Source organism: Erythrobacter sp. SD-21 (assembly GCF_000181515.1).
Classification (GTDB): Bacteria; Pseudomonadota; Alphaproteobacteria; order Sphingomonadales; family Sphingomonadaceae; genus Qipengyuania.
In genome coordinates this window covers 113717-171387 of record NZ_ABCG01000007.1, presented here as the reverse complement: position 1 = coordinate 171387, position 57671 = coordinate 113717, and the positions used below count along the sequence as shown (strand labels likewise).

Sequence of the window (57671 nt, the reverse complement as noted above, 5' to 3'; positions counted from 1 at the left end):
CCGGCCACACTCTTCGCTGGGCTACCAGCCGCCGGCCCCACAAACGATCTTGCCTCGTCCTGCCATGCTGCCTTACGCTGCGCTCCAGGCCGCCCAGCAGGGCGACCCCAACCGCCGGAACTCTAACTTAACCGGTGGACCACCCTGATGGGGCAGGTCAGCAGCATGGTGGCGGCAGGCACCGCTTCGGCAGGTTTCTGTTCGGTCATTTCCACTCTTCTCCCTTGATGTAGCCAATATCGGTGCCGGGCGGCCGTGGTCTAAGCGTTCATTGTGTGTGGTCTTATCAGTTCCATCTAGGAATGAGTGCTATTCCCGCGAAAGCCAGAACAATTCCTGCCAGTAACAACGATTGGTCGGCCAGCAATGCGGCAGAGATGATCAACGCTGCCACCACCGGACCCTTGACGGGGGTGCTGCGGTCCTCTTCCCGCGTCAGATGGTTCAGACTGGCTGGGTCGATGGATACCTGAATCGTACCTGATCGAGCGACCGAGGCAACGTTATCGATTAGCTCGGGCAGCGATGCCGAGAAATCAAGCAGGCCACTGCGGACCTTGGCCAAATGATCCCGCGCGGCTCCGATCGAAAATCGCTCGGCAAACAATTGCATCACGATCGGCTTCGTTTCTTCGGCGATATTGTAGTCCGGCGCCAAAGAGCGAACGAAGCCCTCTGCGGTCAGCAGGGTGCGCAGCAAAATAGCGAGGTCGGGCGGCAATACGAGGCGATAATCGCGCAACAATCCGAAAACCCGATCGAAAATTGCCGCGAATTCTATCCCGGCAAGAGCTGTGCCGCTAAATTCCGCGATCAGCTCATCCAGGTCCATCACCAATTGCGCGCGATCCACGAGTGGATTGCCTGCCCAGTCGAGCAGCAGATCGGCCACCTTGTCTATCTGTCCGTTCGCGATAGCGAAAATCAGTCGGACGATTTCCTGACGCCGCGCGCCGCTGAGAAAGCCGACCGAGCCGAAATCGATGAAGCCTACCTGGTTCCCTTCCATCCAGAAGACGTTGCCGGGATGCGGGTCGCCATGAAACTCTCCATTGAGAAGGATCATCCGTAGCACTGCATCGGCATAGCGCTTCGCGAACTGGGCATTCCCTGCCGGATCAGTTGCCGGGTGCCGCGACGCGGGCTTTCCGCCCAGGGCTTCCTGCACATTGATCGTCAAGCCTGTGAGTTCCCAGTGGATCGCGGGCGTCTTCACCCCAAGCATCTCCAGATAACCGCCAATCCTTTCACAGGCACGTGCTTCTGCCGCCAGGTCCATCTCCCGCGCTAAATTCTTGGCGAATGTCTGAAGGAATTCCACGGGTCGATAGCGAGCAATGTCGCTTGACCGACGCTCGGCGAGGCCCGCGAGCCGTGTCAACAGCCTCATGTCCGCCTCGATCCTGGACGCCATGCCGGGTCGGCGGATTTTCACGATAGTCTCGCTTCCGTCCAGCAGGGTTGCGACATAAGTCTGCGCGATAGAGGCTGAGGCGATCGGGTTTCTCTCGAAAGCGGCGAATTCACGTTCCCAGTCGCTGCCCCAAGCCGATACAATCACCGGTTCGATCTTATCGAACGGCAGCGGTTCCACCTGGTCGTGGAGAGTGCCGAACGCGGAAATCCAGGGTTGTGTAAACAGATCGCTTCTGGTCGCCAGGAGCTGGCCAAGCTTTATTCCGACAGGGCCGACATCGCGCAACAGCGCCACCACCGATGCAGGACGCAAGTCCTCGGTATCTGGCTCATTCTCCGAAACCGGCATAAAGCCAAGCAAGCTTCCGAGATTTTTCAGACCGTGCCGGGCGAAAATCTGACCGAGTTCTGCTAGCCGCGTCAGTTCACCGACACTGTTTTCCAGATCATGCTTCATCGGCTTTCTTCGCAAGTGTCAGCCTGCTTCTGATTCTCCGCAACTTTTCGAAGCATCGTACGCAGGAGGTCGATTTGAGGCGCAGACATTCCCTTCCAGAGAATTTCGTGGAGTCGATCAGCCGCTTCGCGCAGTTCCGGCCAGATGGTTCTTACTTGCTCGGTGAGGTGGAGGTTCCAAACCCTTCGATCGTGCGCCGCCCGCTCTCGCTCGATCAAACCTTTTTCAACCAAAACTGCGACAGCCTGTCCTATCGTCGCCGATTCAAGCTCGAGCAGGCGAGAAATCTCGGTCTGTGTTAGCGTAGGTTCTCGCAACAAGGACGCGATGATCCGCCATTGTGTTTGATTGAGGTCGAGCCCCACGATCAGAGCGTCGAAGGTCCGCCGAGCGGTCCTGTTCACCTCTTCTAGCAAATAAAGGATGTCATCCTTTTCGTTGGGGGCGTAATCACGTATCTCATCTTTCGGCATATGCTTATCCATAGCGCTATCTTGGAAGGCTCGCGCATGCCTGGCGTGTTCAAGCTCAGCGTCAACCATATTCGCTAGCAGTGCCGCCATGCAAACACTCGCTGATTTCACGCTACAGCAGAAACTGAATCCGATGGTCGCTCAAGCTGATAAGGAACCGAACGGCGCTGGGTGAGTGCGGGGGCTCCGGCCACCTCGCCTGCCACGACTGCCGGGATGTTATGATCGCATGCGCTCGGCGTCCCTCATCTGAGCATCAGACCCCCTGAAGGGCAAACGCGGGCGTGAACGCGGGGCATGGGCTCGATTTCGAGTGATTATGGCTCGCTGCCCAGATTGTCATGCATCCTAGCCAGCGATCCGCGTAAGCGCTCCAGTTCCCCAAAACGGATCCCCCCGAGCAAGCGAGCATACATTGCATCAGCTTCTACTCGCATCTTGGGAAGTAGCTCGATTGCGGCAGGGCGTAAATGAACCCGCCAAACGCGCCTGTCGTTCTTCGCGCCTGCGTCTTTCCACCAGCTCAAGTTCTTCCAGGCGATCAATAGTCTGGCCGATGCTAGCGCGCTCTAGCTTCAGTTCCCGAGCCAGCTCTGTCTGGGTCATGCCTGGACTCCGAAAGATAAGCCAATATACTCCATTGCGTCCGCGTGAGCCCGAATTGTTCAACCGAAGAATCGGCGGTCCTGCGCAAACGCCGGGTCACTTCCTCCATAAGAAAGAACAGCCGATCGGTATCGGTGAGGGAACTTGCCCCCCTTTGTATCCGCGTCATAGCCCGTCATGGCAGCCATCTAGGGCAACCTACCATAGCGGATCAGGAAATAAAGCCGTTTACTGTAAATCGATTTACAATATGAGGTTGCGGTATGCAGTCGCAAACTTTCCATATCGGGGGAAATGGTGGCATCTCCATAGCAGCCGAAGCGACCGGAAATGCCGATGCTTTACCGGTCTTGCTCGCGCATGGGGGCGGCCAGACCCGTCACGCATGGAAACGTGTCACAGCCGATCTCGCCAATGCGGGATTTCGTCCGATCGCAATTGATATGCGCGGTCATGGCGACAGCGAATGGTCTGCCGAGGGCGCTTACGAAACGCGCGACTTCGCTTCAGATCTCGTTGCGATCGCTTCAAAAATGGACCGCAAGCCAGCGCTCGTCGGGGCCTCCCTTGGCGGGTTGGCCGGACTGATCGCCGAAGGACACCTTGCGCCGGGCCGCTTCGCGTCGCTCACTCTCGTCGACATCGCGCCGCGTATGGAGACGGGGGGCGTTATGCGCGTAGTCGGCTTTATGGAGGAGCACGTGGAGACCGGTTTCTCTTCACCGGACGAAGCGGCAGAGGTCATCGCGCGCTACATGCCACATCGCCGCAAGCGCGGAGCCGGCAAGGGCTTACGGCGCTATCTGCGAGAGAAGGAAGACGGCCGCTACTACTGGCATTGGGATCCGGCCTTTATCCGCAACATCACACTAGCCAAGCGAAGCGATCCGGCTCATCAGGAACGCCAGTTTGATGCGCTGAACGATGCAGCCAGCAGGCTTTCGCTGCCATTGCATATTATTCGCGGCGGATCGAGCGATCTGGTTTCCGAAGACGCGGTCGCGCAATTGCTCGAACTTGTTCCACACGCTGAATACACCGACATCGCAGAGGCAACACATATGGTGGTTGGCGATGCCAACGATGCCTTTTCGGCAGCGATACTCGATTTTCTCAAGCGTAATCACAGTCCGCAGGGAGCCGTTACATGACCGATAATCTGACAAGGATCGATCCTAAGCGCCTCGAAGAGATCCTGCAGATTGCCCCGTTTCACCGGTGGCTTGGCCTCACTTTACGGTCATGCTCGAACGAGCAGCTTGAACTGGAGATGCCTTGGCGCGACGAGATCGTGTCAAACCCGGCAATCGGTTCAGCGCATGGCGGCGTGCTCGCCTCTCTGATCGATTTAACCGGGCTCTACACCTTATTGTCGCAAGGTACAGGGGCCAAGGCGACCGCCGATCTGAGGGTCGACTACCACCGCCCGGCAACCTCGGGACCACTCGTAGCATCGGGCAAAATAATCAAGATCGGTAAAAATATCTCGGTCGCTGAAACACGTGTATACGGTCCTACTGGCAACCTTTTGGCTAGCGGCCGCGGTGCCTACGTATGCTAACAGCGTTATCCTAATGGAACTAACTGCAGGGCGAAAATTAGCAGGTCTGTTCCTCGAAGACCTGCAAAATAGTCCCACGACTTTCAGAGCGAATTGCGTCGCGATAGCCGCCTTCCAATGAGTGACGTGACCCCCTGATCTTCCCCCCAGCCGGGATTAGAGCCGAGCTGCGTTGATGCGTATGAGCGCGGTTGAAGCAATGGGCTGCGCAGCGGAGCCCGTAGGGCGTGGCGAAGCAGGCCATTGCTTATCTAGTTCGGCGGCGAACGCCGCCGGTGTCGCGTAGCCAAGGGATGAGGGCGGTCTCTCTCGGTTGTAGTCTTCCACCTGACCTGCCCCATCAGGGTGGTCCACCGGTTAAGTTAGAGTTCCGGCGGTTGGGGTCGCCCTGCTGGGCGGCCTGGAGCGCAGCGTAAGGCAGCATGGCAGGACGAGGCAAGATTGTTTGTGGGGCCGGCGGCTGGTAGCCCAGCGAAGAGGGATTCATGCAGCGAACACCGCTGCCGGCCTCTCCCTATCACATCATCGACGATATTGAGCACACGGAACTTTTGTTCGGACGCCACCTAGTCGTGAGCAAATAAAAGTTCGAAAAAGAGGGCTCGACACAGCGAAGCGCCGAACCCTCTTGCAATTAGCGAGTAAGTTTAAAACTTGCCGCGCACGGTGATGCCGTAAGTCCGCGGTTCCGCAAGAAAAGCGGAGAACGTTTGTTGCGGAGCCACGAAAGGCGTGTTGAAGGCCACCTGCGTATACCCAACGTCAAACAAATTATTGACCCATCCCTCGATCGCGAAGCGATCCGCAATATTGGTCAGACCCACACGCCCGTTCACTACGACGAAGCTGTCCTGTTCCTTGCCGAAGAGCAGGTCGGAGCCGGTGTTGTAATCACCAGCCATACGAGCGTTCACGAAGACCAGGCCTTCGAGCCCACTGTCGCCGATTGGCGGCGTCCACGTAAGCGACGATGTTGCCACGATCTCTGGTGCATTCGACAGGTTGTCGCCTGGCAGCAAGCGTAGTGCGGGGTCGAGCGGTGCCCCGGTATCGTCCCCGATAAGATTGTCTTCAAAGCTCGTATCAGAATAGGTGACGCCAAGGGTAATATCCAAATCACGAGCGGGCCGTAGATAGGTTTCGATCTCGACACCTTGAGCGATCACACCTGGTGCAACTTCATCGGAAGAGCATGCACCGGTTGTCGCGCTTGCGTCTCTGTCGGCCCCGCCGAGATCGCTATCGCAACTATTGACCGTCTGCACAATGTAGAACGCCCCATTGAACGTGTTCAACTGGAAGTTACTGAACTCTTGCCGGAAGCCTGCAATGCTAACCCCGAACTCGCGTGTCGAGTATTTGAGGCCGATCTCATATGCATCGACTGTTTCTTCATCGAACTGCAGCGCGGCTGCCGAGATATTGGCCGGATCGAACGCAAGCGGATTTGACAGTGCAGACCTGTCGAGGTTGAAACCGCCCGCCTTGTAGCCGCGTGAATACGAACCGTAGACTAGCAGATCGGGAGTTGGCTTCCAGCTCAGGATAGCCGTGCCGGTAAACTCCTCTTCTTCGCGCGAGTCTTCGAGAGAAACTCCATCGAGCTCCGATGTCGAATTGCCTTGGCAGGAAAGGCTGATGATACCACCGGCCAGAGGTGCCAAAGTCGGAACACCCAGAAAGCCTCCGAGCAGATTGCGGTTTGTCGGACAAACCGTGTTGTCGTTGCGGAAAGTTGCGTCGAAGTCCTTGGTTTCGTTTGTATAACGAAGCCCCAGCGTCAAATCGAGCGTATCCGTGATCGCAAAGATATTATGCGTGAAGAACGCGAAGTTCTCACTCGTCTGATTGTAGACCTCGCTGACCGTTCCCAAATCGCTGATGCTTGCAAGGTTGTTGATACCTGCGAGGATCGCCGGGGTTGCAGCGCCGAATGCCGGGCTTCCGGTCAGCGTACCGTCCAATGCCGCCACGTTGGCACCCAGGCAATTGGAAGCCCCCGGATTGACCAAAGCCGGGTTGATCGCGATAGCGATGCGGCACGCTACGAAATTGCCGTACTGGGTGCCGAACCGCAGATTGTCACGCACCTGCAGTTCTTCATTGGCGTAATACGCGCCGATCAACCAATCGAGTTTGCCATCGAAGGCCTCACCGGTAAGGCGCAGTTCCTGAGTGAATGTTTCAAAGTCTCGAGCAAGAGCATTCTCGGTCGGAGCGCGGTAGAGAATATCGACAGTAGTGTAATCGGTGTCAGATCCCTGGCTGTTGGCATATTCACGGTAGCCCGTGATAGACGTCAACGTGACGTTCCCGAAATCCCAATTGATCTCAGCCGAAATACCGTAGTCTTCGGTTTCGCCTTCATAGCTTCTGCCCGGCGTAGGGTACAGGTCGCGGTTGAATGTATCCTGGGTGAGGGCACGCGGATCCTGCCCAAGCGCAAGCAACACGGGAACGATCGGATTTGCGGTACTCGTCAGGGCGGCCCCATCCGATGGCCTCGTAAAGGGATCAAATCCAGCGCTGATCCGTGCAAGCGGAGCAAACTCGGGCTGGACGAACGTCGCGGCACAGCACGCTTCGTCCTTTTTGGAATAATCCCCGACAAGGCGAATGGACAGGTCGTCATTGGGTTCGAACAGGAGCTGACCGCGGACCAGATAACGATCGCGATTGTTGATCGTCCCGCCGTTGGTAATATCGTTGTAGAAGCCGTCGCGCTCAAAATACACGCCGTCCACACGCGCAGCTACGGTGTCGCCAAGCGGAGCGTTTATGCCACCTTCGACGCGGATCGCATCATAGTTGCCATAAGTGAAGGCCCCGTATGCGCTGAAATCGAACTCGGGCGGTGCGGTGTAGATATTGATCAGGCCTGCCGATGAGTTCCGCCCGCCCAGAGTACCTTGGGGACCGCGAAGGATTTCGACCCTGTCGATAGGGCCGAGCTCACTCAGGGCGCTTCCCGAACGAGAGCGATAGACTCCATCGACAAAAACCGCGACCGAACTTTCCAGACCAGGGTTGTCGCCGACCGTGCCGATACCGCGAATACGCGCGGAACCGTTAGCTTCGTTGCCGGTGGAAGACACCAGCAGGGACGGTGCAACCTGGTTCAGCTCACGTATGTCGCTGGCGCCCGAATTCTGGAGGGTTTCTCCGGAAACAGCTGACACGGCGACTGGAACATCCGCCAAGACCTGCGATCGCCCTTGCGCGGTAACAATGATTACGTTTTGGTCTTCGACATCGGCCCCTTCAACCAGATCCGCATCGGGTTCGCCAACATCCTGGGCGAAGGCGGCTGTCGGTGTGAAGGCAAGTGCCGCTGCCAATGCACCAAGGGCGCAATGGTGGCGTGATGGAAATCTTTTCATGTGCCTCTCCTCTAAGAATGTGCCCCATCCTAGGCACTAGTCGATGTTAGAAACGATGCCGATAAGCGCGTTTCATTTCAAGACTTGGTAGATGAATTGACGGATTATTTCACATTGTCGACAAGCATGTGGCAAAAATGCCATGCAGGTCACTACATGCAGGTTTCTAGTAGCCAGAAAGCTTGGAAAATCGGTCCTTTAACCAGCTCGACGAACCGAAGCTCTGCTCCAGCACGCGGGCGCGCTTGAGATAGAAGCCGACGTCGTACTCATCGGTCATGCCGATCCCGCCGTGCAGCTGGATGCCCTCGTTTGCCATGGTGTGCATAACGCGGTTGGCTTCCGCCTTGGCGATGGTCGCCGCGCGCGCCACGCCGAAGCCGGCATCGACGGCTTGCAGGCCCGCCTCGACCGCGCTGCGCATCTGGGCGAGATCGGCGAAGAGGTCCGCCATGCGGTGTTGCAGCGCCTGGAAGCTCGCCAGCACCTGGTTGAACTGCACGCGCTGCTTCAGATAGTCGAGCGTGTCGTCGAACACTTGCTGCGCCATGCCGAGCATTTCGGCTGCGGTGAGCACGCGCGCGCGGTCGAGCACGTCATCGAGCAGGTTGTCGCCGCCATTGGCGAGCTTCTCCGCCGCCGCGCCGTCGAAGGTGACGTCGGCATGGCTGCGCTGGTCGGTCAGCTTGCGGGTGGTGAGCGCGACGCCGTCGCCTTTCTCGACCAGGTAAAGCCCGTCCTTCGCCGCGACGACGAACAGGTCCGCACCATGCGCTTCATGGACGAAGGCCTTGGTGCCGCTCAGCTTGCCGTCGGACACACTGGTCTCGATCTTCGCAGGATCGTGGCTCGGCCCTTCGTCGACGGCGAGGGTGGCGATGGCCTCGCCGCTCGCCAGCCTGGGCAGCCACCTGGCCTTCTGCTCGTCGCTGCCGCCAAGAACGATCGCCGAGGCGGCGACGGTGTTCATCACCAGCGGGCTGGCGGTGAGCGTCTTGCCGAGTTCCTCGACGACGAGGCCCGCGGACAGGAAGCCGAAGTCCGACCCGCCATGCTCTTCGGGGATGATGACCCCGGCCCAGCCCATCTGCGCCATCGTCGCATAGGCGTCGCGGTTGAAGGCTTCGGGCTCGCCGCTGGCGCGGACCTTGCGGAATTCGGTGACCGGGCTTTCGTTGACGGTCCATTCGCGCGCCATATCTCGCAGCATTTCCTGTTCTTCGTTGAGAACGGCCATTGTCCTTGCTCCCCTCTCTTACTGGTGGTCGAGCATGCCGAGCACGCGCTTGGCGATGATGTTGTTCTGGATTTCGGTCGAGCCGCCATAGATGGTGGTCGCCTTGCCGAAGAGCCACGCGCGCACGGCCCCGAGCTCGCCGTCCGAAAAGCCGTCGCCTTCCCAGCCGAGGCCCTGCAACCCGCGGATTTCGATCAGCAATTCGCTGCGTTCCTGGCTCAGCTTGGTGCCGAGCTTCTTGAGCACAGAGCTGATTTCGGAGACGCCGCCAGCTGCCTTGCTCTCTTCCATCGCGCGGCGCGCGGTGAGCAGGAAGCTGTTCCAGCGGATTTCGAAATCAGCGATCTTGTCGCGCAGCACCGCATCGGCGAGTTCGCCGTCGGCGCCCGTCGGCTGGTACTTCTTGGCGATATCGCCAAGGCTCTGGCCCATGAGTCGGGCGAGGCTGCCGCCGCCCGAGATGTTGGTGCGCTCGTGCTGCAGAAGGCGCTTGCCGATGGTCCAGCCCTGGCCTTCCTCGCCGACGAGGTTTTCCTTCGGGACCTTCACGTCGGTGAAAAAGGTTTCGCAGAACGGGCTGGTCCCGCTGATCATGGTGATCGGGCGGACTTCGACGCCGGGCGTGTCCATGTCGATCAGCATGAAGCTGATGCCCTTGTGCTTGTCGCTCTTGTCGGTTCGTACAATTGCAAAGCACTTGTCGGCCCATTGGCCGCCGCTGGTCCAGGTCTTCTGGCCGTTGACAAGGTAGTGGTCGCCCTTGTCCTCGGCAAAGGTCTGGAGGTTCGCGAGGTCAGAGCCGGCATTGGGTTCCGAATAGCCCTGGCACCAGCGGATTTCGCCGCGGCAGATCGGCGGAATATGCTCCTGCTTCTGTGCCTCGTTGCCGTATTCGAGCAGCGTCGGGCCGAACATCATGACGCCCATGCCGCCGATCGGGTTGTAGGCACCCGCCTTGGCGAATTCCTGGTCGATGATCTTGGCCTGCGCCTTGGTGAGGCCGCCGCCGCCGTATTCCTTCGGCCAGGTGGGGGTGCCCCAGCCGCGCGCGCCCACGGCTTCGCGCCACTTGGTCTGCGCCGGCGTTTCATTGGTGGGGCCGTCCACGCCGGCCAGCGCGTTCGACTGGCCCTTGAGTTCGGCGGGAAAATTGTCCGCCAGAAACTGCTGCACTTCCGCGCGGAAGGCGTCTTCGTCGGTCTGGGTTGCGGGCTCGATTTGTGTGGCCATGAGTGTTTTCTCGAAGAATCAAGGAAAGACAGATAAGAATGTAGGCTACGGGGACGAGGATCCCTCCGTCAGTATTGTTGTTCGGGTAGGTGAAGAACCAATCCATCCAGCATCGGCTTCATCGGAATCTGACAGGCAAGGCGACTGTATTCAGTGGTGCCTTCGGCGAACTGCAAGAGGTCGGCCTCCATTCCATCATGCATAAGCCGACCCACCTTGTCGATCCATTCGGGATCGACATGCACATGACAGGTCGCGCAAGCACATACCCCTCCGCAATCGCCATCGATACCCGGCACGTCATTGTATAGCGCCGCTTCCCTGGCTGTCTCGCCTTCTTCTATTTCGACCTCCCGTCGCTCACCATCGCTAGCCACGAACGTAATTTTGATCATCTTGAACTCCGCATTTCGATCTCGAGAGTCAGCGGGCGCGGAGCCGCACCGGCAGCCTGGTGATTCCGCGGACGAGGTTTGAAAAAAGACGCTCTGGTTCACCTGTAACCTCGACCCGGGAAAAGCGCTTGTGAATTTCTTCCCAGATGATCCGCAGCTGCAGTTCCGCGAGCCGGTTTCCCATGCAGCGGTGAATGCCATAGCCGAATGAGAGGTGATGGCGCGGATTTTTGCGGTCGATGATGAACTGGTCCGCGCGCTCGATAGCACTCTCGTCGCGGTTGCCTGACAGGTACCACATCACCACCTTGTCGCCCTTCTTGATCTGTTTGCCGCCGATCTCCCAATCTTCCAGCGCGGTGCGGCGCATATGAGTGAGGGGGGTCTGCCAACGGATGATTTCCGGAACCATTTTGCTAATGAGCGAAGGATCCGCGTCGAGTTTCGCGTACTCGTCCGGGCTTTGGTTCAAGGCGAGCACGCCGCCGCTGATGGAATTGCGTGTTGTGTCGTTTCCACCGACGATCAGCAGCATAAGATTGCCGAGAAACTCGAGGAACGGCATGTCGCGCGTGGCGGGAGAATGAGCCATCATCGAGATGAGGTCGTTCTTCGGCTCCTCGTTTATCCGTTCGTCCCACAGAGTCTTGAAATACATCGCGCAACCGATGAGTTCTTCGCGCCGCGCCTCGTAGGATTCGACGATCCCGGTTTCAGGTGCCGCAGTTGCTACATCGGACCAGCGCGTCAGCTTGCGCCGCTCCTCCCAAGGGAAATCAAACAAGGTTGCCAGCGTCATCGTCGTCAACTCGATCGCAACCTTATCCACCCAGTCGAAATCTTCGCCAATCGGGAGTTCATCGAGAATCTCTCCCGCGCGCTTGCGGATGATCGGCTCGAGCAGTTGCAGGTTGGACGGAGCCACTGCCGGAGTCACCGCCTTGCGCTGCTGATCGTGCTTGGGCGGGTCCATCGCTATGAACATTTCAAGTTCGAGCGCGCCTTCCACCGAATGCATGTCCTGGATTGCAATTCCGCCTAGCTTCGCTTCCGAAGAGAAGACCTTATGATTGGTGTCCACCGCCATGATGTCGTCGAACTTGGTAATGGACCAGTAAGGGCCGACATAGCTCTCGCGGCAGTAGTGGACAGGTTCTTCGGCGCGCAACCTGTCAAAAAATAGACCGATGGTATCGTTCTGAAACAGGCTTGGCCGGGCCACGTCGATTTCCTCGATCGGAATTGACGCGATCCTCGCCGCGGCATCCGGCTCGGCGATCTGGCTGTCCATAAGAACTATTCCTTCTACATCTCAGGCCTGATCGGCCTTCAGTCATCCTTAAGGGAGACATCTCGTGCAGTCAATAAATCGTATACTCTTTTAGTCCCTTGCAGACACCAATCCCATCGGATAGTGTGCCGATCCAACGAAGGTTTGCTAATATCCTTATACTTTTTATTCGAGAGGTGCGGGTGTGCTGATGAGTGGCGGATGTCAGCGGTGAAGAAGGCCAAGCGTGCCCTTTCTCTTGCGCAAAGCATCGTGCGGGACATCGAGGCGGGTCGCCATAACCCGGGTGACAGGCTTCCGCGCGAGGATGAAATGCTCGCGCGTTACGAGGTTGCGCGCGCAACTTTGCGGGAGGCTTTGCGGTTCCTGGAATTGCAAGGGGTCATCCATCTCCAGCTCGGCCGTGGTGGAGGTCCCGTCGTAGCCCGTCCGCAGACCGGCGATTTTGCAAGCAGTTTGTCATTGATTCTGCATTTCATGGAAGCCGATTTGCGTGGTTTGCTTGAATTGCGCGAAGCAATTGCTCCCGATGTCGCAGGGTATGCAGCCCAGCGTGCAACTACCGCTGATCTCAGCGCGTTGGCAGGGTGTCTGGCGGAATTGAGGCATCATGAAGCCTCTGATCAATTCGAGGAACTTAATCGCAGATTTCACGACTTGTTGGGTTGGGCGAGCGGCAATCCGCTGTTCGGTTTGCTGACCTCTGCGATGCATCTGTTGACCCGCGAGTTTTCCCATTCGCTGGGATATTCGGCACAGGAACGGGCGGTGCAGATGAAGTTTCTGGTGCGGGTGCTCGAGGCAGTGCGGACTGGCGACAGCGCCGCGGCCCGTCAAGCAATGAGCCGGTTGGTGGCCGGCTCTGCCGTCTATCTTTCGGAGCGCAGCCCCGAGCTGGTCTCGCAGCGGGTGCGGTGGGGGCAGCTGTAGAATTTTCAATAGTTTGAGTGTGCGTTTAGGCAAGTGGCTGGAGAGGAAGAATGGCGTTGAAGAGCCGAATATGCGAAATGCTGGGGATCCGGTACCCGATCCTGCTTGCCGGGATGGGCGGAGCGAGCGTTCCGGCGCTGGCGGCTGCGGTTTCGAATGCCGGCGGGCTCGGGGTCCTGGGTGCCGCGGCGTGTTCGCCCGATCAGTTGCGTGACTGGATTCGCCAGACCCGGGAATTGACCGACAAACCTTTCGGTGTCGATACGCTGCTCCCCGCGTCGGTCAGGCGCGGCTCTGCCCCTCAAAGCGGTGCTGCACCCCAAAATCCCATGGATCTGATGGGTGAATATCAGCAGTTCGCGCGCGACTTCATGGATCGTGAAGAGCTTCCGGAGGTCGATGCTGCCGCCGCCATGCGGGCGGCGGGCGCGCCTGAAATGGGCAAGGGCGGCCCGCAGTTGTTCTCGAAGGAATTCTTTGAGGCGCAGATGGAAGTGGTGATCGAGGAAAAGGTGCCGGTTTATGCTGCCGGCCTTGGCAATCCTGAACCGTGGATGGATCGGCTCCATGCCAATGGCACCAAGGTCATGGCGGTGATCGGCAAGGTCAAGCACGCCGAACAGGTCGTCGGGTCGGGCATCGACATGATCGTCGCGCAAGGGCACGATGGCGGAGGTCACAACTCGCCGATCGGGACTATTTCCTTGATTCCCCAGGTGGTCGACGCCGTTGGCGATCGTGTTCCTGTCCTTGGGGCCGGCGGTATCTCGGATGGCCGGGGTGTTGCCGCTGCGATGATGCTGGGGGCAGAGGGCGCGTGGGTCGGCACGGCATTTCTCGCGACCGAGGAAGCGGGCATCGAGCGCTTCCAGAAAGAGGCGATCACCGAAAGCGGCGATGCCGATACGGTCGTTAGTCGATCGCTTACCGGCAAACCGGCGCGCATGATCCGTAACAAATGGGCCGACGCCTGGGTGCAGGCCGGAAAGGAGCCTCTGCCGATGCCCTATCAGTCGATGATCTCCGGCCCGGTCATGGCCTCCGGGATCAAGGCAGAGCGCAAGGATGTCATCCCCGGCTTCGCGGGGCAAGGCATCGGCCTGATCGATTCGATCCGGCCTGCCGCCGAAGTGATGCGCGACCTGGTCGATGGAGCCGAGAAGGCGTTGGCGTCCGCTGGTATCTACAAGTGAAGCGCAGGAGGCAAGAAGATGGCTTACGCCAAAGGTCATGAATTGCGCCGCCCCGTAGAGCCTCTCAGAGCGCTGGGGCAATGAGGCAGTTGATTGCCGACAAGGAGGATACGGCGCAGGTGTTCCGTATCGTCAAGGCATTGTCGGGCAATTCCTATTATCGGAATTTCAATCGCTTCATGAAGTCGAGCGATGGGCGGCGTATCGCTTCCGACCGGGCCGACCTACTTGAAACCTTGTGCGATCGCAAACGCCTTGCGACCTGTGCGTCTGGCACGCTTGGCCGAGCCTACCTCGATTTTGTTTACGGGGAGGGTCTGACAGCAGAAGGTCTGGCGGAAGCCAGCGAGGCCGGAGGTCTGGAGGACCTCGGCGACCCCGATGTTTCCCTCTATCGTCGGCGCCTTCGCGATTCGCATGACCTGTTTCATGACGTCGCCGGATACGGCAGGGACGCACTGGGCGAATTGTGCGTGCTGTCCTTCGGAAACGCGCAATTCTATAATCACGGGATCGCTTTCATCTTGGGCGTCGGCATTCCCAAGATGAAACTGGAAGCTGCCCAGTTGCCAGTGGCGCGCGCTGCATTTGAAGCGTGGCGCCGGGGCCGGGCTGCAGCCGATCTGACCACCTTCTACTGGGAAGAAAATCTCGATCGTCCGTTGGAGGATGTCCGCCGCGAGTTGCGACTGCGTCCGCCGGAGACCTATCAGAGGGTGCGCGCTCTTTCCGAACAGCTCGAACGCGATTACCAGGCGGTCAGGCAGGCATGAGCTTAAGCGACAAATCGGCCATCACCGGAGTGGGCGAAACCGCTTTCGTGAAAGGCACCGAGAAAACCGCGGTCGACATGATGCTGGAAGCATCGCGCAAAGCCATAGCAGATGCAGGGCTGAAGCCGTCGGATATCGACGGCATGGTTCCTCCGCCGATCTACACCACCTCGGAAGAGATGGCGGCTAACCTCGGTATCGAAGTTCTGCGCTATGCCTCTACGGTCCACATGGGCGGGGCGAGCCCTACCACGGCACTCCAGAACGCCGCGATGGCAATTGCCAGCGGCTTATGCGACCATGTGCTGGTGACGCTCGGGTGGAACGGTTATTCCGCCTTGCGGCCCAAGCCTGGCGCACCGCCGACGCGGCCGATGAACATGAACACCCTGACGAATACGATCCAAGGCTATTACATTCCGTATGGCGTGTTCCTGCCGGTGCAGATGTATGCCTGGCTCGCCACCCGGCACTCCCGAATTTACGATATCGGCCCGGAAGCGATGGCGGCCGTTGCACTGGCGTGCCGTCGCCATGCGCAGATGAATCCGCAGGCCTTCACTTATGGCCGGGAACTGGATGCCGAAACCTACCATTCCGCGCGCTGGATATCCGAACCCTTTCGCCTCTACGATTGCTGTCTGGAGACTGACGGGGCATGCGCAGTCGTGGTTTCGCGAATAGACCGCGCCAGGGACATGCCGCATGTTCCCGTGAGCATCGCCGGTGCGGCTGAAGGGCATCCTTACCCCGCCGACGATATCCCTTCGCGTCCCGACCCCTTCAAGATCGGCCTGAGCTACGCCGCGCCGCGCGCGTTCGAAATGGCGGGGGTCGATCGCGAAGACATGGATTTTCTGCAGATCTACGACTGCTTCACCTACGTGGTTCTCCTTCAGCTGGAGGCCCTGGGCTATTGCGAACCAGGTGGACAGGCAGAGTTCGTCGCGAATGGCCAGATCGAGCTGGGCGGGCGCTATCCCGTCAACACCCATGGCGGCCTGCTGAGCGAGGCCCATGTTTGGGGACTGAACCATGTCGTCGAGGCGGTGCGTCAGTTGCGCCACGATTGTGGGGAGCGGCAGGTCGAAGGCGCCCAGACCGGCCTGGTGACCGGCTGGGGCGATCTGGGTGACGGCAGTATAGCGATTTTGAGGAGGTTTGCGTGAGCGACGAGAAAGATCTGCCGCCCAAGATGCGCCCCTCGGCGCAGGCCGCACCAGCCAAGCCAAAGCCGCGCCCGCAGGATCCGGTGGAGCAGGAATTCTGGAACCGGTGTCAGGACGGCAACCTTTACTTCCAGCAGTGCGAAGGATGCGGCAGTTTTCGGCATTTGCCGCGCTATATGTGCGCCCGATGCGGTTCTCCTGAATGGTCGTGGGAGCGTAGCACCGGCAATGGCACGCTGTTTTCCTGGACGGTGACCCATCAGGCACTGCATCCCGCCTTCGCCGGCGAGATTCCCTTCATCGCTGCGGTGGTGGAACTGGAGGAGGGAGTGCGCATGGCAACCCGGCTGGTCGATTGCGCGCTCGACGAGCTTGAGCTCGATCTGCCGGTCACGCTGGATTTCGAGCCGATCTCCGAAGATTTTCGCCTGCCAGTATTCCGACCCGTCGCGATCGCGCGCGCAGAAGGATAGACCAAGATGGATCTCGACTACGGACCCCAGTATGACGCGTTTCGCGAGGAAGTGCGCCAGTTCCTGCAAACCCACGGTCACCGCGCACCCGATGGCCAAGGCCGTGCCGCGCGCCCTTCCCCCGAAGCCGTCGAATGGCAAAAGCTGTTGATCCTGCATGGTTACACGGCGCGTACGATTCCCAAGGAATACGGCGGATACGGAGCCGAGCCGGACATCCTGAAATCGCGGATCATTGCCGAGGAATTTTCGCGCGCTGGCATCCCCGCAGGCCTTGCGAACCAGGGCATTTCCATGCTCGTTCCCACGCTGCTGGAACTCGGAACCGAAGCCCAGAAATGGCAATGGATCGAGCCGACCCTAAATGGCGAGATAGTCTGGTGTCAGGGATATTCGGAACCTGGAGCGGGATCGGACCTCGCCGCGCTCAAGACCAGCGCCCGCGTCGAAAATGGCGACTTTGTCATCAACGGACAGAAGATCTGGACCAGCACGGCCAAGCAGGCGGACATGATCTTTTGCCTTGTTCGGACCGAACCGGACGCGCCCAAGCACGGCGGCATCTCCTACTTGATCTTCTCGATGGACACACCAGGGATCGAGGTCCGACCACTCAAGACCATGACCGGTCATGCCGAGTTCAATGAAACGTTCTTTACCGACGTGCGGGTTCCCCTGGATCAGATCGTCGGGCAGCGCGGGCAGGGGTGGTACGTGGCCAATGCCACACTGGGCCATGAACGTGGCATGCTGGGCGACCCCGATGCACTGGAAAACCGGCTCCAGGCGCTGGTCAGGCTGATGCAAAAAGAACGCATCGGCCAGGGTTGCGCAATGGACAACGCCGTTCTGCGTGACCGGCTGGTTGCATTGCAAGCCGAAGTCGCGGCGATGAAATTCAACGGCATGCGCATCCTGTCGAACAGCCTTAGGGGGGATGCCGGCGGCATGGCGAAACTTGTCGTGAAGCTGCAGAGCTGTGAGCTCGCCCATCAGATTTCCGCGCTCGCGATCGACGCAATGGGCGAGATGGGCATACTCTATCACGGAAGCGAGCGCGAGCGCGAAGACGGTGCCTGGCAGTGGAACTACATGTTCCAGCTTGGTCTGATCATCGGTGGAGGCACCGCCCAGATCCAGAAGAACATCATCGCCGAACGCGGGCTGGAAATGCCGCGCGAACCCAAGTTCGCAACGCCTCCCGCCGTCGAACAGGCGACGGCCGTTGCAAGCGGGCAGAATAAGGGAGCCGCCTGATGGATTTCGGACTTTCGCAAGACCAAGAGATGCTCTGCGACGCGATCAGCCGCACTCTTGCTGATACTTGTCCGCTCGATCATGTGCGCGAATGCGCGGAGGGCTCGGTTCCCTTCAGCGACAACGTGCGTTCGGCGCTGGGCGAAATCGGCATTTGGGGAATGATGGTTCCCGAGCAACATGACGGGCTCGGGATGACAATGCTCGATGCCGCCGCTGTGGCCGAGCAGCTCGGCTATGCCGTCGCGCCGGTGCCTTTTATCGGTGCCCATGTACTGGCACCCCTTGCGCTGGCACAGGGCGGTAGCGAGGAGTTGAAGGCGCACTGGCTGCCGAGGATAGCGAAGGGCGAGGCGCAAATCGCCGTCGCGATCGCGGAAACGGTGGAGATCCGGGACCGGGCAGGCGTGGACTTCGACGGCGCAAAGCTCGACGGAACGGCTTTGTTCGCGCTCGACTTCTTGGAAGCCGACGCGTTTCTGGTAGCCGATACCGCCGGTCGTATGCACTTCGTAGCTGGCGATGCTGCGGGTCTGGAGAAGGTTGCTCTCAAAACGATCGACCGCACCCGGAGCGTAGGGGAGCTGCGGTTTTCTGGCGTAGCGGGCGAGGCTCTCGCGGACGATGGTGGGGCCACAGTCAGGCGCCTGCGGGACGCCGGCCGGGTGCTCCTGGCCGCCGATAGCCTCGGTGCGGGCCAGGCTATGATCGAAAAAGCGGTCGACTATGCCGGGCAGCGCGAACAGTTCGGACGAGTGATCGGCAGCTTCCAGGCGGTCAAGCATGTGTGCGCGGAAATGGCTGCCCGCCATGAACCATGCCGTTCGCTGGTCTGGTATGCCGCCCATGCGTTCGATGCGACGCCCGACGAGGCTTCGCTGGTGGCATGCCATGCCAAATCACATACGGGCGAAGTCCACCGTTTTGTCGCCCGAACCTCAACCGAGGTGCATGGGGGGATGGGTTTTACCGATCTCCTAGGTCTGCATTTCTGGTTCAAGCGAATCGGTTTCGACCGCCAGGTTCTGGGAAGTCCCGAAGCGGTCCGGGCCGAAGCAGCGGCCTTGCAGGGGTGGACGCAGGTCGCATGAGACGATGAATTAGGCGCACGCTACCGACAAAATCGTGGCCACCAAGGAGAGAGGAATTAATACGTGATCGACTGGAACCTTGGCGACATCCTTGATGCAATCGAACCTGCGGTCCCGGAAGATGCTCCGGCGCTGATTCACGGCGACCGGATCATTAGCTGGCCCGAAATGTCGAAGCGTTCGAACAATTTGGCGCGCAATCTGCGCGCGCAAGGTGCAGGCGACGGGGCGAAGATAGCCTTCTACATGCGCAACCGTTCCGAATACGGGGAATTGATGGCCGCGTGCTTCAAGGGCCGCCTCACGCACGTGAACATCAATTATCGTTACCGTCCCGAGGAGGTTTTCTACATCTTCGACGATTCCGATAGCGAGGTAATTGTTTACAGTTCCGAGTTCCGCGACTGCATTCTTGAACTGAAGGAACGGTTGACCAAGGTTCATACATTTGTAGAAATCGGCGATGCTTCGCAGATCGCTTCCTTCGCGCTTCCTTACGAAAAACTTGTAGAAGGTAACGGCGCGCCTCTCGATATCGAGCGTTCTCCCGATGACCTGCTGTTCATATATACAGGCGGTACCACCGGCATGCCCAAGGGCGTGATGTGGCGACACGATGATATGCGCAAGGCTCAGCTCGACGCGCAAAAGCTGCTGGGTCCGGTTCCCCAGACCATGGAGGAAATGGTGGCCCTGGTGAAGCAGGGCGAGCTTGCGCGCATCACTTTGCCGGCGTGCCCGCTGATGCATGGAACCGGGTTCATTACTGCTATTGGCACGCTCATGTCGGGCGGGGCCATCGTCACGCTGTCCGATCCATCCTTCGACGCGGAAGAATTGTGGGATGCGGTGGACCAGCACAAGGTGCAGAGCATCGCCATTGTCGGTGACGCTTTTGCCAAACCCATGCTGCAGGCGCTGGACGCCCACCCGAAGCGCTGGGACACGAGCAGCCTGATTTCGATCATCTCGTCCGGCGTCATGTGGAGTAAACAGGTAAAGGCGGGCCTGTGCAAACATATCCCCCAGGTCATCCTCATGGACAGTTTTGGCGCTTCGGAAGGGCTGGGCTACGGCTTGTCGGTGACGACCGCACAGGGCGGCACCAACACCGCGAAATTCGGGATCGGGGAATTTTGCGACGTATTCGACGAGAACGACCGGAAGGTCGAGGCGGGGAGCGGCGTGCCCGGCTTTATTGCCCGCAAGGGCGCAATCCCCACAGGATACTACAAGGACCCGGAAAAGTCGGCCAAGACTTTCAGGACGATCGATGGCGTGCGTTACTCCATCCCGGGCGACTGGTGCCGGGTGGAATCCGATGGAAGCCTGACCTTGCTGGGCCGCGGCAGCGTCTGCATCAACACCGCAGGTGAAAAGGTTTACCCCGAGGAGGTGGAGGAAGTGCTCAAAACCCATCCCGCCATTGCCGACGCGCTTGTCGTCGGGGTGCCTGACGAAAAATGGGGCGAAGCGGTGACCGCTGTGGTGCATTTGACCCAGGATGCGGACTTCGACGCGCAAGCGATCAAGGATCACGTGCGCCAGCAACTGGCAGGTTACAAAACGCCCAAGGCGATTTGCCCAACGCAAACCGCCTTGCGCGCGTCAAACGGCAAGGCGGATTATACTACGGCTAAAGACATCGCGAAAGCGGGTGCCGGGGCCTCGTGAGCCATTCGCCCCCTCCTGACTATGATGTCGTAATCGTCGGGGCCGGGTTCAGCGGAATATACCTGCTTTACAAGCTGCGTCAGGCGGGGTTCGATGTTCTGCTGGTAGACGCAGCGGAGCAGCCGGGCGGAATCTGGTACTGGAACCGCTATCCGGGAGCACGGGTCGATTCCCAGGTTCCACTTTACGAATTTTCCATTGCGGAAGTATGGAAAAGCTGGACGTGGAGCGAACGATTTCCAGGCTGGGAAGAACTGCGCGCCTATTTCCTCCACGTCTGCGATACGCTCGACCTCTGGCCGGCAATGCGAATGAAAACACGGGTCGAAAGCGCGCCGTTCGATGAAGACACCGCCTGCTGGCGATTGAAGCTCGACGATGGCGGAAAAGTAAGCGCGCGTTTCCTCTTGCCGGCCCTGGGGTTCGCCTCGAAACCCTACATTCCCGATATCCTGGGCCTTAGCGATTTCGAAGGCGAATGGTGCCATACCGCCCGCTGGCCGCAGGAAGGCATCGACCTTTCCGGCCGCCGGATCGCCCTGATCGGCACGGGTGCCAGCGGCGTACAGGTGGCGCAGGAGGCGGCAAGCTGCGCGGAGCAGCTGACGCTTTTTCAGCGAACCCCGATTCTCGCCCTTCCCATGCGGCAGGAAAAACTGGACGCTGATCGTCAGCTTCGCGAAAAATCCGAATATCCCGCTGTCTTCCACAAAAGGCTTACGACAAGTGGCGGTTTCGAATGCCAATCGCTGGACATCTCGGCCCTGGCTGTGACCGAGGAAGAGCGGACTACGCATTTCGAGGATTTGTGGCAGCGAGGAGGGTTGCGCTTCTGGTATCATAATTTCGCTGACATACTGACGAACGAGGACGCCAATCGCCACGCCTACGAGTTCTGGTGTGACAAGGTGCGCGAGCGGATCTGCGACCCGACCATTGCCGAGAAGCTCGCTCCCGATGAGCCGCCACATCCCTTCGGGACCAAGCGACCATCGCTCGAACAGAATTATTACGAGATCTTCGCACAAGACAATGTTACGCTGGTCGATCTGAACGACACCGCGATCACTCGCGTCACCGAGGCCGGGATAGAAACAGCCACTGGCATGATCCCGTGCGATCTCATTGTCTTCGCGACCAGCTTCGATGCCGGTCGTGGCGGGCTCATCGACATGAACATCACCGGCCGCGGTCGGCTGGCGCTGGCAGAAGCATGGAAGAGTGAGATCAAAGCCTATCTGGGCATGGCCGTCGCCCAATTTCCGAACATGCTGTTCGCCTACGGCCCGCTCAGCCCTTCAGGCTTTTCCAACGGTCCGACAAGCGCCGAAATCCAGGGTGACTGGATCTGCGATTTCCGGATCTGGCTGCGCGATAACAGGATCGGCCTTTTCGAAGCCGATGCGCTGGCCGAGCGAAGCTGGACCGATATGGTCGCCCAAGTAGGGTCGATGACGCTCTTCCCCAAGGCTGAATCGTGGTACATGGGCGCCAATATTCCCGGCAAACCCCGACAACTGATCAATTTCCCCAGCGTATCTGGTTACGCCGATCTATGCCACGATGTCGCACGGCACGATTATCGTGGTTTTATCAGGAATACACTATCCGGTATGGAGACTGCGCCGAAATGAATGAAATGAAACCAATCCACGACGGGTCAACAGATATTGATCCCGTATGGGCCGGCGACGGGGCGGATATACCCGAATGGTTCGCCTGGGCGCTGAGCGTGCCCCGTGAGGAAGGCTTCGTAGAGGTTGGTGGCGCGCGGGTGCATTATCTTCGCTGGGGCAGGCGTGACCGGCCCAAATTGCTCATGACTCACGGTTTTCTCGCCCATGCCCGCTGCTTTGCCTTCATCGCACCGTACCTTGCCGAAGACTACGACGTGGTGGCGTTCGATCTGGCCGGTATGGGCGATAGCGAGATGCGCGGCGTGGCCGATATAGCTGCGCGGGGAAAGGAATTTGTCGAGATCAGCGAAGCGCTCGATTTGTTTGCGGATGGAAGCAGACCGACGATCATCGCCCATAGTTTCGGCTCGGGTGCAGCGCTGACCGCCGTTTCCCAATCGCCGGATGCCTTCGCCGGCGTTATTGTCTGCGATCTCATGGTGATGCGGCCCGAAAAGCTGGAGAAATACTGGACCATGGGCAGATCGAGCCCCGGGTCGGGTAATCCTGACAAACCGGTGCGACGCTACCCGACCTACGAAGCGGCGCGCGAGAGGTATATCCTGTCGCCGCCGCAGGCAGTTGGTGAGCCGTTCCTGATGGATTACATGGCCTATCACTCTCTCCGCCGCGATGGCGAGGAGTGGACATGGAAGTTTTCTCCCGAAGTGTTCCGGCGCAGCAACAAGCCCGACGAATGGCTGACAGTAGGCCAGAGGCTGGTCGATGCGCCCGGGCGCAAAGCGATTGTGTACGGCGAGAAAAGTCAGCTCTTTGATCGCGTTTCCGCCCGCTATATCCGGGAACTGGGAGGGGGAAAGATACCAATTGTTGCAGTGCCCGATGCACGCCATCATCTCATGCTGGATCAGCCGCTCGCGTTCGTCGCTGCGCTTCGGGCGGTACTGGCCTTTTGGAGCCTCTGAGATCCCCCATACTAAGAGGCTGGTTCCTGGTCAGAGGCCAGCGAGATGGGGGCAAAGGGCGTCCATATTCATCTTGTACTATATCCGAACTATTGTCGCCGTCGGCACGGCGAACGCTTCGTTGGTCTCGATGCCAGCTGGGGCAAAAGCTTTATCGGGAGCAACTCGCTTAGCGCGCCAACCATTGCTGATCTTTAGCAAACGTTCACTCCGCGTGCGATCTGGATCGTGGCCCATGGGGTCAAAAGATAAGGCGCTTTACTAATATCACGCGGATGTATATGCCCATGGACGGGGATTGGGCTAATTCTCTCCCTCTCCTCTCCACAGACTAAGGGGCGACCCTCGAGGTCGCCCCATTTTGCAGTAAGCGGCGGAGCCAATTATCGTCGCACTGAAGAGATGGGAAGGGATGCTATATGACACTGAGAGCGATGGTGCTCGCCACTTCGGCCATCTTGGCTTGGCCGCAGATGGCTTTAGCGCAGGATCCCACAACTGATGAGGCGGAACCCCAAGGATCCGTAATCATCGTTACGGCCCAACGCCAATCTCAAAGTCTGCAAGAGGTGCCGATCGCGGTCAGTGCCTTCGATGCTACGGCTCTCGAAAGCCAGCAGATCGAAAACGCTGCTGACCTTCAATTGACGCTCCCGAACGTCTCATTTTCGAAGGGCAACTTCACCGGGTCGTCCTTCACCATCCGTGGTATCGGCGATCTTTGTGTTGGTGTGACGTGTGACGCAGCGACGGCTATCCATATCAATGGTTCCCCTCTTTTTGGTACCCGGCTGTTCGAAACAGAATATTTTGACCTTGAGCGAATTGAGGTCCTACGGGGGCCGCAGGGCACCCTCTTCGGCCGCAACGCTACCTCGGGTGTTGTCAACCTTGTGACAGCCAAGCCTGACCTCGGTTCTTTCGGCGCGGCCGGAGAGTTCGAGTATGGGAATTACAACAGCATCAAGGCCGAAGGGATGGTCAATGTCCCGATCGGCGATTCTATCGGCGTTCGGGTAGCCGGATTCTTTCTGAATCGCGACGGTTACACCACAAACCTTTTCGACAATTCGGATGTCGACGACCGAGACATGTACGCTGTTCGTGGTTCTCTTCGTTTTGAACCCGGTGCCGATACCACTCTCGACTTCATGGCATATTATTTCAGGGAAGATGACACCCGTTTACGTAATCAAAAGCAGGCCTGCCAGCGTGACCCGCTCGGCGTGCTGGGTTGTCTGAACAATCGCCGCGACTTTGACATCACCAATGCCAATTCCACAGTCGGCGCAACGCTCAGTTCGCAAGAGTTCTTCGCTATTCAGGGAATTCCCTCAGTACTGGGATTGGGAAGCCTGTACGGCCCCGACGCATTTGCAGGATTCGATAAGCCCGACGATGTGCGCACGGTAAACACGGCGTATACTCCATTCTATTTTGCCGATGAAGTGCAGCTACAGGCCCGTCTCGAGCAGCGCATCGGAGCTATGACACTGACTGCAACCGGTCTTTATCAGGACACCGAAGTCGATTCCCGGCAGGACTACTTTCTGGGCATTCAGGATCGTACCGGCTTTGCTACGGCCTTGAACGTGTTGTCCGGCTTCGCGGCCAACGGTTTGCCTACCGGCCTCCCCGCACCTGCACCGGCGTTCGTGCCAGGTTCGTCGGCGTATTTTACCCCGATTGTGGAGGCTCTCATCCCCAATGGCCCAGGGGGCGTATTGTGCACCTCCGATAACGATGATGGGAACAGGGGCGCGTTCGAAGGTAATGTATTGTGCGGCGAAACGCCGCTATCCTTCGACAGGTCTTCAGAGCAACGCGAATCCTGGAGCGGCGAAATCCTCCTTTCCAGTGATTTCGACGGAGCATTCAATTTCCTGCTCGGAGGGATCTATGCAAAGTCCAAGACTACCGACAACAGTTACTATGTAAACTCATTCGCGCTTGACTACGCCAGTGCCATTCTGGGATCGTTTGGTACTTTGGCAGGCGGTGCACCGCCATCCTACTTCGCAACATCCATGTACCGCAACAATTCTCTCGAGGCTAATCTTGAGAGCTTCGGTGTGTTCGGGGAGATCTACGTCGACCTGACCGAGCGTCTGACCTTCACCGGAGGTTTGCGGTATAACGACGACAAGAAAGACGTGACTGCGCGCACGACCTTGATTAGCTTCCTCAATCCTTACGCGAATGACGGGGAGCCGTTCGACAGCCCGATCACTCCCTTAACCGGTCCCTCTGGTCTTTTTGATGCCGATCCTGGTACGCCAGGTGAGCAGCTAACGCAATTTAGAGAAGTAGGTTTCGATGAAATAACCGGGCGTGCGGTGCTCGACTACGAAGTTACGCCTGACAATTCGATTTACGCATCTTATGCCAGGGGCTATAAATCCGGGGGTATCAACCCGCCCCTTTCGCCCGTTTTCGATGTGGCTGAAAGCTTCGGATCAGAAACCATCGACGCATTTGAAATCGGATCGAAAAATACCTTTGCGAATGGCGCACTGCAATTAAACGCTACTGCATTCTACTATAAGTATAGCGGGTTGCAGCTTAGCCGCATCGTCGCCCGTACCTCAGTTAATGATACTATCGATGCCGATATCTGGGGTGTGGAACTAGAGTCCGTTATCCGGCCCGATCCCGATTGGCTTGTCAACTTGACGTTCAGTTATCTCAACGCGGAAGTTGCCGGCGACCAGTTCTTCTCCAATCCGCGCGACCCGGGTGGCGGCGATCCTGATGCCGTCATCATCAAGGATATTAGCAACGGTGCTAATTGTGCCGTAACCGGGCCAGCCCCCGGCGCGGCCGACGCATTCGTGGCCGGAGTGAACGCAGCTCTGGGTCTTCGTGGTCCCGAAGAATTTCCTAATGACGGCAATCTTGCGTCAAGCGGCGCATTCAGCATTTGCGATGTCTTGGCCGGAGCCGTTCCGGCGGGCAGCGGCCTTGCGGTATTAAGCCCTGGCGTAGAGGTCAACATAAAAGGGAACAAGTTGCCGCAGGCCCCCGAAATGAAGGTTTCGATGGGTGTGCAGTACACCGCCACTTTCGACAATGGCATGACTCTGGTTCCTCGCGTGGACGTAGCGCTGACTGGTGAGCAATACGGCAATATCTTTAACGGCAGGGTCAACCGGATCGAGCCATTCGTGCAAGCCAACGCGATCGTGCAGTTGAACAGTGCGGATGAGCGTTGGTTCGTGCGCGGATTTGTTCAGAACATTTTCGACAGCAGCTCGGTGACAGGATTGTACTTGACCGACGCATCCTCGGGGAATTTTACCAATATCTACACTTTGGATCCTCGTAGATATGGTGTTGCTTTGGGGTTCAGTTTCTAACAGGTCCAGATCGTGTTGGCGGGGAGATCGGTGGTCCTCCCAACGACCCGAACGGACAGTGCCAGCTAGTTCGTATTTCGACCCATGACTTTATAGCTTTTCCAGAGCGGCGTAATGCTCGATGACCGCCTCGTAAGCCTACCGACGAGGCGGTCATCGAACCGGCCAAATGCGAGCTGCACTCGAAATGCCTGTACGATCGCTCGTTGATGTCGCTACGAGATGCTCGCGGAAAGCTTAAGGCCTTACATAGAAACGACAATGAAGAGTCACCGAATAGTGCAATCGGGATATCCGATGGTGATACTGGCAAACGCACTCTGCGAAAGGCGGAAACATGCTGACCCCTATGATCCAAGATTGGGTCGTAGTGCACGAGGTGCTGACGCGTTAGGAAAAGTTGGAAGGGGCTGCGGGGCAGACTTCTGAGAAAACTTATCCTAACTCTGTTCAGGTTTCATAACTGATTTTCGATCGACCGGAGCTGGCTCAACCGACGTGCGATTGTCGCGAGACAATTCGACCCATCCCAACCCAAGCGACTTCTGGATCGCGATCCAGCCATTTGTCATGGCGGCGATCGCCCGATCGAGATTTGCTCTGGCCTGTTCGCGCTTGCGGATCGAAGTGTTGAGTTCGCCTTGCGAGATTACCCCCGCGGCGCGGCGTTGCTCGTTAAGCTCCGCAGCCGTGTCGGCCTGCCGACTGATCTGCGCCAGCGCGGCTACGTTGGCTCTTTGTTGCCCGAACCGAGCAAGCGATTGTTCGGCGTCGCGTAGTGCGCCCAGGACCACTTCAAGATAGCGCGCTTCGGCCTCGTCGCGCGCACTCTCGGCCTGATCGATCGATGCTGCCGTGCGGCCGAAATCAAGCAGGTTCCACTGCAGCCGCGGCAAAGCGATTGCCGATAAGTTGCCCGGGTCCAGGATGTCGTCGGGCTCCGATCCGCCCAAACCGAGAATCCCCATGAAGGAAATCTTGGGGAAGCGAGCAGCCTCTGCCACGCCAATGCGCGCATTCGCCGCGGCCAGCATGCGTTCGGCGGCTCGAACATCCGGCCGCCGCGCTATTAGCGCTGCGGGATCGCCCACCGCGACCCGTTCGGGGGGAAGCGGAATTTCGGCCTGAGCCGCCAGGAGCCCGTCGAGTGCGCCGGGCGCTTCGCCCGTCAGCACCGCGAGCGTGTCTTTGAATACATCGATGTCCGCTTGAGCTTCCGCGATCTGCGACTTGAGCAGTTCGAGCTCGGCGTTCGCGTTACCGACCGGGAACAGCGCGAGAGCGCCCTGTGTATAGCGCTGATAGGTCAGTTCGAGAATTTGCTGCTGCAAGTCGCGCTCTCGCTGGACAAGCTCGAGCCGCCCTTGCGCTTCTCGCAGGCTCACATACGCCCGCGCGATTTCGGCGGCGAGCTGGACTTTCGCATCCTCGGCGTTCGCCACCGAGGCCGCAGCCTGAGCGTTAATGGCCTCGACACGCCGTGCCTGCCCCCCAGCGAAATCGATCTCCCAGTTTGCATTGAGCCCGACGTTGTAGACGCTGAGGCTGTCCTGCTCTTCGGTGTCTGCAGGAGCGCCGGGCGATCCCGGGGGCGGGCCACTGCCGATATCTAGCCCTGGGATATTCGCCTGGACCGCAGTCGCCTGCGCAGCCACGGCGGGTAGCCGGTTGGCGCGCTCCTGGCGGACAGAAGCCCTTGCCTGTTCGATGCGAGCGCGCGCCGCGGCCACGCCCGGATTGCCGACCAGCGCGCGCGCCTCCAGTTCATTGAGAACCGGATCGCCGAGCAGCGTCCACCAGTCGCCGGCAATCGGCGCAAACGGATCGATTTCGGGGCCGGCGCGTACGAACGCATTGCCTGCGGCGGTCGCAAGTTGCGGGGGACCGGCATAGTCGGGACCGGACATGCAACCCGCGAGGAGCGCCATGGGAGCGAGGAGGGTTAGGGTCTTGCGCATAGAGTTCTCAGTGCATCGAAAGGGATAAGTTCTTCGGGAGAGGCTTGAGGAACAGTACCAGCGGCACCGTGACCAGGGTAATCGCGCCCATGGCGAAAAAGACATCGTTGTAGGTCATCACGAACGCATCGCGCTGAATGATGCCGGAAAGCATCTCCAGCGCGGCCTGTGGGCTGCCCAGCGACGCCGTCATGCCGTCCAGGTATTCCTGTAGCCGGGGGCTGTTAGCGTTGAGGGTTTCTTCCATGCGTCGACTATGATGCCACTGGCGCTGATCCTGGAACGAGGCAAGCCCCGCGAGCGCGAACGAGCCCCCGAGGTTTCGCGCCGCGTTGAAGATGCCCGAAGCATCGCCGGCATCCTCCTTGGCAACCGAAGCTACCGTCGCCTGGTTGAGGAACATCATCGTGAGGATCATGCCGATGCCACGCAGGAACTGGCTTTCGGTGAACACTCCACCTCCCGATTCCGCTGTCAGATTTATGCTGACGAAACAGCTTAGCGCCATGATGAACATGCCCGCGCCGACCGCAATGCGGATGTGAATCCTGCGGATCATGAACGGGAGAACGGGCATCAACAGGAAAGCCGGAACGCCCATCCAGAAGATCACAAGTCCGGTCTGCAAGGCATTATAATCGGAAATTATCGCGAGAAATTGCGGGATCACGTAGGTCGAGCCATACATGACCATGCCAAGCGCCAGTGCCATCACCACGACGCTGGCAAACTGCCTGCTGAGCATCAGGCGCAATTTGAGCACGGGTTTGCGCGCGTAAAGCTGTCCGTAGGTCAGAAGTGCAAAACCCACGACCGTCATCAGTGTGAGCTGGACGATCAGCGTGGAATCGAACCACTCCTCGCGGTGGCCTTCTTCCAGAACGATGGTCAGCCCACCCAACCCAAGGATCATACCAGCTATTCCCGCCCAATCAGCCTCGCGCAGGTAAACCCAGTCGGGCTTTTCATGGGGTAGCCCGATGAATAGTAAAGCAAGGAGCAACGCGCAGACGGGCACGTTGACGAAGAAGGCGTAGTGCCAGCTCAGGTTCTCGGTAAGCCAGCCCCCCACCAACGGGCCCATTACCGGCCCAAGAACCACGGTCATTCCGAAGAGCGCCATGCCGATCGGCTGTTGCGATGGAGGCAGTCGCTTTGCGACGATGGTCATAGCGGTTGGAATAAGCGCGCCGCCCATGAACCCTTGACCGGTGCGACCGATGATCATCGTCGTCAGATCGGTGGCAATGCCGCACAACACCGAAAAGGCCGTGAAGGCAGAAACCGCGACGATGAGCAGCGTGCGAAGGCCGAGCAGTCTTTCCAGCCACGCGCTCAGAGGGATGATGATGATCTCGGCAACAAGGAAGGCTGTCGCGATCCAGGTGCCTTCGGTTCCGGTCGCGCCGATTTCCCCCTGGATCGTCGGCAGCGCCGAATTGACGATCGAGATGTCAAGCGTTGCCAGCATCGCCCCCAGCGCACCGGCGGCTACGGCGATCCAGGCCGTAGCATCGGCCTTTTCGACCGGCGGCGAAACCGCTGCAGCGGCGCCTGCCATCGGTCAGTCTCCGGCCGCGTTGCGGATCGAATCGAGTTGGTCTCTAGCGGCGCGCGTATCGACACTCGCGACAACAGACATGCCCGGCACCAGCAGACGCAGGATCTCGGGCGAAGCCTGAATGGATATGCGCACCGGGACGCGCTGAACGATCTTGGTGAAATTACCCGTCGCGTTTTGCGGAGGTAGGATCGAGAATTCTGCCCCGGTCCCGGGGGCGATGCTTTCCACTCTTCCTAATAGCTCGAGGTCCGGCAGCGCGTCGATTTCCAAGGTGACGGGTTGCCCCGGGCGGACAAGTCCGAGCTGCGTTTCCTTGAAATTTGCTGTCACGTAGAGGCGGTCGGTCGGTACGAGGCTCATAAGGCGTTGGCCAGGCTGGACAAATTGTCCAGGTCGGACCGTGAGGTCACCCACCCGCCCGGAAATACTGGCCTGGAGCGTGGTCGATGCCAGGTTCAGACGGGCGGCCTCGAGTTGCGCACGAGCGGCGTTGGCTTGCGAATTGGCCTGGTCTATCTGCTCGCTAAGCGTGTTCTGTCGGCGCTGTGCCGCCGTGAGCGCGGCGCGCGCTGCCGCGACTTGAGCCTGCGCTTCTCTGGCCTGGGCCTCCAGCTGATCGAGCCTCTCGCGCGGCTCCGCTCCCGAAGCGGCAAGGGGGCGGTACCGGACAACCTGCTCAGCAGCGAGACCAGCCTGTGCAGATGCTGCTGCGAGCTGTGCACGGGCCTGGGCAATTGCCGCGTCCTGCTCTTGTTGCTGGGCGCGTACCGTATCTGCTCCGGCGAGCGACGCGGCGATCTGGGCTTCGACCTGGTTCGTTTGGGCACGATAATCTCGCACGTCCAGCTGGACAAGTGCATCGCCCGACGCGACCGTTTGATTCTCCGTCACTAATACGCGCTCGACGTAGCCCGCAATTTTGGGGGAGATGATGACGCTGTCGGCGGCAATATAAGCGTTGTCGGTGGACTGCTGGAATCTGCCGTACGTCTGATGATTGTAATACCAGTAGCTCCCGGCGAGCAGGACCAGAATGCCGGCGATCAGCAGACCCAGCCGGACCCGCGGACTGGACAACCCCGTCGGACGTGCGCCTTCATCGCTAGCCCCTGCTGTCTCGTCCGCCATGATTATTTCGCTCCTCGCCATCGTTTGAGCCGCTGCGCGAGCGATATAGCGGCCAAAACAAAATGCGAAAGTCCTTTACTATTTTTCTCCGATCGATAGGAATGTCTCATGCCAGAAGATGAGGGCACTCTCGCACTCGACAATGTCATCACCCACGATGATCGAGCGATCTTCATGATGGACCAGATCAGCCGCGCCGCGCGCAAGGCATTCGATGACCGAGCACAGCCGCTGAGCCTCAATCGTACGCAGTGGCGTGTGTTGGCGCAGCTCATCAGAGCTCCTGCCCTGAACCAGACGGACATCGCCAGGAGACTTGAAATCACATCCTCCAGCAGCGGCCTGGAAGACATGACGCCTTCGCGCTTGAGTGACCGGACGCGGCTTGCGCAAGTCATAGCAATATTCGGTCGCCACGGGCGGGGCGGCATCACGCCCGTGTTGGGACTAGGCCGATCTCAAACCAAAACACATTCGACGCGCCCGGATGCCCCGCTCGTGGCGATTGCGCCAGGGGACGAACCTCGGTCATGTTCTATAGCGGACAACCGAATGGAGCATGCGGGACGCGAACTTTCATTGCACCGGCCCTCTGCCGGACGAACAAACCGCTGGCGGCGTGCTAGATGGAAACTAACGCAAACTTCTCCCTAGTGGCGTGGATCGTTGGCATTCTGATGCTTACGACCATCGCTTTCGCGATGTGGCTAATCGATCCCAGACCAAATCAGGAAACATATCAGATCAAGTTTGATCGCTCCGTGGAAGGCCTTCAGTCGGGATCGACTGTAACACTATCGGGAGTCCCTGTGGGACAGGTAACATCGGTCCGTCTGGCGGAAAATGAACCGGAAAACGTGGTCGTTGTTCTGACTCTCGATCCTTCTGCGGCGAAAGTCCACGGCCTTGAAGCGACAATCAGCACGGATCTGATAACTGGAGAGGCTGCGCTCGTGCTCGAGGGCCGACGGGGTCGTCAGGGCATTTACACCGACAAGTCAGGAAAAAAGATCATTCCCGCCGCGGACGAAACCGGACTATTGGGGAGGGATGCGACCGCCACTGTAGAGACCGTGGCAAATAGCATTCGCGCTCTGAACGAAGGACTGGAGCCAGAAAAGCAACGGGTGATCACCTCCGATCTTGTCCGGCTTCGAGTCACGACGGCCGCACTCGCATCGGACGCCGAAGGTTGGGACGAACGATTGGCCTCAACAAAAGGAAGATTGTTAGACTTAGGGCAAAGGGTTGGTGGATGGGGAAATAATCTTCGAGATGCAGATCGGCGGATCTCAGGGCGGAGCGCTTCTGCTATCGCGCAACGACGCCTTCGCCAATTCAGGGAGGGGGTGCAGAACGCTGAAAACAAACTTTCCCAGATAAGGAGTGGCATTCCGGCGGTCGAAGATTCTTTGGTTGAAGGTGAAACGGACCTTCGCGAGCTTAGTCGCGAACTTGCTCCTCTCAGTGAAAAAATCGAAGATATTCAGGTTGAGGGAATTACATCAAATCCTCCCCTCCCAGACTATCGGCCAAAAAGAAGAGAAGCTGGAACGAATATCGATGATTTAAAGTAAACCGAACGGATGACTGCTTCCGGGCAGAGCGCGCAGCCCGTAGAATAGCGGAGATTGGAGCGCAAAGCGGATAACGACCTACTCCGCGGTCAAGTTTGAAATTGAAATTCCGAGTCCTAAAAAAGGCATCGAACCAATACATTAGAGGGATTTTGCGGGCCTTTTGCGGGCTTTTCAGCTTGACCGAAATATCTAAACATCAGAAATTAAACGGAAAAGAAGTTCGAATGTGATGCCTCTTCTGGCACCACCCCCGGTCAAAAATGGGCACTTCGCCCATGTCGGGGTTTGCGTTTGCAACCAGCGCCTTCTCTAGGGCATCTTTCGTGCCGAAGATCCGCACTTCGTCGTTGGTCAGTTCGACCTTCCCAACAAACAGGCGAACGTATGCGGCTCGAAATTTTGGGTCACCTTCCCGCAAGGCATTTGAAATGCGCTTTGCGAAGCCCTCGATCATCTTTCCATCGATGCGAGCTTTCGAGGTCGAAAGCTGAAGCTCAAGGCTTTTCTCCTCTGCCTTGAGTGCAGACTTTCGTGATTGGTTGTGCGCCATTCTTTGGACGAAAATCGGATCGGCAGCCTGCATGGCTCCAGACTCGATCATTGTGAGCAAGTTGCTGATAGCCTTGTCCACCTTGGTAAGTTCCGATCTGGTCATCGCCAGATCTTTGCGCCGGTTGTTCTCGAGGCTTTCGGATCGAGCCAGCAAATGCTCCAGGAGCTCAAGGAGACGATCGCGACGGAAAATGCGCTTGATGAGCTGCTCGATAACGATTTCGTCTAGGTCCTCACGGCGGATGGCTTTCAGATTACAGGTGTGCGCGCCCATATTCACGCGGGCCCGGCAACTGTAGTAATGGTACTGTCCGCCCCTACCGGTGCGCACGGTAAGGCCTTCTCCGCAATCTGGGCAGCCGCATCGGGCTATAGATGCCGGGAGCATGGTCTTCCCGTTCGTAACTCGAGGGGGCGTTACCGTCGGTGCTCGCTTCGCTCGCAATGCCGCCACTTCCAGATACTCGGCTTCCGAAATGATCGCGGGACATGGGACGACGATCCAGTTTTCTTCGGGGATCGGTTCCTTAAACTCGTTACGTTTGCCGTCGAAATAGTAGCCTCGGTAATGCGTTCGTTTAAGAATGGCGTCCGTATTTGAGTTGTTGAACCGTCCACCCCGAAGAGTGAAGCCTCGCTCATTGAGCCACATCGCGATGCCACGTGCACCCAATGGTCCCTCACCATCGCCATGGCGGGCGAGTCGAAAAATCTTACGGACGACCTCTGCCTCATCTTCGATAATATCCAGCTTCTTTTTCTCTTTGTCGCCGCGCTTTTCGACCACGATTGATTGGTAGCCGAAAGGGACTGGCCCACCGTTGAAGAACCCTTCCATCGCATTGGCGTTCATGGCCCGAATCGTGTTCATCGCGCACTGATCGGAATTGTGCTGATTGAAGGCGCCCACCATGCTGCGCATCAGGTTACCGTTCGCGCCCTTAACGAAATTCTCGGTTACCGAGCGAAAATCAACACCTGCAGCCTGTAATTGTGCGAACGTTGTGGTCTGTACCGCCAGGTCGCGGGCGAAACGGCTGAGTGAGTTGACAACAATCAGGTCGTAGGGATGAGACTTGTCCAACGCGCGTCTGAGCATCTTATTGAACTGGGGTCGATCTCCACCTTTTCCGCTTACTCCAGGCTCTTCGAAAACCTCGACAAGCTCGATAGCGTTATCATCGCAAAACTGCTGAATCTTGTGGATTTGACTGGTTAGGCTTGTGCGATGATCTGCTTGGTCTTCGGTGCTAACTCGGACATATGCGCAAGCGCGCAATATCGGCTGTGAAGCGGTCATTTGCGAATTGTTCCATAAGATAAACAATGCCGAGCGCTGTCGTGCGAGACGCGTGGCAATGGATGATAGTCGACGTCGACGGTCGCACTATGGTGAGGCTAGAGCGCCGACGTTCAAGGCTGCGATGACATGGGAGGTGCCTCTGTACGCCCCAACTTACTCGGGATCATTTTCCTCCTCTGGACTAATTTCGCTTGCTGTCTCTTCACGACATCCAAGCAAATCCTCCAATGATGCTCCAAGGTAAGACTGGATCACGGCAATTTCGTTTTCCAATCGTCCGATACGGTCGGGAAGATTGCACACGACGCGCCGCTCTGGGCAGGCACCTGCCCCAAGCTTGTCCTTAGAAAGTGTGGGTATAGGCGAATGAAACGACATTCGCTTTGTTTGGAGAGCGGCTCAGGTCGCCTTGGCGACCGGGTGGCCTAATACATTCTACAATCTACTGCCATCCCCACCTTCTCCTCTCGAGAAACGCAGCCTAACCGCGTTTTTTGATCACCTTTTCACTATCACATTGCCAGCCGAATGGAGTGCTGAAGCGCCAGTCCTCGGGCTGGCTGTTGAGCGCATCCCACGCGCGATCAAAAATCTCTCGACCGCGACGACGCTGGTCGAAGTCCAGTTCCAGTGGCGGCTAAAAGCTCTGTGCCTCTTTTCCCTTCATACTCTTGGGTAGGTGTTCACCGTCGCGCAGAAACTCGATGCGAAAGACGTGAAAGAGCTGGCGCAGACGTAGCTTGTGCGCGTCCTCTGCCTTCTTGTCGGAAGCTTTCAACACTCGCGGAAGGTGGGTGTTGAGCATGGCGCGCAAGTCATCAGTGGTCGATGCCGTCCCCGCCAGTCTCGAAAGTTCATACGCGCGGGCAGCGACAATCGCAGTGCGGTGGACGGCCGATATTCTGGCGGACAGCATGTCGGCTCCCTGGCCGGCTTTGCTGTTCCCATCTGGGTGCTTCATCAACGCCTGAAGGCTATCAAAATACGGATCGGCGAGCGCCTGCGCACCGCTGAGCATTGCTTCGACTCTCTCGATGGAAGGGCGGCCGAAACTTGCGATGATCGCCGCTTCGTTTTCGCGATTCAGCCGACCGTACCCATGCCTTTTTGCTCTCGCCTCGATCTTGTTGATCACACGCTTGTCCGTGATGCGATCGACGCCGCCGTCAACGCAATTGCGAAAGTGCACGACCATTTCCTCAGCTAAGCGATATTCCTCAAGCTTGGGCCGAAAGACTTGGCCGATGGTGTATCGCTTCGTCGGCCCCAATTCCCTTGCACCGTCGATCGGCTGGTAAAGCAAGCGCCATCCCAGACACGCTTCACGCTGCAGTTCGAACAGGGCCCAAATTACGTACATCGCCGCCGCAGCTTGGATCAGGGCTACAAGGGCATTTGACTCTTTCCCGGCTCTTTCGATCATCGCTGGGACGGCTTCGAGTTCGCCAGAAAGAAGCGCTTGGACGATGTCAGAGTGAGCGTGAGCGATCTCATAGAGACTTTGCGCTATCTCCTCCGGTTCGCAGGGAATGGGCTGGCCGACGTGAGACAAGGCGTGTCGTCCGCTCTCGCTTGGGTCTGCCTCTCCCCACACAAGCTGATCCAGGATCAACTCGGAGGCCTCGATCGCCCTGTCCTTGATTGCACGATCTTCAGAAGACGTACGGCAATTTATCATCCATTCAATTCGGCCGCGTATTGCATCGACGCCGGCGGGAAGGTCAGCGAAGTGAATATGCGGCGCCTGCAATAAGGGATTTCGCGCCTCGCAAAGATCAGAAAGCTCAAGAAGAGCGTCTCCGATTGTATCGGGAGAGACGGTGTTTGCCGTGGAGAAGTGTCGAGGGTCGCTCGCAAGGCACTGGGCGATCCCAGTGGCGGTGCTCGCTGGCAATAACTGAGCGAGGGTAAAATCTTCAGGCTTGTTCTGGAACACTCAAAACTCCATTTTCGACCGGTTCTCGGATGAACCGTGATGAGTCCTGAGTGCTCCCTGAAATTAGAAGGCTTTCGGGGTTCGTCAAGAACAAACTGGAAACGCGTGCATTTGAGCCAGCAGATCAAGAGCATCGTCGAGTTGGCGTTCTATTAGCGCCAGGTCGTTACTCAGCTTCTCGCGTTGGTCAGGGTCGGGTGCAATTGAGCCGGTCTCTAGGATGGCATGCGCCAAGGCCTCTTGCCGACCTTCCACGTCTTCCAGGATTTCGATCAATTCGAGCGACAACCGGAGAAAATCATAAAGCTCCATAGCTCAGCTGCCCCACCAAGGTTCGGGTGCAGGCGGTGCTTGCCAGAAGCGAGGATTGCCGCCCGCCGCGGCGATGTAGTCGTACGCTTCGCCGCGGGTTGCCAAGCTTGGTTTGCTCTTACCAAGAATGCGGTGAATCTCGCCGATGAGGTAATGCTGTGAGCGGCTGATGATCTTGCTCCGCCACCCCTTGCGGTGAAATGCATCAGATTGACGAAAGTCATCGATTTCTTGCCGATAGATCCCTTCCAGCCGCCGCCACTGGAGCCACGTGCCCTGGGCTAGGCACCAATCCCGCAGATTCGGCACCTCAAGCGCACGGCGAATTGCTTCAACGAAAGTTTCCTGGCGAGAGTTCGGACCTTGGAGCCTTCCTTGCAAGGCGGCCCAAGGCACAGAAAGCAAGCCAGTCAGCGCCAAACTGTCGAGATCGAGACCACCGTTAACTTCGAAGGCGAAGCCGAGATAGTATTTCAGGTTATCGCGGCTCGCCTCGACGTCGCAGCGTCGCTTCCCGTATTGCCAAATCTCTCTCTTCAAATCTTCAAGCGGGACTATCTCGCCATGCTGTTCTGAGTCTTCGTCGAACCGCGCGAGTAAGTCGCGAAGGCGCGGATCTGGGTACTTGATTGCTGCCACAGCTGCCTCCTCGGATGTGAGGGACTCGGGCTAGCGAGAACACCCGGCGGCCTTGGCGACCGGGTGCCCTGATAGTTTATCATCTCATGGCCCAGCGAGCTGGGCGAAAAGGTAGCCCCGGACTGCGTGAATGGATTCCGCGTTGCCGTCCGCCATCAGCTCGAGCGCTGAACGGCCATTGAAAAGAGGCGCCTTATTTGCCGCGCGCATCCATTCGTCCGCGCGCGTGGCGATTGGCAGCAGGATGTTGATAGCTCCGAAAATCTCGATCAGGCCCGACACCCGATCAACCAAAACCGGGTCCAGATCCGCAATGGTATGGGTTCGCAGGCTGGTGAGATCTTTTCCGCTATCGAGCCCGAGAATAGATAGGAGTTCCTTTCGGCTTAGACGCCACGCATCGGCGAGGCAGTCGATGACCTTGAAAGCTTCTACTCGGACCTCATGCTGGGATCGAACCAAGAATTTGGTCTCGACCTGACCCATTGTCTCCAGCACCGCCCACATGGCAGAGTCTCGAAGCGCCTCACATAACTCAGTCGCCTTCACGTCGTGAAGATTGCTCGGTACTGCGCCATCGCTGTTCGCTGCCAACTGGATCATTAGCACGAATTGCAGGCGCGTGAGCCAGCCTAGGTTATCTGCCATTTTCGCGCTCCAGCCACTTGGTCCACGCCTGGTCGACGACTTCGCGGCCGTCATCGGTCGCTAAAGGCTTGGCAAACTTCCCGAATCCAGATGGCAGGATTCGTCTGGCAGGGAGAAGGATGTGGACATGTGGAGCACCAGGCCGAGCCGCGCGTGCTGGCACGTGCATCACGCAGACCGCCGCTAAATTATACACTCGCACCATCTGTTCGAGGGTAAATGCTCGAGCTGTTTCCCACGCTTCGTGGAGTGTCATGACCTGAGGCAGCAATTCGGTTTCGGGAAACCGCAATGTGACGATGATAGCGAGGTCTTTCAGGCTAAATCCCTGATCGTCATACGCCTTGGCGAGGGTGAGGGGGTCACTCCATGCATCTGGAGCGCCGGCAGGCAGGAGAACGTCGTGACGGTAGCAGGTCGGCATTGACCAGTTGCTTGGATCATCCGGTCGCGAAACCGGAAACAGACGACGAAATATCGCCGAGCTCGCTGTGCGAGTCTCTCCGTTGTTTGACGAAGCTTGGATTACCCCGAAACTGATATTCGTGTGGTCGCCGGTAAGCGGCTCGTAATCCAAGCCGGGCGGCGTGTTATGTTTCTTGATCGCCATCTCAGAACCGCCCCAAATGAAAGCTTTTGCCGAGGTGAGTGATCTGATTGGTACAACGGCGCAAGAATACGCCAATCTTGTAAGTAAGTAACATGTGGGAACCTATGTTGCTGTTCCGGACGCGCCACTGTGGCAGCGCCCGGGGCTCCCTTGAATTTTCATTCCTTCAGGAAGCCCACCACTTCCCTTCCGTCCTTCCCGGGCTGCGCAGCAGGCCTAGTCCTTCTCGTTTTCTCCCTTCCCGGACAGACGAATCTTGCCAGTCGCTACCGCGTCTCGCAGCAGGCGTTGATAATCGTCATCACCATCTTCCACTGACGGTGGCTTCGGCTTGGGTCCTCTGGTTAGACCCGCAAGCGGGTTCTCGTGCTTTGGCCTCCGATTATCGAGCGACGGGGTCTCAGCGGTGTCAGCCGAAGTGTCTTTCCTTTCCGAAGCGCCAGCCTCGCTTGAGCTTGGATCAAGTTGTTTTTTGCGTTTATTGTCAGAAGGTCCACGCGTCAGATGAGCCAGGCAAGGTTTGACAGGTCTTCCCTGTTCCTTCCTAGCCTGTTCGTATTCCTCTTTTGTGAATACGACGATTGGCTCCTTCAGTTTGATGTGACCATACGGTCTTCCCTGATCCTCCCTGAGCCGCAGGTATTCTTCTTCTGTGAAAACGGGAATGGGCTCTTTCAGTTTCTTATGACCGTATTTCCCAAACTCTTCCTTTTCCTTCGCGGCGGCGTCCTCCTTTCTGGCCTCCCTTTCGTCGATCAGGCGGCGGTGCAGTTCCACGATAGTGTCTTCGACAATGTCGGGTAACGTTTTCTGGGCTGCGAAAGTCCGGAAGGGTTCAGCGATTTCGCTTTTCTTCAGCCGAGGACGTCCTTCATCGTCTTCGATCACTGAGCGCCACTTCAGTTTCAATTCGGCCTGAAGGGCGAGGGCAGGTGCATACCACTGATCTGCCTCGCGATCCTGCTCGGAGTAAGTTAGAATGTCTCTGTAGGTCAGGCCACGCAGGCGCCTTGGATTGGGGAACCGTTCTTGCAAGGTCGCGAGAGCCGAAGGTATCTCTGCTGCCGACAGTTTATCGATTTGCTCTGAAAGCTGGCGCTGACGGCTGTGTTTATCTGCTACCTGCGCTGTGAGGCCCTGCAAGAGTCTTTCCTGTTCCCGACCATCATTGTCCGCCCTTCGCTTGCGGGCAGTGAGCGCAGGTCCGTCGTGGGCTTCGCCAGTAGAGGGAACGCCGCGCTTTGCCTGGGACAAGCCGCTATACCGCTCGGTCCGTGCTTCCTCCTCCAACACTCTATTGAAAGACTCGGCAGCCCTGTCGCGGAGCCAGGAGATGCCACATGGCAGATTAAGCTCGGTCGCCTTTGCCGCTTCGAAACTCCACTCGAGCGGACCCTCAACTTCGAAGGGACGCGGCGAAAGCAGGATGTGTGCATGGTAGTTGCGTGCGTCCCCATCAGCGTCGGGTTTGTGAAGAGCCGCCACGTAAGGCAATTGAAGTGACCGCAATGTCAGGCAAAAATCGGAGAGCGCCTCTGATCTTCCCTCCGAAGACAGTTCATGCGGCATGGCCAGAATGAGATGGCTGAAAACATTACCGTCTGCGTCAGCTTCTGACTCAAGGATTTCCAGCGCGTTCCAGAAGGCTGCAATCTGCGAGGCGCGCTTCTCCTCGATGACCGGAAGCTCTGAACTAAAAAGCGCCCTCACTCCTTTGAACTCTATGACGTTCGTGAAGGTGGCTTGGATCTCCGGCTCCAGGCCTTCATCGCGCAAAATGTATCTTACAAGGTCAGCCGCTTCCCCCATTCGGTAACCGCGAGCACCGATGGTCTTTCGCCCGAAGCCTCGAGAGTGCTTTCTGAGGACGATGTTCTTGTAACCGTCGGCGGCAACCCGAGAGCGCTTGGTCGCTCCATCCTTCCGTTGACTTACCTCGTCATGGAGCCGCGAATACAAGCTGCGTGAGCAAACGGTTCGAAATCTCGGAGCGCTCGCTACCTGAACTCTTACCCGCACTCGTGTCATCGCCTCGGCTTCTTTGGCACTGCGCTTGCTGAGATAACCCACCCGCTGGAGAAGCCTTTCCAACTCCCTCGCGTCGCGCTCGTCGGCACGCTTCTTCTTGGCTACTGCGGTCGCCTGCGCCTTGGCTTCCCTTTCCGCTTCCGAGAGCGCGCGGTGCCGTCTCTTCTTCGTTGCCTTCGCTTCCCGATTATCGCGTAACCAGGCGAGAGAAGCCTCTTTGACCTCAGTTCGGAGTTCGGACGGCGAGACGGCGCGCCCGCTGATGGTCATCGCGGGGCGTTTCATTTCCTTATCTTCCTGATTTTCATGAGGAGGGGGGTGGTCGAAAAGGACAAAAATAGCCCTAACGTCGGGGCGAATTTTGTCCTTAATTGCGCACCACCCCATAATTCTTCTTCTTAGCTTAGTCCGACGTGTCGCTTACAAGTGCAGCTCGGATCACCCTTCTCCCCCGCGCTCCGCCTGTCGTAAAATCGCGGACAGCCGCGAAGAGTCCCAATTCAGATCATACAGGAGTTTGTCGACGAGCTCATGAGGTTCGAAGGCTTGAATCGCTTTGCGACCGTTCCAGCGCTTAGCTTCCGCCGGTGCAATGCTCAGCACCCGCGCCTCGATTGGCTTCAGTTCCTTCCTGTTCAATCCAGGAATCTCGAAAATGACGGCACGGCAATATTCGCGCGCAAAACGTGTCCGTAGCGCCTTTGCAATCTTGCCATCCTCACCGCAGGTGCGCGGGTCTTTGCGCGAATGAAACATTCGGCCGGCGTTGTAGACAGTCGAAAATTTGTGACTGTTTCCGTCCCCGCTAGAGTGATTCTGGTAGATCCTGTGCCGGAAATCCGTTGTTTCACCGATATATGCTGGGCGATGCTCATGATCGTAAAGCGCGTAGATTCCTGATTTGCGCGAGTTAATGTCCTCTAGCTTGAGCGGAGGCGTGCCGAGCAAATGATCTAGAATTGCCTGTGCATCAATGGTCACTGCGCGTCGTCCATTTCATCGCCCGGTCCATCCTCGCCTTCCGAAACGAGTTCAAGAAGCTCAGATGTCTGGGGGCCTTCGAGAGATTCCACATCACGCAATTTTCGAGTGACGACGCGCGTTCGACGACCAGCCTCATCGACAGTGCGCTTCGCCGTATCGAGCTGCTTGCCAAGCTTCTCCCAGACTTGGCCATACTTTTCGAATTCGGCTTTGGCTGCGCCGAGAACCTGCCAAACTTCGCTCGAACGTTTCTCGATAGCCAAAGTCCGGAAACCCATCTGTAGGCTAGTCAGTAGCGCCGCGAGCGTCGTCGGACCCTGGACCATCACTCGGTGCTTGGATTGCAGTTCCATGGCGAGGCCCGGCCTCCGAATGACCTCAGCGAACAGGCCTTCGGTCGGCAAATACATGATCGCAAAGTCAGTCGAATGCGGGGGGTGAACGTACTTTTCGCTGATAGTCTTCGCTTGCAACCGGATTGCCCGCTCCAACGCTGCAGCTGCCTTGTCGACATCTTCGCCGATGCCAGCTTCTTGAGCCACCAGCAGGCGATCGTAATCTTCATGGGGGAATTTGGCGTCGATCGGGAGCCACAAAGGCTCATCTTCACCACTCCTGCCAGGTAGACGGATCGCGAACTCCACCATTTCCCCGGAGCTGGGGCGGATCTTCACGTTGGTCTCGAACTGGTCGCGGGTAAGCATGTCTTCGAGCAGCATGCCAAGCTGGACCTCGCCCCAGCCACCACGAGACTTCACATTTCCCAATACTCGCTTGAGATCGCCTACACCGGTTGCCAGGTTCTGCATCTCACCCAAGCCTTGGTGCACTTGCTCAAGACGATCACTGACCAGCTTGAAGGATTCACCAAGACGCTTCTCGAGCGTTCCCTGAAGCTTCTCATCGACCGTCTCGCGCATTTTCTCGAGCTTCTGCGAGTTCTCGGTCCTCAGTTTGTCTAGGCTGTCCGAGACCGCTTGGCGAAGCGCTTCCTGACGCTCGTCATTCTTCTCGATAAGCTGGCCGATCTTGTCGGTAACTTTCTCGAGGCCAAATTGCTGTTCGCGGCGGCCATCGGCCGCCTCCTTGCGCATGTCGGTAAGTTGGCCGCGAAGCTCATCGCGCCCTAGTCTGGCTTCCTCTCTGAGGGTGCCCGGCAACTCACCCACTTGCTTCTCAAGGGTCGCAAATTGGCTGAGTAGTTCGCTGGGCAGGGTTGCTGGACGGCTCACATGGTAGAGAATGAGGAAGCAAATAACTGCGGCAACCACCACAGCCGCAAGTATTGTGTAGAGAATAGTTTCCATGCCGCTTCGGATCCTTTCTGTTGATCAGACGCACCTGTTGATCAGGCGCACCTGCTGATCAGCTGTTGCTAGCGAACCCGGGTGACAAAAACAGTCACCCACAAACTTTAGCTCCGAGCCTTTTCAACTCAACGGGAACTGGTGGTATCAAAGAGTTCTACTCGCTTAAAATGAAACAAACTGTCAGTTCTTTATCTCAGCTTCCCTTCGTGTAAGAGGTCCGAAGCGAGGGGGCTCCGAATGGATGATCTTGAAAGTGCGCGAGCACGCCTAGCGGCCCATGAGGTCGTTTTGGGGAGAGGCGGAGTTCTCGGCTTTCTCGCCGCGGCACTGGTATTTGCCGCCTGGTCCTTTGAAGTGCTTCAATGGATAGCCCTGATAGCGATCCCAACCATTGTGGCTTTGGTTCTGCTGGGCTCTCTGTCAGTAACATTGGGTCGCAGGGCGAGGCGTAAACTCGATGAACTGGCTCGAGCCGAGCAAGATCTAGCAAGCGCTCTTGCGTCGACGTCCTTCGAATGGATCGCGCTGATGCGCGAAGATCTGCAGGAAGCATCGACGCATAATGCACTTATCCGTCAATTATATGATTCGTTCGGCGACGAGATCGGCCTGCATTTTGAGCGTGTCTTCGAAGTTGAAATCGCTCAGGCTCGGCGCCAAGCGATAATTTCGCAATGCCATGAAGCTTATGAGGCGGTTTCCTGCCAAATTGAAGAACGGCGTGTAGCCTCCCCTGCGGTGCGCGCCGAACGCGAACTTTCCGAAGCAATCGCAAACTTGCGGCAAATTAAGTCCGATGCAGATAAGTTATTGGATGAACAACGCGCACGCAAGAAGCTCAAGTGGTGGTTCGACCTCAATCGGCCCAATTTCGCCGAAATCGACGAGAAAGTTGAGCAGCTCGAGGCCGCGAAGGAGAAGCTTTCGAAATCGGGCGATATCACGCGCACAAACGAGTATTACCGTAAGCTCAACTCTCTGGTCATAAGCCGAACTTCTCAAGTTCAAAGAGCCGCTGCAGCATCTATCCCAACTAGCCGTCACCAAGCGTTTGACAGTGAAAAGATTACACAAAACGCGCTGATCTTGTCGGCATTGTCTGTGCCGATCTCAGCTTGGCAAGACATCACGCAGGCAGGCAGTATTTACGACAGCTTGCGCTCTGTGAATGGCAATTTCGCCGATATGAGCGATGCCGAAATTTGGCTCGAGACCTTAACAATGTCGGGCTCACAACTGGCAGGATTGGCAAGTCTCACAAAGGGCGCGCTCTTCGAAGATCACGTTGCAGACCAATTTGGTGGCGAGTTGTTCGAACCCTTCAATCACCCTGACACCGACATCGTAATCGATGGAGTTGAGTACCAGATCAAAGCCACTGACAGCGCGGCCTATATCGAGAGCGTTCCGGAGGACATCGAGGTCATCTCCACATCAGCGGTTGCCGCTGTCACGGGGTCAATCGACGGTGGCCTGACCAATGTGGAGATCACCGAAAGTATCGACCTCGCCCTAGGAGGAACGATGATCGATATGGGCGACACTGCGCTCGATGCCGTGTTGACCGGTATCGGCGGAGTCGGCCTTTTTTCGCTTCTAACCGGTGTGCGACACGCTTCCACGAAATACAAAGAAACCGGCGATATTGACAAAGCTGTTATCGCCGGCGGAACCGCGGTAGTGCGCGGCACAGCTAGCTCGGTCGTCAATGTTTCAGAGATTGCGGTCAAAGGGACCGTCGGCATCGTCACTTCGAAGCCCGCGCGGTTTGCTGGCAGGCTTGTCGGCGCAGGATTTCGAAAGATTGGCCAGAAAATCGAGGAAGCGGAACGCGAATCCGTGCGCACCGCAAGTCTCGAGGCCAGGCGAGGATCGAAAAACGGGTGACCTAGGCCCCTTTGACCCAAAAAGCCGACGCAACGACCCCACTCGGCATCAGTCGGAAACGGCTTCGCTCTCTAACCAGGCTAAAGTGTTCACCAGCCTTAGGTGCTCTACAGTAGACGCTTCGAGTTCGAGTAGCTTGGGATTGACGAGGACGATCGTCAGCGTGCGGGCACGGCTGATCGCAACGTTGAGACGGTTCTTCGAGTAGAAGAAGTCGACATGCCGCGGCAGATCAGCCGGGCTGGATGTCGCCATACTGACTATGACAACCTCGGCTTCTTGTCCTTGGAACTTGTCGACCGTACCCACGCGAGCCCCATCGGGCAAAGCAGCCTTGAGCGCGTTCACCTGCATGTTGAACGGGGTCACCACGAGTATGTTGTCGAGCCCGATTGTGCCCTTGTCCCCTTCGCGGTCGATGAAGGCCTGCCCCAGGAGCCCCGCTACCAGTTCGACAACCTTCGTCACTTCCTCTTCGCTTGATTGGCGGCAGCCTTCGTGCGCCATCGGAAGCATGCGGATGCCATGTGGAAGTGCTCCGCTTGGCGCCTTGTCGTCAAGGAGCAGCTCCTGCTTGGCGCAGTCCGGGTGCGACTTGAGCCGGCCGTCATAGACCGCTGCGGAAATGAAACCGCTAATATCCAAATGCATGCGCCAGCTGGTGTCGAGCAGGATGCCTCGATCGGGCGCGATTGTGGCCTCGTCCTGCAGCAGATAGTCGAGCGTCGACATTCCGCTTTCGCCAGGATGCGCGCCCTGGATGGGTTGGCCCAGCTGCATCTGATCGCCGACCAGGATGATGTTCTTGGCGGACGCACCCATAGCGAGCAGATGGCCCAGCGATACCTGGCCCGCTTCATCCACGATCAGATAGTCGAAGCGTTGATCGAGGTCGCCGCGCGCGAACAACCACGCAGTCCCGCCGACCAGCTCGTAATCACCATCCTCAATGTCTTTGGCATCGGTGACATCCTCCAGCATGCCGCCCCTGAGGTAGCTGTCCTTGTCACCCGCGCTCGCCTTTTTAGCTCCATGAATATGGTAGCCATCCTCCAGCGCGACCTTCTCCACTTTCCCCAGCAGATTGTTGATCGCCTTGTGGCTGTTCGACGAGACGCCAATACGCTTACCCGCTTTGAGCAAGGCGAGGATCATGTGCGCACTCGTGTAAGTCTTACCGGTCCCCGGCGGCCCCTGAATGAAGAGCGAGGAATGGTCCAAGGCTAGAGCGCCTGTTGTGGCTGCTTCGATCAGCGACTGTCCGGGCTGGACGAGATCGCCTGAGGTTCCGTCAGTGAACCGCGGCCGCGCGCGTTCGATCACATCCACCAAAGCGTAGTAGGGAATTGTCGCGCTGCCGCCCGCGCTTGCCAAGCTTCGCACCACGCGCTCGACGGCAGCTTCTAGTATGTCTGTGCCGATGGGCCAGCTCGGAATGACCGATCCATTCTGCGGCCAGTCGGTTCCACTTTTCTTGCCGCGCTTGAGCTCAACAACGCCGCTGTCAAGATCGAGGTCGAACACGGTGCCAAGCCGTTCCAGGCTTGGCGCATGCAAGACCGTGCTGCCAATACGCAGCTTGGTGTCCTGGTGCGCGAAGCGGTAGCGCGCCACGATCGACTGCTTTTCGGGTCGCTGCCAATCCTCGCCATCAGGCTCGATCCCGCCGATGCATTCTCCATCATCGACTAGCTCGTCCTCTTCGCGCTCGCAGCGATCGAAGATCGCCCAAAGCTCGGGCTTGCGCGCGCGGTAGTGAAAGTCGAGCAGGTGGCTTGCGAGCTCGCGCCCTCGCTCTGACAGGCAGAGCGCTCCCGTGCGTACCTTGTTGCGCAGCGCTTCGCGCGCCTCTTCGGCTTGACGTGCTTCTTCGGTCTGCTCGTCTGACGGAGTCTCGGCACTCGGCTGCCAGAACGGGATCTCAGGTCGCAGCGACAAGAGCCAATCGCGCAGGCCTTCGGTGTTCTCACAATCGACCTTGTTATAGGCGAGGATCCCGTCGAGCAGGGTCTGTTCTCCGCTTTCGCGCCAGCGATGGTAATGCACGATCGATTGGTCGGCCTTGGTGACATCCTCGCCGCGGCTTTCAGCAAAGAAAGTCTCCAGCGTCTTGAGGCTAAGGTCGGGTTCCGAAGTGCGGATCGCGCCGCGCACGATGGAATAGAGATCGACGAACTTCTCAGCGCGAAGCATCTCGTCGACCGCGTGTTCGCGGCTAGCGAAGCGCGTCGAGAGGCGGCGCAGCACCGTCACCTCATAGGGCGCGTAGTGATAGATGTGCGCCTCGGGATGCTCGGCAAGGTGATCGCGAAAGAAATCAACGATGGCCTCGAACGCCTCTCGCTCGGCTTGGCGGTTATGGCCCCATTCGTAGCGAAAGACCGGTTCGCCGTGAGCATCGCGAAGATGCACACCCCAAAGATACTCAAGCCCGTCGGGATAGAGCGGATCGCCCTCCAGATCGAAGAAGAGATCATGCGGGCTGGGCGCCGGCATGCGGGCAAAACCGCGACCTGGCTCGATGGGAAGCAATTCCGTTGTCGGTACGCCGCCCCGCCTGTCCACCTGCAGCGCGGCTTGCGCGCGCAGGCGCTCGAAGGTTTTGGGAGCGAGCTTCGGAATCGAAGTGCCCGCCTCAAGCGTAGCCAGGTCCGCCACCGACTCAATCCCGGCAGCCTTGAGCTTGGTGATCTGTGATGTCTGAATGCCAGCCACCAGGCTCAAATGGTCTTCCTCGCGCCACCGGCCCGCGCAAAGATCGCGCCACCCGCAATAGGTGCAGGCACTGCACGGCTCGGGCCGTGTCTCCGTGATCTCTTGGTCCACAAAATCGAGATAGCGGCCCTGCGCGGAGGCAAGCGTGTGCTCGAACTCAACCCGGCGGAAGCTTGCCTCGCTCTTGTCACCAAGGACAAGATGCATCTCATGCGGAGCCACGCCTTGGGCCTTGGCAATCAGGTCGGAATAGAGCGCCAGTTGCAGCACGTGCTTGGGGCTGGGCGTGCGCGCAAGTTTGGTATCGATCACCTCGTAGGAGTGATCGCCGAGCTGCGAAGGTACATCCACTCGGCGCAGGAAGTCGGCGAAACCATGCCAGGGCTGATCGAGGAAAGTGGCTTGGTAGATTATGTCCGCGCCATCACGCATTGCCGCCAAAGTCGCTTCGGCCTGCGTTTCGAGCGAGGCGTTGTTGTCGATCTCGATTACCCGTAGCTGCAGCTTCAGGTCTTCGAGATAGTTTCCCTCATGCGCGTGCCCCGCTTCCTGCACGAGGATTGTTGATTCGTCATCGACCGCGCGCTCGGGAAGCGACGAGGGGTCACGCAGCTTCTGCAGATTGAGCGCGACCGCATGACGGCAGCCCAGGAAGGCATTTAGGTCGCTTGCTGAATGGAGAAGCTGGCCGTCGTAAAAGCGCATTAGGTTGAACTCGCCGTTTGGTGTTGCGCCACTTCGTATCTCGAGTGACGGCCGCGATCGCGGTATGGTCGTTTATCGCAGATGGACATGACAAAAGCAGTCACCCCAAGGGATCTTGAGGTGCTTCTCATGGGTATGCTGGGAAGTCGTGACGGCGAAAGGGGTGCACGAGCTCGGCGAGCTGGGGAGGCTCCAAGACTTCCACTCCATCGCCCCATGCATAAAGATGCCAGGCCATTTCCAGATGGCCGGAGGCGTTAAAGCGCACCACCAAAGAGCCGTCCTCGAGAACCTCACTGGTCTGAGACGGGTGGAATTGGAAACGCGCTGCTTGATTTGCCGCATCGGGGGCAAACCTCCACACGACCTGGCCATACTCCAGGTCATTGTGAAATGAGCCGAAGGCACGCTCTGCATAGGCGTTGAGATCGAAATCGTCGGGGTACGCAAAACTCTGATCCAGCACCTCAGCCTCACCGATGTCTTCGACTCTGTAATGCCGATTGCGTCCGTCCCTCTTGGCCGTGTCGATTCCCACCAAGTAGCGGCGTGTGCCAAGCAACAGACCGAGCGGCTCAATCTCCCGCCAAGTGGCAGCCTCGTCAGCGCGGCTTTGGTAAGCAATCCGCAGCCGGAACGGTCCCTTGAGTGCTTCGGCAATGGCTCCGTCGACGGCGCTGTCGTGATCAGGGCGGGGGCCTGGCCTTGCGGCATATCCCATGGCCTCCAGGATCGCTTCTTCGTCAGTTGCTAGCCGCGATGAGCTTTCATTAGGGATCAGCGCGTGGACCTTTTGATCGAGTTCTCTAAGTGCTCGGACTTCAGCTTTCATGCCTGCACGGTCGAGTTGCTCGATCGCGCTCTTGAGCGCGACCAGTTCGTCCACGCTCGGAGACAAGAGCGGCGCCACAGCGCGAGCCGGGACGCGCCAATAATGGCGGCCGTCGTAGCCGACATAATGCTCGGTTGCGGGAAAAGCTTCCTGCAGGGCCGCGACCATTCGTTGAGCGGTTCGCCTTACACATCCGAACTCACGTTCAATATCGCTGAGACAAACCCCTGTTCGTCCGCCGGCCATCATGGCTAGCCGCAGCAGATCAACGGCTTTGGAAAATGACATGCAGCACAGCTCCTTGCTGGGGTGACCGATTTTGTCGCCCCGCTTCCGTAGATTGGATTCGTCACCAAGCAAAGAGGAAAAAAATCATGAACTTGACCCATCACGCCGCCGCCCGAATCCAGCAGCGCGGCATCCCTTATGCAGCGGTCGATGCCATTTTGGCCTATGGTTGTCGGCGCCGGCACGATGGCGCCGATGTTTATTTTCTCGACAAGAAAGCCAGGGCGCGCATGGCTCAGGCGATGGGAAAGAAGAGCTACTCGAAGCTCGAGCGCTCGCTCAACAGCTATCTCGTTGTGGCGGATGACGGTGCGGTAATCACTGCCGCTCATCGGCTTGGACGCCTCAAGTTCTGAGCGCCGCCTGATAGTTCTTGACGATCTTAAGGAAATAAATAGTTCCAGTTACTTACGGCAATGCCGGGGAGGGTAGATGATTCCAGTTGGTTCACGTGTACGGCTGCGGAATGATCCAAGTGTGGTCGGTGTCGTTACTGATGAGCCTCCATCTGAGCGTGGAGGGCGACCGTTTCAGAAAATCGAGCTGCCAACTGGGCGGAAGCGGGTCGTGCCCGCCAATCAGCTCGAAATCGTGCAGGAAGAGGCTGATGCATTTGCCGACCTAAAGGACGGCAAGTTTTCCGCGCCGTCTGACCTGCGCCGCGCCATCACGCATTTGCGGATGACCGGTCGTCTGGCTGACATGATCTACAGTCTGGGCGCGACCAACACCGACTTTCACGCCTATCAGTTCAAGCCGGTTCTCAAGCTGCTCAACTCGCCCTCGCGCGGATTGCTGATCGCAGACGAAGTTGGTCTCGGCAAAACCATCGAAGCGGGTCTTGTTTGGACCGAGCTTGTTGCTCGGTTCGATAGTCGGCGTTTGCTGATTGTCTGCCCGAAACCGCTGTGTGAAAAGTGGCGCGACGAGCTGCGCAACAAGTTCAACATCACAGCGCATGTCTGCAAGGCTGACCAGCTACTGCAACTCCTCAAAGATGATCGTGTCGGCGGCGATGGTTTTGCGGCAATCGCATCGCTCCCGAGCCTTCGTCCACCCAAGGGCTGGGAGGATCAGGATGAAGAGAAAACCGGAGCGCGCGTAGAGCTCGCCAAATATCTCGAAGAGGCTGACGACGATCTCTTCGATCTCGTCGTGTTCGATGAAGCACACCATCTTCGCAACACCGACACGATGAACCACCGGCTGGGCCAATTGGTGTGCGAGGTCGCGGATCATAAGCTTTTCTTGTCGGCAACACCGATCAATCTGCGCGCCAACGATTTGCGTGCCCTGCTCAAACTCATCGACCCCGATACGTTCGAACGCGAGTGGCTCTTCGATCTGCTGCAGGATGAGAACGAACCTTACGTCCGTGCCTGGGAAGCTGCGCGCGATCCGCGCGCGTCATTCGGCGATCTTGAAGAGCTCATTTCAGAGCTTCCAGCAGGTCAGGTCTTAAAGACTGGAAAGCGTCTCGAACGTCTGCGTGAGGAGCTGGCCAAGGGCATGGAAGACACGCCTGCCAATCGTGTGCGGATTGCCTCTCGTCTCGAAGAGATGTCCTTGCTCGGCACGATCATCAATCGCACCAGAAGGCGAGATGTGGCGGAGTTCAAGGTCGAGCGGCGTCCAACCACTGTCCGATGGCCGATGGCGCAAGTCGAACGCGACTTCTACGAAGCCGCCAGCGACGAGATCGCCAACTATGCGCTCATCAACGACATCAACGAGCGTTTCCTGCTTGCGCAAACGCAGCGCTTGCTCGCCTCAAGCCTCCCTGCCGGCTACCGACATTGGGGCACCCGAACCGGCAATCTCTCGCTCGATGATGAGGACGACGACAACGGAAACAAGACCCTGCCTGGTCCTCTGACTGAAACGCTTGGTGCGATTTGTGATAATTCTCGTGTTCTCGCTTCACTAGAGGCAAGCGATACCAAGTTCCAGCGGCTCGTGGAGTGGCTGCGAAAGATCCGTCAGGACCATCCCGATGAGAAGGTCATCATCTTCTCCAGTTTCCGCAAGACAATCGATTACCTTGCGCGCCGCTTAGAGGATGCCGGCTTTGAATCGATCGAACTCCATGGCGGGATCGATCTTGATCGACAGACAATCGTCAATAGCTTTGCCGACGCCCCCGCCGGCACGGTCTTGTTGACGTCAGAGGTAGGCGGTGAAGGTCTTGACCTGCAATTTTGCCGAATCCTCTTCAACTGGGATTTGCCTTGGAATCCGATGCGCGTCGAACAACGGATCGGCCGTATCGATCGTATTGGGCAGCAATCTCCTTCAATCGACATTATCAACCTCATCGCCGAGAAGACGATCGAAGAGCGCGTCTACGAACGTCTCTATGAACGCTTGGGGATCATTCGAAGCACGCTGGGCGATTTTGAACCCATTCTCGGCGAGATCATTCGCGATATCGAGCTCGCCCTCGTCAATCCCGAACTGACCGAAGAACAAAAGGTCGCCGAGCTCGATCGGTCGGTTCTCGCCGCGGAGAAACGCAAGGCGATCGCCGAAGAGCTTGAGCAGGAAGCACCGGGTCTTATCGCTCATGGCGACAGCATTCTTCAACGGATCAATGAAGCTCAAGCGCCGCACAAACGCCTCACGCCAGAAGACTTGCGCGATTACATCGCTGACGTCCTTGTTTCCGCCTACAAAGGGACCAGCATCGAGCCGATCTCAGATGTCGAGATCGAAGCTTACAAGATCAGGCTTTCTGCGTCCGCAGACGTCGAATTCAATCAATTCCGAAATGCAAGAGCGCGTCGGTATCCTACAAAGTTTTCGCGCGACGCGACCAACGGCGTTCGGTCAGTCTTCGGGAGCAATCCACAGCCTTCGAAATACCGCGCTATCGAAGCAATCCCAATGACGCATCCTTTGTCGCGGTTCTCCGCCGAGCAATTGGATAAGCGCCAGGCAAGCCTGCGCGCAAAGCCGGTAACGGCGTTTGAAACCGCCAATCGAGCGGAATGGAGCCTTCCTTCAGGGCGCTATATCTTCCTTGTCGAACGTTGGTCGATTGAAGGTATCGTCCCCGTCGACAAACTGGCCTTTGCAGCGTGCTCCTTCGCAGGCGACAGGCTGCTCGAAGAGGACCAGGCCGAACGTATTCTCATCGAGAGTCTCACCGGTGAAGCGCGCATGACAAGCCTATCGAGCGCGGATTGCGGTCGTGCTCATAAACTTGCGGCAGAAGTCTTGACGGGAAGGTTGGAAGAACGGCGCTTGGATTTCGAAGATGCTGAAGCTGCCCGCCACTTCGACCTGGTCAATACCCAAAAAGCCTTGATCGAGGAGCACCGCGCTCGCGAGACCAAAAAATATGAGGAACGAAAATCCGATGCGCTGTTCTCGCAAAACCTCAATCGACGCAAGCTGATCCCAGCCCTTGAGGGCAAGTTGCAAAAGGTACTGGCTCGTCTCGAGCTTCGCGAAAACGAGATAAGGCAGCGTGAAAATCTGCTCAGCTACGAGGAGCCCCTTCTCGTTGGCATAGCGGTCATCGATCTTACTGGAGACGCCGCATGAGCAAGTCGAGCGGTAGCCTAGCGGACCAGCTGCAATCGCTTGGCGTCGCAAAGCAGAAAGCACCCAAACAGCCCGTTAAGAACAAGAGCAAAAAACCTGTTTCCAATTTTCGCTCAAAGGCTGCTCGTGAACCAGGTGTCGCCGACCCCGAATCGCAGATCAGGCAGAAGCTCGCTGATGCCAATGCGCAGAGCGAGGACGCCGAACAGACAAAGACGCGCGAGATCAAGCCGGCCAAACGCGACGCGCCGCATGTGATTATCGAGACACGAAAGAGGCTTCCCTCTCGAGCTGTGGACCCGAGCCGCAAGCCCAGCAAGCCAGTGCAACCGGTCAAACAGCCGAAGGGGCAATTGACGCAGTCAGCAGCAAGGCGGCTTCATTACGAGCCAAAGCCCCCGGTGAAGGAAGTTCACGAAGCTGCGGCCAAACCCGCTCTCGCTCCGACGCACAAGCCAGCACCAGCGCCCGAACCTTCGCGTCGCGAAATTCCAGGCGAGACCCGGCCGTTTACCGCGGCTGAGGCGTTCGCGCACATCACGCGGATCGTGGGTGCCTCAACGCCTGCCATCGAAGAGCGGCCCACCAGGATTCAATCGAAAGAAGCGCGGCGATTGGATGAGGCCGTTCGAAGCGGAGCTGAGTGGCTTCGCGACAATCCTGAACCCGATTTCGACAATGGCTTTGTCGTGGGCTTCGACTTTGGCACCAGTTCATTAAAGGTCGTGGTTCGCGACCCTTATGTCGCGGGCAATCCTCTCGCGGCACTGCCGGCGCCTGTGGAACTCCGTTCCCAAGGTCACCCGTATTTGTGGCAGACGGTCGTTTGGTTTGATCCTGCCGTCGAAATCTTCCGGCTTTATCCGACGCCCGGCGCTATTACTCTAGACGGTTTCAAAACGGGCATTATCGCTGGGAACGGCTCCGAGGCCATTTTCGACGAACCCAAGATCTCTCGATCAGAAGGCGCCACCGCTTTTATCGCGCTGCACCTTTGCCACCTGCTCGGATGGTATGCGAAGGAGCAACCTCTAGAGCGGAGCAAGGCGAAAAATTTTCTCGCTATCAATATCGGAGTGCCGGTTGCGACCAGCGATAACCCCGCTGCATTACAGCCATTTAAGGAAGTGGTGCGCGCAGCTGTCGAATTGGCTAGATCCTGTGAACCTTTGACCCTCGAAATGGTCCGAGCGGCATTGGAGATGGTTCACGCAGAAGATCTGCCCGACGGGTTCGACCTCATTCCCGAACTCAGCGCTGCGCTCGTGGGTTACGCCAGTGATCCGACCTCGCCACTGGGATCTCATGTGCTCGTCGATGTCGGAGCATCGACACTGGACATGGTCGCCTTTAATTTGGTCGAGGATGAAGACGAAGCAGAGATAAAGGCTTTCTCGGCCACCGTCGAATTGCTTGGGTCGTCAGCCCTAGAGGTCGCTCAGAATAAAGGCGTTCTTAAGTCTGATTTTCTCAAGGCCTGTAATCATCAATTCGGCAACACGTTTGCCCAAGCTTGTCGCCTGGCCCCCCTGAATTTCAGTCTGGCGAAAAACCCAAACCGAAAAGACGTTTATCTGGTTGTGACCGGTGGCGGCTCAAATTCCATTCTGCATAAAGAATTTTTTGCCCGCCTCAGGGATCCTCATAGAGCCCTTGGACCGGGCCGCATAGATCAGCCCGCGCCACCTAGTGAGATAATTGCCTTGGATTGCGACCGAACCCGACTGCTTCTGGCGTTCGGATTGGCGCATGATATTCCCGACATTGTCTCGACGACCAATCCCTCGAGAATTCCGCGCCTCCAAACCAAACAGGCCACTGGCCCTGAGTATGTTGGAGCTGAACAAACGTAGTGACTGACTGCCTTTTCCAATCGCTAGACTTCAGAAACATAGCGGATCTGATCCGCCGCACAGAGACGGCGTTGTGTTTTGCTGCGCCTGGCATTCATTCCGAGCCGGCTGGAGCAATAGCTGCGGTTGCTCAGCGCCTGGGTCCGGAACTTGTCACGGTCTGCCTGGACTTCGATGAGCATGTCTTCCGGTTGGGATATGGGAGTATCGAGGCGATCGAACTTTTGCGTGATCAGAAGATTGAGATCCAGTCGGCACCAGGATTGCGGACAGGCCTGATTATCGTTGACCGACAAGGCTTCATGTTCACCCCTACAGCATTGCTCCTTGAGGCAGATGAAAGGAGCTCGACGGCTCCAAATGCCATGCGGCTTTCGCATGATCAAGCAATGGAGGCTTTGGCGCGTTTGTCTCCGGCCGCGAAAGCGATCGCGTTGGCGCAATCAAAGACTGAAGAAGAGCGAGAGGCTCTCAGAACCAGAACGGTCGAAATTACTTCCAACAAGGTCGAGCAGGCTGATTTTGATCGAGTGGAAAAGCAACTGCTCAACGTGCCTTCTGCTCCCTTCGATGTCGCCCGCCAGGTTCGAGTCTACAACGCCATGCTCCAATATGTCGAAATCAGTCTGAAAGGTGCATCCATCCAACGCCATAGGTTGCGGATTCCCAAGGCAATTCAGGATCTAGGCGGGAGGAAGGACTTGGAGGGCCGTCTCAAGACGACCTTCGATCTGTTAGAAAGTGAGGGTGCGCTGTCATCTCGCGAGCTGGAAAAGGAGCTAAACCAGATCCGCTCTGATTTCACTCGGACCATCGGCCGGGAAAGGGTCATTCTGAAGGTTGTTCGAAAGGCATTTGAGGAGAGGATTGATGCCTTTCGTAAGAAACTCGAAGCGCACCAGAAGAAGGTTGAAAATCAGATCGACGCCCACCTGTCAAAATCCCTTGCTTCGATCGTCCAGTACTATTTGCCAATCGTCCTCAAGAACCCGCCTGACGCAATGCGAGGTCAATTGCCCTTGCTCGATGAAGAGCATGCGGCTCGATGGCTAGAATACGAACTGGCAAAGAGCATGCCGAAGATCGACAAACTAATTAGTCGGATGCAGCTCGAGGTGCGATACAAAGACCTCACGTTTGAATCCCTGAATGAGGAAGGCTTCTTGGAGACGGTCCGAGAAGCTTATCCAGCAATGAACTGGGACAAAGCATACTCGGAATATCTTGCTGTCGGGGAACGTATGCAAAATGAAGGACCAGCGTAATAGAAACCATCAGTCCTCGGCGCCTTGGACGATTTGGTCGCCCGCTGCAGATACCGCGAACAGGTTGGCAGCGCGCAATTTTTCTTCGCCGTTCCAGCGGTAAATCCCTAGCTGGCCATTGCCGGCTCCCACGCTGAAATCGAGGCATTGAACATTGGGTGTCCGAGTTAACTGCGGAATGCCTGTCTCATTTCTCAGCCAATAATGCCCAAAGAAGACCGGCGGTTCATCTGGCGAGTATGCGAATTCCGAAGTGTCGAACTCATCCATGCCAGAGACCACATCAGCCAACGAAGGTGGTCCGATCACGCGGTGTTCAGGGCTTTGGCTATCCGATCACCAGAGGACCCTGGCGTGTCGGCGTTTATGGCCGTCTTTGTCGTAGAAGGCCCTGCCATTAGGGAGCTCCTTTTCAGGCCCCTTTAGTAAGACTTCGATTGCGCTGTGCTGACGGTGACCTCGCTTAGATGTCTGAAGCCAAAAATCCTCTCCGCGTTTTGCGCCAGAGATTTCAGCTTCAGTGAATTCGCTAAGGTACTGCTCATTCCAGCATGCATGGACTGCCCGCATCCCATCCAGCTCGACCATCATCGGTAGGGTGCGGAAAAAGGCCAAGTCGATGGTCAGAGCATCCCGTTCCTCTTTTCCGCGATATTCGTGAAGGAATGCCACATGCTGAAAGAGGTTCTTATCGGTGCGCGGCCTAAGAAATCCTTCAGTTTCGGGATGGGGTTGCGCGAAGTGAACAGCATTGAGCTCGTGGTTGCCCATAATGCAGACCGCCTCGGCATGCTCGACCATCATGCGCACAGTGTTGACCACCTGCCGACTCTTTGGGCCACGGTCGATCAAGTCGCCCAAGAAGAGTGCCTTGCGCGCTTCGGGATGACGCCAAACACCTGAGCGTTGCTCGTAACCAAGAGTTTCCAATCCAGCATGGAGCGCCTCAGCCTGGCCGTGGATATCGCCAAAGATATCGATGCCGCGTGCTACCTCAAGAACAGTCTTGGGTTCATCTGAGAAAACTAGATTATCCATGATTCGGCGATCTCCACATTGAGTCGCAGGGAACCGACTAAATTCGTTTGTCTTTGGCCACTACGCTCTCGAATGAGAGTAGAGCGGCGAAGCTGGGTTTGTCTGCGGTCAGCCACCCGGACTGAAGCAGGGCGAGGGCCTTGGCGCGCTTCGGATATTGTTCATCGCTAAATGTGATCGTATCAACCCGCTCGTGCGCCAAGCTTGGACTGAAATAATGGTTGGCTAGGGCTGCAAGCGCCGGCTGTCCGACATCTGCCTTCAAAGCTTCGAACTGAAAGTAAAAATCGAACTGGTCTCGATTGAGTGTCGAAAGATTGAGGTATGTCATCCCACAAAGCGTGATCGCGGGCTGTAAGTCGGCCTCACGCCATTTCTTGTCGCAATCGATCAACAATGACTGATTGACAAATGGGGCCTGTGACT

46 protein-coding genes and 1 pseudogene (2 of these 47 running past the window's edge) are annotated in these 57671 nt (G+C 57.8%); 21 read left to right on the top strand and 26 right to left on the bottom strand.

The annotated features are described in order from the left end of the window. Positions 1-148, top strand: a protein-coding gene (locus ED21_RS12105) for an IS3 family transposase (protein WP_369765956.1) (it extends 1045 nt beyond the left edge of the window). Within the gene, positions 1-148 belong to an annotated coding region that runs on past the window's edge; the region does not span the whole gene. Between the two features lie 138 nt (positions 149-286). On the opposite strand, the gene ED21_RS12100 is transcribed toward ED21_RS12105, so the two are convergent. The 3 genes from ED21_RS12100 to ED21_RS15835 all read right to left on the bottom strand — a co-directional run bounded on the left by ED21_RS12100 (position 287) and on the right by ED21_RS15835 (position 2952). Further along, entirely contained in the window at positions 287-1873 is a 1587-nt protein-coding gene (locus ED21_RS12100; RefSeq protein WP_006834199.1) for an AarF/ABC1/UbiB kinase family protein, read from the bottom strand. Then, positions 1870-2436, bottom strand: coding sequence for a MarR family winged helix-turn-helix transcriptional regulator (locus ED21_RS12095; RefSeq protein WP_006834198.1), 567 nt, complete (start codon positions 2434-2436; stop codon positions 1870-1872). Before ED21_RS12095 ends, ED21_RS12100 begins: the two co-directional genes overlap by 4 nt. A gap of 330 nt (positions 2437-2766) precedes the next feature. Beyond that, on the bottom strand, positions 2767-2952 hold the full coding sequence (locus tag ED21_RS15835; protein ID WP_228135198.1) for a MarR family transcriptional regulator: 186 nt from the start codon (positions 2950-2952) through the stop codon (positions 2767-2769). Positions 2953-3215: 263 nt separating this feature from the next. Between ED21_RS15835 and ED21_RS12090 the strand changes: the two genes are divergently transcribed. Both ED21_RS12090 and ED21_RS12085 read left to right on the top strand, forming a co-directional pair. Further along, positions 3216-4103, top strand: a complete 888-nt coding sequence (locus ED21_RS12090) for an alpha/beta fold hydrolase (protein ID WP_006834196.1) — start codon at positions 3216-3218, stop codon at positions 4101-4103. Next, entirely contained in the window at positions 4100-4513 is a 414-nt protein-coding gene (locus ED21_RS12085; protein WP_006834195.1) for a hotdog fold thioesterase, read from the top strand. The genes ED21_RS12090 and ED21_RS12085 overlap by 4 nt, the downstream gene beginning before the upstream one ends. A gap of 156 nt (positions 4514-4669) precedes the next feature. Here ED21_RS12085 and ED21_RS15210 read toward each other — a convergent pair. The 6 genes and pseudogenes from ED21_RS15210 to ED21_RS12060 form a co-directional block, all read right to left on the bottom strand. Beyond that, a pseudogene (locus ED21_RS15210) lies at positions 4670-4849 on the bottom strand (IS3 family transposase); the annotation flags it as partial. Between the two features lie 311 nt (positions 4850-5160). Continuing rightward, positions 5161-7893, bottom strand: a complete 2733-nt coding sequence (locus tag ED21_RS12080) for a TonB-dependent receptor (RefSeq protein ID WP_034922553.1) — start codon at positions 7891-7893, stop codon at positions 5161-5163. A gap of 166 nt (positions 7894-8059) precedes the next feature. After that, complete coding sequence (locus ED21_RS12075) at positions 8060-9130, bottom strand: acyl-CoA dehydrogenase family protein (RefSeq protein WP_006834193.1); 1071 nt, start codon at positions 9128-9130, stop codon at positions 8060-8062. An 18-nt stretch (positions 9131-9148) separates the two neighbouring features. Continuing rightward, on the bottom strand, positions 9149-10360 hold the full coding sequence (locus tag ED21_RS12070; protein ID WP_006834192.1) for an acyl-CoA dehydrogenase family protein: 1212 nt from the start codon (positions 10358-10360) through the stop codon (positions 9149-9151). Positions 10361-10428: 68 nt separating this feature from the next. Further along, positions 10429-10755, bottom strand: a complete 327-nt coding sequence (locus ED21_RS12065) for a 2Fe-2S iron-sulfur cluster-binding protein (RefSeq protein ID WP_006834191.1) — start codon at positions 10753-10755, stop codon at positions 10429-10431. Positions 10756-10783: 28 nt separating this feature from the next. Then, complete coding sequence (locus ED21_RS12060; protein WP_006834190.1) at positions 10784-12046, bottom strand: cytochrome P450; 1263 nt, start codon at positions 12044-12046, stop codon at positions 10784-10786. 201 nt (positions 12047-12247) lie between these two features. Between ED21_RS12060 and ED21_RS12055 the strand changes: the two genes are divergently transcribed. From ED21_RS12055 to ED21_RS12005, 11 genes are all read left to right on the top strand, one after another. Continuing rightward, positions 12248-12976 carry a FadR/GntR family transcriptional regulator gene (locus tag ED21_RS12055; protein ID WP_006834189.1) on the top strand — a complete coding sequence of 243 codons (729 nt, stop codon included), beginning with the start codon at positions 12248-12250 and terminating at the stop codon, positions 12974-12976. Positions 12977-13026: 50 nt separating this feature from the next. After that, positions 13027-14169: a nitronate monooxygenase family protein gene (locus ED21_RS12050; RefSeq protein WP_006834188.1), complete on the top strand. Its 1143-nt coding sequence runs from the start codon at positions 13027-13029 to the stop codon at positions 14167-14169. Between the two features lie 80 nt (positions 14170-14249). Continuing rightward, complete coding sequence (locus tag ED21_RS12045) at positions 14250-14942, top strand: Coq4 family protein (protein ID WP_006834187.1); 693 nt, start codon at positions 14250-14252, stop codon at positions 14940-14942. After that, the gene (locus ED21_RS12040; RefSeq protein ID WP_006834186.1) at positions 14939-16111 is read left to right on the top strand and encodes a transporter; all 1173 of its coding nucleotides are present in this window, start codon (positions 14939-14941) and stop codon (positions 16109-16111) included. The genes ED21_RS12045 and ED21_RS12040 overlap by 4 nt, the downstream gene beginning before the upstream one ends. Then, on the top strand, positions 16108-16584 hold the full coding sequence (locus tag ED21_RS12035; protein WP_006834185.1) for a Zn-ribbon domain-containing OB-fold protein: 477 nt from the start codon (positions 16108-16110) through the stop codon (positions 16582-16584). The genes ED21_RS12040 and ED21_RS12035 overlap by 4 nt, the downstream gene beginning before the upstream one ends. A 6-nt stretch (positions 16585-16590) precedes the next feature. After that, the gene (locus ED21_RS12030) at positions 16591-17841 is read left to right on the top strand and encodes an acyl-CoA dehydrogenase family protein (protein WP_006834184.1); all 1251 of its coding nucleotides are present in this window, start codon (positions 16591-16593) and stop codon (positions 17839-17841) included. Further along, positions 17841-18932: an acyl-CoA dehydrogenase family protein gene (locus tag ED21_RS12025; protein ID WP_006834183.1), complete on the top strand. Its 1092-nt coding sequence runs from the start codon at positions 17841-17843 to the stop codon at positions 18930-18932. Before ED21_RS12030 ends, ED21_RS12025 begins: the two co-directional genes overlap by 1 nt. 63 nt (positions 18933-18995) lie before the next feature. Next, positions 18996-20606 carry an acyl-CoA synthetase gene (locus tag ED21_RS12020; RefSeq protein WP_006834182.1) on the top strand — a complete coding sequence of 537 codons (1611 nt, stop codon included), beginning with the start codon at positions 18996-18998 and terminating at the stop codon, positions 20604-20606. Then, positions 20603-22240 carry an NAD(P)/FAD-dependent oxidoreductase gene (locus tag ED21_RS12015; RefSeq protein ID WP_006834181.1) on the top strand — a complete coding sequence of 546 codons (1638 nt, stop codon included), beginning with the start codon at positions 20603-20605 and terminating at the stop codon, positions 22238-22240. The genes ED21_RS12020 and ED21_RS12015 overlap by 4 nt, the downstream gene beginning before the upstream one ends. Then, positions 22237-23208, top strand: a complete 972-nt coding sequence (locus ED21_RS12010; RefSeq protein WP_006834180.1) for an alpha/beta fold hydrolase — start codon at positions 22237-22239, stop codon at positions 23206-23208. Before ED21_RS12015 ends, ED21_RS12010 begins: the two co-directional genes overlap by 4 nt. A 419-nt stretch (positions 23209-23627) precedes the next feature. After that, on the top strand, positions 23628-26564 hold the full coding sequence (locus tag ED21_RS12005) for a TonB-dependent receptor (RefSeq protein ID WP_006834179.1): 2937 nt from the start codon (positions 23628-23630) through the stop codon (positions 26562-26564). Positions 26565-27004: 440 nt separating this feature from the next. Here the strand turns inward: ED21_RS12005 and ED21_RS12000 are convergent, their stop codons facing one another. Genes ED21_RS12000 through ED21_RS11990 form a run of 3 tightly spaced genes read right to left on the bottom strand, consistent with a single transcriptional unit; the run spans position 27005 to position 31214 of the window. Continuing rightward, the gene (locus tag ED21_RS12000; protein WP_006834178.1) at positions 27005-28492 is read right to left on the bottom strand and encodes an efflux transporter outer membrane subunit; all 1488 of its coding nucleotides are present in this window, start codon (positions 28490-28492) and stop codon (positions 27005-27007) included. A gap of 37 nt (positions 28493-28529) precedes the next feature. Next, complete coding sequence (locus tag ED21_RS11995) at positions 28530-30083, bottom strand: DHA2 family efflux MFS transporter permease subunit (RefSeq protein WP_006834177.1); 1554 nt, start codon at positions 30081-30083, stop codon at positions 28530-28532. Positions 30084-30086: 3 nt separating this feature from the next. Continuing rightward, positions 30087-31214, bottom strand: a complete 1128-nt coding sequence (locus ED21_RS11990; protein ID WP_034922621.1) for an HlyD family secretion protein — start codon at positions 31212-31214, stop codon at positions 30087-30089. Between the two features lie 108 nt (positions 31215-31322). On the opposite strand from ED21_RS11990, the gene ED21_RS16000 reads away from it, so the two are divergent. Together ED21_RS16000 and ED21_RS15205 are read left to right on the top strand one after the other, a co-directional pair. Then, on the top strand, positions 31323-31868 hold the full coding sequence (locus ED21_RS16000; RefSeq protein ID WP_119511589.1) for a MarR family winged helix-turn-helix transcriptional regulator: 546 nt from the start codon (positions 31323-31325) through the stop codon (positions 31866-31868). Next, positions 31841-32791 (top strand): MlaD family protein, encoded by a 951-nt coding sequence (locus tag ED21_RS15205; RefSeq protein ID WP_006834175.1) that lies wholly within the window; start codon positions 31841-31843, stop codon positions 32789-32791. Before ED21_RS16000 ends, ED21_RS15205 begins: the two co-directional genes overlap by 28 nt. Before the next feature lie 199 nt (positions 32792-32990). On the opposite strand, the gene ED21_RS11980 is transcribed toward ED21_RS15205, so the two are convergent. From ED21_RS11980 to rmuC, 9 genes are all read right to left on the bottom strand, one after another. Continuing rightward, positions 32991-34646, bottom strand: a complete 1656-nt coding sequence (locus ED21_RS11980; RefSeq protein WP_006834174.1) for a recombinase family protein — start codon at positions 34644-34646, stop codon at positions 32991-32993. Between the two features lie 640 nt (positions 34647-35286). Beyond that, entirely contained in the window at positions 35287-36585 is a 1299-nt protein-coding gene (locus tag ED21_RS11975; RefSeq protein ID WP_006834173.1) for a hypothetical protein, read from the bottom strand. An 84-nt stretch (positions 36586-36669) separates the two neighbouring features. After that, the gene (locus ED21_RS11970) at positions 36670-36897 is read right to left on the bottom strand and encodes a hypothetical protein (RefSeq protein ID WP_006834172.1); all 228 of its coding nucleotides are present in this window, start codon (positions 36895-36897) and stop codon (positions 36670-36672) included. A 3-nt stretch (positions 36898-36900) separates the two neighbouring features. Continuing rightward, the gene (locus tag ED21_RS11965) at positions 36901-37536 is read right to left on the bottom strand and encodes a hypothetical protein (RefSeq protein ID WP_006834171.1); all 636 of its coding nucleotides are present in this window, start codon (positions 37534-37536) and stop codon (positions 36901-36903) included. A gap of 84 nt (positions 37537-37620) precedes the next feature. Then, the gene (locus ED21_RS14845) at positions 37621-38184 is read right to left on the bottom strand and encodes an antitoxin Xre/MbcA/ParS toxin-binding domain-containing protein (protein ID WP_050784770.1); all 564 of its coding nucleotides are present in this window, start codon (positions 38182-38184) and stop codon (positions 37621-37623) included. Then, positions 38174-38794: a MobA/MobL family protein gene (locus ED21_RS14840; RefSeq protein ID WP_156787458.1), complete on the bottom strand. Its 621-nt coding sequence runs from the start codon at positions 38792-38794 to the stop codon at positions 38174-38176. Before ED21_RS14840 ends, ED21_RS14845 begins: the two co-directional genes overlap by 11 nt. A gap of 216 nt (positions 38795-39010) precedes the next feature. Beyond that, positions 39011-41209 carry a MobA/MobL family protein gene (locus ED21_RS11950; RefSeq protein ID WP_034922548.1) on the bottom strand — a complete coding sequence of 733 codons (2199 nt, stop codon included), beginning with the start codon at positions 41207-41209 and terminating at the stop codon, positions 39011-39013. Positions 41210-41260: 51 nt separating this feature from the next. Next, positions 41261-41803 carry a GIY-YIG nuclease family protein gene (locus tag ED21_RS11945; protein ID WP_233995749.1) on the bottom strand — a complete coding sequence of 181 codons (543 nt, stop codon included), beginning with the start codon at positions 41801-41803 and terminating at the stop codon, positions 41261-41263. Then, positions 41800-43113, bottom strand: coding sequence for a DNA recombination protein RmuC (gene rmuC / locus ED21_RS11940; RefSeq protein WP_006834166.1), 1314 nt, complete (start codon positions 43111-43113; stop codon positions 41800-41802). Before rmuC ends, ED21_RS11945 begins: the two co-directional genes overlap by 4 nt. 240 nt (positions 43114-43353) lie before the next feature. On the opposite strand from rmuC, the gene ED21_RS11935 reads away from it, so the two are divergent. Next, positions 43354-45003, top strand: coding sequence for a hypothetical protein (locus tag ED21_RS11935; RefSeq protein WP_006834165.1), 1650 nt, complete (start codon positions 43354-43356; stop codon positions 45001-45003). Between the two features lie 48 nt (positions 45004-45051). Here the strand turns inward: ED21_RS11935 and ED21_RS11930 are convergent, their stop codons facing one another. Both ED21_RS11930 and ED21_RS11925 read right to left on the bottom strand, forming a co-directional pair. After that, on the bottom strand, positions 45052-48423 hold the full coding sequence (locus tag ED21_RS11930; protein WP_006834164.1) for a TM0106 family RecB-like putative nuclease: 3372 nt from the start codon (positions 48421-48423) through the stop codon (positions 45052-45054). Between the two features lie 127 nt (positions 48424-48550). Continuing rightward, positions 48551-49543 carry a YafY family protein gene (locus tag ED21_RS11925; RefSeq protein WP_034922611.1) on the bottom strand — a complete coding sequence of 331 codons (993 nt, stop codon included), beginning with the start codon at positions 49541-49543 and terminating at the stop codon, positions 48551-48553. An 86-nt stretch (positions 49544-49629) separates the two neighbouring features. Between ED21_RS11925 and ED21_RS11920 the strand changes: the two genes are divergently transcribed. The 4 genes from ED21_RS11920 (at position 49630) to ED21_RS11905 (ending at position 56207) form a co-directional block, all read left to right on the top strand. After that, positions 49630-49899: a hypothetical protein gene (locus ED21_RS11920; protein ID WP_006834162.1), complete on the top strand. Its 270-nt coding sequence runs from the start codon at positions 49630-49632 to the stop codon at positions 49897-49899. Positions 49900-50110: 211 nt separating this feature from the next. Beyond that, positions 50111-53089, top strand: coding sequence for an SNF2-related protein (locus ED21_RS11915; protein WP_006834161.1), 2979 nt, complete (start codon positions 50111-50113; stop codon positions 53087-53089). Continuing rightward, positions 53086-54942: a hypothetical protein gene (locus ED21_RS11910; protein WP_006834160.1), complete on the top strand. Its 1857-nt coding sequence runs from the start codon at positions 53086-53088 to the stop codon at positions 54940-54942. The genes ED21_RS11915 and ED21_RS11910 overlap by 4 nt, the downstream gene beginning before the upstream one ends. After that, on the top strand, positions 54942-56207 hold the full coding sequence (locus ED21_RS11905) for a hypothetical protein (protein WP_006834159.1): 1266 nt from the start codon (positions 54942-54944) through the stop codon (positions 56205-56207). Before ED21_RS11910 ends, ED21_RS11905 begins: the two co-directional genes overlap by 1 nt. A 9-nt stretch (positions 56208-56216) precedes the next feature. Here ED21_RS11905 and ED21_RS14835 read toward each other — a convergent pair whose 3' ends face one another. The 3 genes from ED21_RS14835 to ED21_RS11895 all read right to left on the bottom strand — a co-directional run. Then, entirely contained in the window at positions 56217-56477 is a 261-nt protein-coding gene (locus ED21_RS14835) for a hypothetical protein (RefSeq protein ID WP_006834158.1), read from the bottom strand. A 66-nt stretch (positions 56478-56543) separates the two neighbouring features. Then, the gene (locus ED21_RS11900; RefSeq protein ID WP_006834157.1) at positions 56544-57245 is read right to left on the bottom strand and encodes a metallophosphoesterase; all 702 of its coding nucleotides are present in this window, start codon (positions 57243-57245) and stop codon (positions 56544-56546) included. Between the two features lie 37 nt (positions 57246-57282). Further along, positions 57283-57671: the 3' end of a hypothetical protein gene (locus ED21_RS11895; protein ID WP_006834156.1), read on the bottom strand. The gene runs 691 nt beyond the window's last position; 389 of the gene's 1080 nt are visible here — the last part of the coding sequence; its start codon lies beyond the right edge, outside the window — the gene reads right to left on this strand; the stop codon is at positions 57283-57285.

Bases quoted from the DNA above. Each gene is read 5' to 3' on its own strand.
- ED21_RS12045 (WP_006834187.1), top strand. From the start codon at position 14,250: ATGAGGCAGTTGATTGCCGACAAGGAGGATACGGCGCAGGTGTTCCGT.
- ED21_RS11935 (WP_006834165.1), top strand. From the start codon at position 43,354: ATGGATGATCTTGAAAGTGCGCGAGCACGCCTAGCGGCCCATGAGGTC.
- ED21_RS14845 (WP_050784770.1), bottom strand. From the start codon at position 38,184: ATGGCAGATAACCTAGGCTGGCTCACGCGCCTGCAATTCGTGCTAATG.
- ED21_RS12000 (WP_006834178.1), bottom strand. From the start codon at position 28,492: ATGGCGCTCCTCGCGGGTTGCATGTCCGGTCCCGACTATGCCGGTCCC.
- ED21_RS11995 (WP_006834177.1), bottom strand. From the start codon at position 30,083: ATGGCAGGCGCCGCTGCAGCGGTTTCGCCGCCGGTCGAAAAGGCCGAT.
- ED21_RS12075 (WP_006834193.1), bottom strand. From the start codon at position 9,130: ATGGCCGTTCTCAACGAAGAACAGGAAATGCTGCGAGATATGGCGCGC.
- ED21_RS12005 (WP_006834179.1), top strand. From the start codon at position 23,628: ATGACACTGAGAGCGATGGTGCTCGCCACTTCGGCCATCTTGGCTTGG.
- ED21_RS12050 (WP_006834188.1), top strand. From the start codon at position 13,027: ATGGCGTTGAAGAGCCGAATATGCGAAATGCTGGGGATCCGGTACCCG.
- ED21_RS11925 (WP_034922611.1), bottom strand. From the start codon at position 49,543: ATGTCATTTTCCAAAGCCGTTGATCTGCTGCGGCTAGCCATGATGGCC.
- ED21_RS11980 (WP_006834174.1), bottom strand. From the start codon at position 34,646: ATGACCGCTTCACAGCCGATATTGCGCGCTTGCGCATATGTCCGAGTT.
- ED21_RS14840 (WP_156787458.1), bottom strand. From the start codon at position 38,794: ATGGCGATCAAGAAACATAACACGCCGCCCGGCTTGGATTACGAGCCG.
- ED21_RS12040 (WP_006834186.1), top strand. From the start codon at position 14,939: ATGAGCTTAAGCGACAAATCGGCCATCACCGGAGTGGGCGAAACCGCT.
- ED21_RS12030 (WP_006834184.1), top strand. From the start codon at position 16,591: ATGGATCTCGACTACGGACCCCAGTATGACGCGTTTCGCGAGGAAGTG.
- ED21_RS12065 (WP_006834191.1), bottom strand. From the start codon at position 10,755: ATGATCAAAATTACGTTCGTGGCTAGCGATGGTGAGCGACGGGAGGTC.
- ED21_RS12025 (WP_006834183.1), top strand. From the start codon at position 17,841: ATGGATTTCGGACTTTCGCAAGACCAAGAGATGCTCTGCGACGCGATC.
- ED21_RS12080 (WP_034922553.1), bottom strand. From the start codon at position 7,893: ATGAAAAGATTTCCATCACGCCACCATTGCGCCCTTGGTGCATTGGCA.
- ED21_RS11920 (WP_006834162.1), top strand. From the start codon at position 49,630: ATGAACTTGACCCATCACGCCGCCGCCCGAATCCAGCAGCGCGGCATC.
- ED21_RS12010 (WP_006834180.1), top strand. From the start codon at position 22,237: ATGAATGAAATGAAACCAATCCACGACGGGTCAACAGATATTGATCCC.
- ED21_RS12085 (WP_006834195.1), top strand. From the start codon at position 4,100: ATGACCGATAATCTGACAAGGATCGATCCTAAGCGCCTCGAAGAGATC.
- ED21_RS12095 (WP_006834198.1), bottom strand. From the start codon at position 2,436: ATGGCGGCACTGCTAGCGAATATGGTTGACGCTGAGCTTGAACACGCC.
- ED21_RS16000 (WP_119511589.1), top strand. From the start codon at position 31,323: ATGCCAGAAGATGAGGGCACTCTCGCACTCGACAATGTCATCACCCAC.
- ED21_RS15205 (WP_006834175.1), top strand. From the start codon at position 31,841: ATGGAAACTAACGCAAACTTCTCCCTAGTGGCGTGGATCGTTGGCATT.
- ED21_RS12060 (WP_006834190.1), bottom strand. From the start codon at position 12,046: ATGGACAGCCAGATCGCCGAGCCGGATGCCGCGGCGAGGATCGCGTCA.
- ED21_RS11900 (WP_006834157.1), bottom strand. From the start codon at position 57,245: ATGGATAATCTAGTTTTCTCAGATGAACCCAAGACTGTTCTTGAGGTA.
- ED21_RS11970 (WP_006834172.1), bottom strand. From the start codon at position 36,897: ATGGAGCTTTATGATTTTCTCCGGTTGTCGCTCGAATTGATCGAAATC.
- ED21_RS12070 (WP_006834192.1), bottom strand. From the start codon at position 10,360: ATGGCCACACAAATCGAGCCCGCAACCCAGACCGACGAAGACGCCTTC.
- ED21_RS12090 (WP_006834196.1), top strand. From the start codon at position 3,216: ATGCAGTCGCAAACTTTCCATATCGGGGGAAATGGTGGCATCTCCATA.
- ED21_RS12055 (WP_006834189.1), top strand. From the start codon at position 12,248: ATGTCAGCGGTGAAGAAGGCCAAGCGTGCCCTTTCTCTTGCGCAAAGC.
- ED21_RS15835 (WP_228135198.1), bottom strand. From the start codon at position 2,952: ATGACCCAGACAGAGCTGGCTCGGGAACTGAAGCTAGAGCGCGCTAGC.
- ED21_RS11950 (WP_034922548.1), bottom strand. From the start codon at position 41,209: ATGGGGTGGTGCGCAATTAAGGACAAAATTCGCCCCGACGTTAGGGCT.
- ED21_RS11910 (WP_006834160.1), top strand. From the start codon at position 53,086: ATGAGCAAGTCGAGCGGTAGCCTAGCGGACCAGCTGCAATCGCTTGGC.
- ED21_RS14835 (WP_006834158.1), bottom strand. From the start codon at position 56,477: ATGGATGAGTTCGACACTTCGGAATTCGCATACTCGCCAGATGAACCG.
- rmuC (WP_006834166.1), bottom strand. From the start codon at position 43,113: ATGGAAACTATTCTCTACACAATACTTGCGGCTGTGGTGGTTGCCGCA.
- ED21_RS11930 (WP_006834164.1), bottom strand. From the start codon at position 48,423: ATGCGCTTTTACGACGGCCAGCTTCTCCATTCAGCAAGCGACCTAAAT.
- ED21_RS11990 (WP_034922621.1), bottom strand. From the start codon at position 31,214: ATGGCGGACGAGACAGCAGGGGCTAGCGATGAAGGCGCACGTCCGACG.
- ED21_RS12100 (WP_006834199.1), bottom strand. From the start codon at position 1,873: ATGAAGCATGATCTGGAAAACAGTGTCGGTGAACTGACGCGGCTAGCA.